This window comes from Actinomadura mexicana, from assembly GCF_900188105.1.
Taxonomy (GTDB): Bacteria; Actinomycetota; Actinomycetes; order Streptosporangiales; family Streptosporangiaceae; genus Spirillospora; species Spirillospora mexicana.
This window is the reverse complement of sequence record NZ_FZNP01000017.1, coordinates 1-56,688: the sequence shown is the minus strand read 5'-3', so window position 1 is coordinate 56,688 and position 56,688 is coordinate 1. Positions and strand designations below refer to the sequence as shown.

Annotated in this window: 50 protein-coding genes (1 of these 50 only partly in view); 21 read left to right on the top strand and 29 right to left on the bottom strand. The window is 74.2% G+C overall.

Annotated features, from left to right (window positions below; genetic code table 11):
• The 11 genes from CHC11_RS32940 to CHC11_RS32890 all read right to left on the bottom strand — a co-directional run.
• Nucleotides 1-411: the start of a hypothetical protein gene (locus CHC11_RS32940; RefSeq protein ID WP_089315781.1), read on the bottom strand. The gene continues 651 nt to the left of window position 1, outside the view; 411 of the gene's 1,062 nt are visible here — the first part of the coding sequence; its start codon is at nt 409-411; its stop codon lies off the left edge, out of view.
• Complete coding sequence (locus CHC11_RS32935; RefSeq protein WP_089315780.1) at nt 408-1,475, bottom strand: Gfo/Idh/MocA family protein; 1,068 nt, start codon at nt 1,473-1,475, stop codon at nt 408-410. Before CHC11_RS32935 ends, CHC11_RS32940 begins: the two co-directional genes overlap by 4 nt.
• Nucleotides 1,476-1,493: 18 nt before the next feature.
• Nucleotides 1,494-2,780, bottom strand: a complete 1,287-nt coding sequence (locus CHC11_RS32930) for a DegT/DnrJ/EryC1/StrS family aminotransferase (RefSeq protein ID WP_089315779.1) — start codon at nt 2,778-2,780, stop codon at nt 1,494-1,496.
• A gap of 163 nt (nt 2,781-2,943) precedes the next feature.
• Nucleotides 2,944-4,308 (bottom strand): condensation domain-containing protein, encoded by a 1,365-nt coding sequence (locus tag CHC11_RS32925; protein ID WP_089315778.1) that lies wholly within the window; start codon nt 4,306-4,308, stop codon nt 2,944-2,946.
• A 112-nt stretch (nt 4,309-4,420) separates the two neighbouring features.
• Nucleotides 4,421-5,818, bottom strand: a complete 1,398-nt coding sequence (locus CHC11_RS32920; RefSeq protein WP_245920093.1) for an arylsulfotransferase family protein — start codon at nt 5,816-5,818, stop codon at nt 4,421-4,423.
• Between the two features lie 276 nt (nt 5,819-6,094).
• Nucleotides 6,095-6,733: an O-methyltransferase gene (locus CHC11_RS32915; protein ID WP_089315776.1), complete on the bottom strand. Its 639-nt coding sequence runs from the start codon at nt 6,731-6,733 to the stop codon at nt 6,095-6,097.
• 32 nt (nt 6,734-6,765) lie between these two features.
• Nucleotides 6,766-7,500: a thioesterase II family protein gene (locus CHC11_RS32910; RefSeq protein WP_089315775.1), complete on the bottom strand. Its 735-nt coding sequence runs from the start codon at nt 7,498-7,500 to the stop codon at nt 6,766-6,768.
• Between the two features lie 44 nt (nt 7,501-7,544).
• Nucleotides 7,545-8,195, bottom strand: coding sequence for a sulfotransferase family protein (locus CHC11_RS32905; RefSeq protein WP_089315774.1), 651 nt, complete (start codon nt 8,193-8,195; stop codon nt 7,545-7,547).
• A 78-nt stretch (nt 8,196-8,273) separates the two neighbouring features.
• The gene (locus CHC11_RS32900) at nt 8,274-9,314 is read right to left on the bottom strand and encodes a type III polyketide synthase (RefSeq protein ID WP_089315773.1); all 1,041 of its coding nucleotides are present in this window, start codon (nt 9,312-9,314) and stop codon (nt 8,274-8,276) included.
• Nucleotides 9,315-9,489: 175 nt separating this feature from the next.
• Nucleotides 9,490-10,146 carry a response regulator transcription factor gene (locus tag CHC11_RS32895; protein WP_089315772.1) on the bottom strand — a complete coding sequence of 219 codons (657 nt, stop codon included), beginning with the start codon at nt 10,144-10,146 and terminating at the stop codon, nt 9,490-9,492.
• Nucleotides 10,147-10,223: 77 nt separating this feature from the next.
• Nucleotides 10,224-11,087, bottom strand: coding sequence for an inositol monophosphatase family protein (locus CHC11_RS32890; RefSeq protein ID WP_089315771.1), 864 nt, complete (start codon nt 11,085-11,087; stop codon nt 10,224-10,226).
• Between the two features lie 241 nt (nt 11,088-11,328).
• Here CHC11_RS32890 and CHC11_RS32885 point away from each other — a divergent pair, with 241 nt between their 5' ends.
• From CHC11_RS32885 to CHC11_RS32870, 4 genes are all read left to right on the top strand, one after another.
• Nucleotides 11,329-11,607, top strand: a complete 279-nt coding sequence (locus CHC11_RS32885; protein WP_089315770.1) for an acyl carrier protein — start codon at nt 11,329-11,331, stop codon at nt 11,605-11,607.
• A gap of 183 nt (nt 11,608-11,790) precedes the next feature.
• Nucleotides 11,791-12,735, top strand: a complete 945-nt coding sequence (locus CHC11_RS32880; RefSeq protein ID WP_179279125.1) for a DegT/DnrJ/EryC1/StrS family aminotransferase — start codon at nt 11,791-11,793, stop codon at nt 12,733-12,735.
• Nucleotide 12,736: 1 nt separating this feature from the next.
• The gene (locus CHC11_RS32875) at nt 12,737-13,843 is read left to right on the top strand and encodes an inositol-3-phosphate synthase (protein ID WP_089315768.1); all 1,107 of its coding nucleotides are present in this window, start codon (nt 12,737-12,739) and stop codon (nt 13,841-13,843) included.
• Between the two features lie 107 nt (nt 13,844-13,950).
• Complete coding sequence (locus CHC11_RS32870) at nt 13,951-15,045, top strand: acyltransferase domain-containing protein (protein WP_143227410.1); 1,095 nt, start codon at nt 13,951-13,953, stop codon at nt 15,043-15,045.
• A 128-nt stretch (nt 15,046-15,173) separates the two neighbouring features.
• Here CHC11_RS32870 and CHC11_RS32865 read toward each other — a convergent pair whose 3' ends face one another.
• A complete protein-coding gene (locus tag CHC11_RS32865; RefSeq protein WP_089315766.1) occupies nt 15,174-16,769 on the bottom strand; it encodes an HAL/PAL/TAL family ammonia-lyase in 1,596 nt (531 codons plus the stop codon).
• Nucleotides 16,770-16,971: 202 nt separating this feature from the next.
• Nucleotides 16,972-18,738, bottom strand: coding sequence for an AMP-binding protein (locus CHC11_RS32860; RefSeq protein ID WP_179279124.1), 1,767 nt, complete (start codon nt 18,736-18,738; stop codon nt 16,972-16,974).
• Nucleotides 18,739-18,992: 254 nt separating this feature from the next.
• Here CHC11_RS32860 and CHC11_RS32855 point away from each other — a divergent pair, with 254 nt between their 5' ends.
• From CHC11_RS32855 to CHC11_RS32825, 7 genes are all read left to right on the top strand, one after another.
• Nucleotides 18,993-20,315: a beta-ketoacyl-[acyl-carrier-protein] synthase family protein gene (locus tag CHC11_RS32855; RefSeq protein WP_218826349.1), complete on the top strand. Its 1,323-nt coding sequence runs from the start codon at nt 18,993-18,995 to the stop codon at nt 20,313-20,315.
• On the top strand, nt 20,312-21,343 hold the full coding sequence (locus tag CHC11_RS32850; protein WP_089315764.1) for a beta-ketoacyl synthase N-terminal-like domain-containing protein: 1,032 nt from the start codon (nt 20,312-20,314) through the stop codon (nt 21,341-21,343). Before CHC11_RS32855 ends, CHC11_RS32850 begins: the two co-directional genes overlap by 4 nt.
• Nucleotides 21,340-23,727, top strand: coding sequence for a type I polyketide synthase (locus CHC11_RS32845; protein WP_089315763.1), 2,388 nt, complete (start codon nt 21,340-21,342; stop codon nt 23,725-23,727). The genes CHC11_RS32850 and CHC11_RS32845 overlap by 4 nt, the downstream gene beginning before the upstream one ends.
• On the top strand, nt 23,724-24,428 hold the full coding sequence (gene fabG, locus CHC11_RS32840; RefSeq protein ID WP_089315762.1) for a 3-oxoacyl-ACP reductase FabG: 705 nt from the start codon (nt 23,724-23,726) through the stop codon (nt 24,426-24,428). Before CHC11_RS32845 ends, fabG begins: the two co-directional genes overlap by 4 nt.
• A gap of 263 nt (nt 24,429-24,691) precedes the next feature.
• Nucleotides 24,692-25,987, top strand: a complete 1,296-nt coding sequence (locus CHC11_RS32835) for an MFS transporter (protein ID WP_179279123.1) — start codon at nt 24,692-24,694, stop codon at nt 25,985-25,987.
• Between the two features lie 46 nt (nt 25,988-26,033).
• Nucleotides 26,034-29,087: an AfsR/SARP family transcriptional regulator gene (locus CHC11_RS32830; protein ID WP_089315760.1), complete on the top strand. Its 3,054-nt coding sequence runs from the start codon at nt 26,034-26,036 to the stop codon at nt 29,085-29,087.
• A gap of 146 nt (nt 29,088-29,233) precedes the next feature.
• The gene (locus tag CHC11_RS32825) at nt 29,234-29,809 is read left to right on the top strand and encodes a helix-turn-helix transcriptional regulator (RefSeq protein ID WP_089315759.1); all 576 of its coding nucleotides are present in this window, start codon (nt 29,234-29,236) and stop codon (nt 29,807-29,809) included.
• Between the two features lie 33 nt (nt 29,810-29,842).
• Here the strand turns inward: CHC11_RS32825 and CHC11_RS32820 are convergent, their stop codons facing one another.
• Both CHC11_RS32820 and CHC11_RS32815 read right to left on the bottom strand, forming a co-directional pair.
• A complete protein-coding gene (locus tag CHC11_RS32820) occupies nt 29,843-30,166 on the bottom strand; it encodes a histone-like nucleoid-structuring protein Lsr2 (RefSeq protein ID WP_089315758.1) in 324 nt (107 codons plus the stop codon).
• 285 nt (nt 30,167-30,451) lie between these two features.
• A complete protein-coding gene (locus CHC11_RS32815; RefSeq protein WP_089315757.1) occupies nt 30,452-31,747 on the bottom strand; it encodes an FAD-binding oxidoreductase in 1,296 nt (431 codons plus the stop codon).
• A gap of 80 nt (nt 31,748-31,827) precedes the next feature.
• Here CHC11_RS32815 and pdxR point away from each other — a divergent pair, with 80 nt between their 5' ends.
• Both pdxR and CHC11_RS32805 read left to right on the top strand, forming a co-directional pair.
• Nucleotides 31,828-33,273, top strand: coding sequence for a MocR-like pyridoxine biosynthesis transcription factor PdxR (pdxR, locus tag CHC11_RS32810; protein WP_089315756.1), 1,446 nt, complete (start codon nt 31,828-31,830; stop codon nt 33,271-33,273).
• A 459-nt stretch (nt 33,274-33,732) separates the two neighbouring features.
• Entirely contained in the window at nt 33,733-34,362 is a 630-nt protein-coding gene (locus CHC11_RS32805; protein ID WP_179279122.1) for a TetR/AcrR family transcriptional regulator, read from the top strand.
• 16 nt (nt 34,363-34,378) lie between these two features.
• On the opposite strand, the gene paaE is transcribed toward CHC11_RS32805, so the two are convergent.
• From paaE to CHC11_RS32775, 6 genes are all read right to left on the bottom strand, one after another.
• Nucleotides 34,379-35,437, bottom strand: a complete 1,059-nt coding sequence (gene paaE / locus CHC11_RS32800) for a 1,2-phenylacetyl-CoA epoxidase subunit PaaE (RefSeq protein ID WP_089315754.1) — start codon at nt 35,435-35,437, stop codon at nt 34,379-34,381.
• 2 nt (nt 35,438-35,439) lie between these two features.
• Entirely contained in the window at nt 35,440-35,946 is a 507-nt protein-coding gene (paaD, locus tag CHC11_RS32795; protein ID WP_245920074.1) for a 1,2-phenylacetyl-CoA epoxidase subunit PaaD, read from the bottom strand.
• A gap of 5 nt (nt 35,947-35,951) precedes the next feature.
• Nucleotides 35,952-36,869: a 1,2-phenylacetyl-CoA epoxidase subunit PaaC gene (paaC, locus tag CHC11_RS32790; protein WP_089315856.1), complete on the bottom strand. Its 918-nt coding sequence runs from the start codon at nt 36,867-36,869 to the stop codon at nt 35,952-35,954.
• Between the two features lie 8 nt (nt 36,870-36,877).
• A complete protein-coding gene (gene paaB / locus CHC11_RS32785; protein WP_089315753.1) occupies nt 36,878-37,159 on the bottom strand; it encodes a 1,2-phenylacetyl-CoA epoxidase subunit PaaB in 282 nt (93 codons plus the stop codon).
• Nucleotides 37,156-38,154 carry a 1,2-phenylacetyl-CoA epoxidase subunit PaaA gene (gene paaA / locus CHC11_RS32780; RefSeq protein WP_089315752.1) on the bottom strand — a complete coding sequence of 333 codons (999 nt, stop codon included), beginning with the start codon at nt 38,152-38,154 and terminating at the stop codon, nt 37,156-37,158. The genes paaB and paaA overlap by 4 nt, the downstream gene beginning before the upstream one ends.
• 131 nt (nt 38,155-38,285) lie before the next feature.
• Nucleotides 38,286-38,795, bottom strand: a complete 510-nt coding sequence (locus tag CHC11_RS32775) for an Lrp/AsnC family transcriptional regulator (protein ID WP_089315751.1) — start codon at nt 38,793-38,795, stop codon at nt 38,286-38,288.
• Nucleotides 38,796-38,915: 120 nt separating this feature from the next.
• On the opposite strand from CHC11_RS32775, the gene pdhA reads away from it, so the two are divergent.
• The 3 genes from pdhA to CHC11_RS32760 are packed head-to-tail and all read left to right on the top strand — an operon-like array spanning nt 38,916 to nt 42,398.
• Nucleotides 38,916-40,022, top strand: coding sequence for a pyruvate dehydrogenase (acetyl-transferring) E1 component subunit alpha (pdhA, locus tag CHC11_RS32770; RefSeq protein ID WP_089315750.1), 1,107 nt, complete (start codon nt 38,916-38,918; stop codon nt 40,020-40,022).
• Nucleotide 40,023: 1 nt separating this feature from the next.
• The gene (locus tag CHC11_RS32765) at nt 40,024-41,040 is read left to right on the top strand and encodes an alpha-ketoacid dehydrogenase subunit beta (RefSeq protein WP_089315749.1); all 1,017 of its coding nucleotides are present in this window, start codon (nt 40,024-40,026) and stop codon (nt 41,038-41,040) included.
• Complete coding sequence (locus CHC11_RS32760) at nt 41,037-42,398, top strand: dihydrolipoamide acetyltransferase family protein (RefSeq protein ID WP_089315748.1); 1,362 nt, start codon at nt 41,037-41,039, stop codon at nt 42,396-42,398. The genes CHC11_RS32765 and CHC11_RS32760 overlap by 4 nt, the downstream gene beginning before the upstream one ends.
• 57 nt (nt 42,399-42,455) lie before the next feature.
• Here the strand turns inward: CHC11_RS32760 and CHC11_RS32755 are convergent, their stop codons facing one another.
• Complete coding sequence (locus CHC11_RS32755) at nt 42,456-43,490, bottom strand: SMP-30/gluconolactonase/LRE family protein (RefSeq protein WP_089315747.1); 1,035 nt, start codon at nt 43,488-43,490, stop codon at nt 42,456-42,458.
• Between the two features lie 103 nt (nt 43,491-43,593).
• On the opposite strand from CHC11_RS32755, the gene CHC11_RS32750 reads away from it, so the two are divergent.
• Both CHC11_RS32750 and CHC11_RS32745 read left to right on the top strand, forming a co-directional pair.
• Complete coding sequence (locus CHC11_RS32750) at nt 43,594-44,046, top strand: MarR family winged helix-turn-helix transcriptional regulator (protein ID WP_179279121.1); 453 nt, start codon at nt 43,594-43,596, stop codon at nt 44,044-44,046.
• A 47-nt stretch (nt 44,047-44,093) separates the two neighbouring features.
• Nucleotides 44,094-44,462: a PH domain-containing protein gene (locus CHC11_RS32745; RefSeq protein ID WP_089315746.1), complete on the top strand. Its 369-nt coding sequence runs from the start codon at nt 44,094-44,096 to the stop codon at nt 44,460-44,462.
• 17 nt (nt 44,463-44,479) lie between these two features.
• Here CHC11_RS32745 and CHC11_RS32740 read toward each other — a convergent pair whose 3' ends face one another.
• Both CHC11_RS32740 and CHC11_RS32735 read right to left on the bottom strand, forming a co-directional pair.
• A complete protein-coding gene (locus CHC11_RS32740; protein ID WP_089315745.1) occupies nt 44,480-47,503 on the bottom strand; it encodes an AAA family ATPase in 3,024 nt (1,007 codons plus the stop codon).
• The gene (locus tag CHC11_RS32735; protein WP_089315744.1) at nt 47,500-48,627 is read right to left on the bottom strand and encodes an exonuclease SbcCD subunit D; all 1,128 of its coding nucleotides are present in this window, start codon (nt 48,625-48,627) and stop codon (nt 47,500-47,502) included. The genes CHC11_RS32740 and CHC11_RS32735 overlap by 4 nt, the downstream gene beginning before the upstream one ends.
• Nucleotides 48,628-48,743: 116 nt before the next feature.
• On the opposite strand from CHC11_RS32735, the gene CHC11_RS32730 reads away from it, so the two are divergent.
• The 3 genes from CHC11_RS32730 to CHC11_RS32720 all read left to right on the top strand — a co-directional run bounded on the left by CHC11_RS32730 (nt 48,744) and on the right by CHC11_RS32720 (nt 51,594).
• Nucleotides 48,744-49,430 (top strand): RibD family protein, encoded by a 687-nt coding sequence (locus CHC11_RS32730; RefSeq protein WP_179279120.1) that lies wholly within the window; start codon nt 48,744-48,746, stop codon nt 49,428-49,430.
• Nucleotides 49,417-49,851: a cytidine/deoxycytidylate deaminase family protein gene (locus CHC11_RS32725; protein ID WP_089315743.1), complete on the top strand. Its 435-nt coding sequence runs from the start codon at nt 49,417-49,419 to the stop codon at nt 49,849-49,851. Before CHC11_RS32730 ends, CHC11_RS32725 begins: the two co-directional genes overlap by 14 nt.
• A gap of 300 nt (nt 49,852-50,151) precedes the next feature.
• Entirely contained in the window at nt 50,152-51,594 is a 1,443-nt protein-coding gene (locus tag CHC11_RS32720) for an aldehyde dehydrogenase (RefSeq protein ID WP_089315742.1), read from the top strand.
• A 145-nt stretch (nt 51,595-51,739) separates the two neighbouring features.
• Here CHC11_RS32720 and CHC11_RS32715 read toward each other — a convergent pair whose 3' ends face one another.
• The 5 genes from CHC11_RS32715 to CHC11_RS32695 all read right to left on the bottom strand — a co-directional run.
• On the bottom strand, nt 51,740-53,188 hold the full coding sequence (locus tag CHC11_RS32715; RefSeq protein WP_089315741.1) for a class I adenylate-forming enzyme family protein: 1,449 nt from the start codon (nt 53,186-53,188) through the stop codon (nt 51,740-51,742).
• A 268-nt stretch (nt 53,189-53,456) separates the two neighbouring features.
• Nucleotides 53,457-54,299 (bottom strand): ATP-binding cassette domain-containing protein, encoded by an 843-nt coding sequence (locus tag CHC11_RS32710; protein ID WP_089315740.1) that lies wholly within the window; start codon nt 54,297-54,299, stop codon nt 53,457-53,459.
• Entirely contained in the window at nt 54,296-55,348 is a 1,053-nt protein-coding gene (locus CHC11_RS32705; protein ID WP_089315739.1) for an ABC transporter permease, read from the bottom strand. The genes CHC11_RS32710 and CHC11_RS32705 overlap by 4 nt, the downstream gene beginning before the upstream one ends.
• The gene (locus CHC11_RS32700; RefSeq protein WP_089315738.1) at nt 55,345-56,334 is read right to left on the bottom strand and encodes a sugar ABC transporter substrate-binding protein; all 990 of its coding nucleotides are present in this window, start codon (nt 56,332-56,334) and stop codon (nt 55,345-55,347) included. The genes CHC11_RS32705 and CHC11_RS32700 overlap by 4 nt, the downstream gene beginning before the upstream one ends.
• Before the next feature lie 45 nt (nt 56,335-56,379).
• On the bottom strand, nt 56,380-56,688 hold a 309-nt coding region (locus tag CHC11_RS32695; RefSeq protein WP_245920073.1), incomplete at its 5' end, for a thiamine pyrophosphate-dependent enzyme.

The following is a 56,688-nucleotide window of genomic DNA, read 5'->3' as shown; positions in this document are numbered from 1 at the left end:
CGCGTGCTCCACGGGCAGGACGAACCCCTGCGTGGGCGTCCACTCGTGAAGGGAGAGGGGCGCGTAGGCCGCTCCGGCGACGGCCGCCCGGCGTACCAGGTAGGAGTTGTGCGGGGTGTGCCACAGGCAGAACAGCGCGACTCCGTGCGAGGGACGCCGCCCGACCGCCTCGCGCATCTGGGCGGCGAACCCCGGGGCCGGCCGCACGTCGTCCTGCAGGACCAGGTGGTGCGTCGCGTCGCCGCCGATCGCCGCCCACGCGCGCTTGGCCGTGCGCAGCGGGCTCGGCCTGCCGTCCGGCTCCGGGTCGGGAACGACCGCGGGGACGAGCGGGGCGCAGGCCCGCACCAGCGAGGGGATGCGCTCGGCGCGGCGCGGATGGTGCATGATGGCCGCACTGATCTTGATCATCGGAGGTCCGGACCCTCCCGGCGGTCCTTCGCCGCCGCCCAGACGCGGTTCAGCGTCTCCACGTCGTGGGCGGCGTCCTCCGCCGGGCTCAGGCAGGGCCGCCCGTCGAGCAGCACATCGAAGAAGTGGTCGAGCTCCGCCTTGAACGGGCTGACGTAGGACCCGAGCGACGACTCGGTCACCAGCGCGTCGCCCCGCAGCCCCGTCGTGGTGAGCCGCGCCGGGACGTGCTTGAGGTAGATCGACGGGTACTCCAGGACATGCGTCCGTGACGCCGTCACCGCCCGGAACTCCTCGACGTAGCCGCCCGCGATGGTGTCGAGCGTCAGGACGCTCATGCCGACGTGGAGGTCGTCGCCGTTCCGCCAGGTGACCTCGACTCCGCGGCGGTCCAGGACCTCCGACGCGGTCAGGAGCTCCGGCCTGTTCACGCCCGTGAGCACGCGCAGGCAGTAGACCTCGTGGATCGCCAGGTTGAACAGCACCTCCCCGCGGAGGTACTCCCAGGACCCGCCCCACTGCGGGGCCGCCGCCGGCGGAGGGGTCCAGTCGAGCGGCCGGACGACGTCTAGGTGCGCCCGGTAGTAGTAGTCCATGGGAAGCGCGGCCTCGGCCCGCAGGTACACCGGCCCCGGCTCACCGCTCACCGCCTCCCGGAGCGCGTCGAACGCCGTGTCGAACAGGCGGCTGTAGCCGACCATGACGGTCCTGCCGAGCTCTTTCGCCCTCCGCGCGATCTCGTGGGCGTCGCGGGTCGAGTAGCACAGCGGCTTCTCGACGAAGACGTCCATCCCGGCGTCCAACGCGTCGTGGATGAGGGGCGCGTGGTCGCCGGAGGTGAGGACCACCAGCACGTCTGCCGGGGCGTTCTCCAGCATCTCGCGGTGGTCGGTGAAGGCGGCGGCGACGCCGAAGCGCTCGGCCACCCCCTTCAGCACGTGCGGGTCGCGCTCGCAGACCGCGCGGACGGTGCACACGTCGGAGCGTTCGAGCAGGAACGGCAGATGCATGATCTGCGCGATCTCGCCGCACCCGACGACGTCGACCGTGAGACGGCTTCGCATGATGGCACCCTTCTTTCGTCAGAGGCCGTGGACGGCGGAGACCTTCAGCAGCGCGTCGCGGATGTCGGCGAAGTCCTCGTAGTCGCCCAGCAGCAGGAAGTGCGGGATCGTGATGATCTGTCGCCGGGCCGCGAGGGACTCGGGAAGCGCGAAGTTCTTCGGGTCGATCCGTGCAAGCATCCCCGGGTCGTACTTCTGCGGCGATCCGAGCGGGTTGTAGAGCGCGCAGTCGTTCAGCGGGTCGTGCAGCGGCTCGCACGTGACGCCGAGCTCCTGGCCGAGTTCGTCCTGCATCGCGGCGACCTCGGCCGGATCGACGCCGGCGTCGACGCGCAAGCAGTAGCGGTAGTAGGTCCGCCTGGTGCAGCCGTCCGGAAGCGCGATGGGAGAGAACGCGCCGATCTCGGTCAGGGCGTCGTCGAGCAGGGCGGCGGTCCTGCGCCGCTGCTCGTTCTCCACGTCCATCTGCTTCAGGCGCCCCAGCAGCAGCGCGGCCTGAACCTCCGACATGCACAGGTTCCGCCCCTGGACGTCGCCCCGGTCCAGCAGGTTGGGCTCCCCCACGGCCGGGTTCTCGGAGTAGACCCTGCCGTCCGCGCGGTACTGCTCCATGAGGCCGGCGAGGGCCGCGTCGGCGGTGATGGACGCGCCGCCCTCGCCGCAGGTCAGCACCTTCGACTCCTGCATGCTGAAGGTCCCGACCGCGCCGATGGTGCCGACCGGCCTGCCCCGGTACTCGGCCCCGTGCGCCTGCGCGCAGTCCTCGACCAGCGCCAGGCCGTGCCGCCGCGACAGGTCCAGGAAGGCGTCCAGGTCGGCGGTGTTGCACGCGTAGTGGACGATGAGGATCGCCTCGGTCCGGGGGGTGAGCGCGGCGGCCGCGGCGGCCGGGGACATGCACAGCGTCTCCGGATCGATGTCCACCAGGACCGGCACGAGGCCGGCGCCCGCCACCGCCGAGGCGCACGCGACCCAGGTCAGCCCGGGAACGAGCACCTCCGCTCCGCGGCTCAGCCCGAGCGCCTCGAAGGCGATCGTCAGCGCGCTGGTCCCGCTGGTGGTCGGGATGCAGTGCGCCACGCCGTGGTACCCGGCGAACTCGCGGGCGAAGCGGCGCTCGTACAGCTCCTGGCCGTTGTGCATCTCGCTGATGGCCCATCGGCCGCTGCGGAGCGCGTCGAGGGCGATGCGCTCGGTCTCGGCGTCCAATCTCGGCCACGCCGGCCACGGGGCCGAGCGGACCGGCGGCCCGCCGTGGGCCGCGAGCTCCGGCCGCTTCGTCCGGCCGCGCAGGGCTTCGCTCATGCCTGATCGCCTCTCTCCCGGGTGTCACGGGCTACGGAAGGACGTGTCGGCCCGGTGGCCGATGCGTCCCTGCCACTCTGCGGGGAGGCGCGGGGGCTCCGATATCCGCTGTCGGTCGGCCGGGCGGGCGGACGAATGGGCGGCCGGATCGGGTGGGCCGGGCTCAGGGCCCGTTGCGGAGCCTGATCTCGTCGAGGGGCGGGCCGTCGTCGGCGACGAGCGCCGCCAGCAGCTCCTCGACGGCGAACAGGAAGGCGCGCAGGTCCGGCGACGGCACGTACGCCGTGTCCGTCAGCAGGTTCAGGGTGACGGCGGCGGGATCCTCGACCACCTCGACGGACTCGAAGAAGAACCTGACGCTGGCGCGGTCGAGCTGCTCCCCCCACTCGAACCTGGTCTCGACGGTCTCGTCCATGACCCCCTCGTACCGGCCCCCCGGTGCGCCCTTGCCGTTCCTCGTGGCCGTCCACATGTCGTTGAAGTAGACGTCCAGTTCGACGCCGGCCTCCGCCACGATGCCCGCCGCCAGGTCGGGGTCGTACTGCCCGTGGCGCATCGCGTTCAGCGCCGACGTCCGGGCGGCGCGGACCATGTCCCCGAACCGGTGGGCGCTCAGGTCGACGACCGCCGCGACCTCCTGGCTGACCGTGCCCACCGCGTTGCGCAGCTCCGGCCGGCCCCGGTTGCCCACGACCACGCGCACCAGGCAGCGGCGCTCACCGGTGTAGCGGCCGACGAGCGTCGCCACGGCGGCCAGCAGCACGTGCGAGGTGCTGACCCCGTAGCGGGCGGCGAGCAGGTCGAGCGCCCGCGGCACCGCCCGCGAGGTGAGGCCGCCGGTCCGGTAGCGCGGGGACTCCGGCGCGTGGCGCGCCACGGCGAAGCCCGCCTCGGGCGCGGCGGCGACGGCCCGGCGCCAGTACTCCAGTGACCTGTGCAGAGCCCTCTGCCCGGCGGCCGACCGCTCCCAGGCGGCCCTCTCGGCGGGTTGCAGCCCCGGCGGGGCGGCCGGGGCCCGGCCCTCCAGCCCGCGGACGAGCTCGTCGAAGAGCACCCGGCTGCCGGCGAGGTCGGCGGTCACATGCGGCATGCCGAGGACGACCAGCCGGGGTTCGCCGCCGCCCGTCCCGACGCACACGCGGAACGGCACGCCGCCGGCGAGGTCGTACGGCCGCGCCTGGGAGGCGGCCACCCACTCCCTGGCCGCCGACACCGGGTCGCCGTCCAGCTCCCGCACCTCGACGTCCAGCTCCCCCGCAGCCGCGACCCGCTGGACGAGCCGGCCGTCATCGGACGGGCGGAACCCCGTGCGGAGCGACTCGTACCGCTCGACCAGCTCGCCGACGACCCGCAGCAGCCGGTCCGTCGTGTGTCCGGACGGCAGGAAGCCGCCGCCCACGACGTTGCCGTGCGCCGGGTCGCCCGCCCACTCCATCTCGCGCCACATGTCGAGCTGTCCCCAGGTGCACGGATGCTCCCCGGCCCCAGCGCCGGCGAAGGGGATGGCATGGTGGCCGGGCCGCGTCATCTGCTCGTCTCCCAGGATCGTCTCGGAAGGGCCGGCGCGGGGCGGCTCGTGCCGAGCCCGAGCCGCTCCGCGACGGCCGCGGTCGCCGCACCGGAACCGGCCGAGCCCCGGCTCAGGCCCCGATCGGCTGCGCGGGCGAGGTCTCCATCACCTTCCCGTCGGCGTCGAGCGCCTCCACCCTGACCACCCGCGCCGGCACTCCTTCGGGCAGCGCGATGGCCGTGTCCAGGCCGTCCCACTCCACGGTGGCGACGGGGCGCAGGGCGTCCTCCGACAGGCCGGCGAGCAGCCGCCAGCGGTCCACCCCCGTGGCGCCGTTCCAGACGGCGTGCACGCGTTCGCCGTCGAACAGCGCCTCCGGCGGGGCGTCCGGGCGCCCCTCCCACTCCTGGCGGAACACCCGGTAGGTGGTCCAGCCCGGTCCGGAGGGCGTCTCGGCGTCGAAGAGCAGCTCGCCCTCCGGGGAGAACTCCGAGATCCGGCCCGCCCGCCCCCATCCCACCAGGGTGTTGCCGCCCGGCAGCTCCTGGGCGTTGCCCTCGGCGATCGAGGACAGGTGCTCGGGGTGGGTGATCTGCCGGACGTGGGTCGCGACGCCGGTCCCGGCGTCGGCGCGCACCCAGACCACGCGCGACTCGAACCCCTCGAAGAAGTCGTTCGCGCCGTTGTCGAAGATGCGGTAGACGTCGCCGCCGACCGGCTGCCCGTCGTGCTGCCAGTTGCACCGGACGCCCACGTCCAGCACGAACGTGCTGTGCCCGCTGCCGAGCTTCCAGATGACCTCGCCGGTCCGCCGGTCGATCTTGTACAGGGCGGAGGAGCTCCTGGCCGTGAGGACCAGGTCGCCGTCGGTGTCGATCCCGACGGCGTTCACGTGCAGGTGGTCGTAGGGCAGCTCGGGGCGCAGCTGCGCCGGCATGTTGCTCTCGTTGAGCGGGATGTGCTCCAGACCGCTCCAGTGGAACAGCACCTCGCCGGTCTCCACGTCGACCTCTTCGATCACGCTGTCCAGCGTCATGGCGTCCGCGGCCCCGCCGATGGAGGTCAGGTCGTACGGGACGACCTGGTAGCTGACCACGATCGCGGTGCCCTCCTCGGTCAGGATCGCCTCGTGCAGGTCGACCCCGTGCTCGCCGCCGGCCTCGACGGTGGCGATGACCCGGTAGCCGCGGTCGGCGATGTACACGGCGCCCTTGCCGACCCCGGTGTTCGTCGCGCTGCCCTGCCACCAGGTGATCACCGGTTCTCCCCGGTACTCCTGCACCCGGACGTTGGTGGCGTACTGCCCCTGGGGGATCGGGCGGAACCACACCAGGCGGCCCTGGTCGTCGACGAACTGCGGCCCGTGCGGCGCCTCCGGCTCCAGCATGGACTGCGGCGACAGGAACAGATATCCCGGCGCGACGCCTTCGCGCGCGAGCGTCACCTTGATCCGCGGAATCTCCGCGTAGGCGGGCAAAGCCGTCGTGTCGGGCCCGGATGCTGTGCCCACGGGACCGGACGTGATCACGTCACTCAATGGTCTCTCCTCGGATCTCAGGTCGGAAGCGGCGTGCGGCTCGGCCGAGCCGCCGCCCGGGTCCGCGGCTCCCGGTTTCGCGGCTCCCGGTTTCGCGGCTCCTCGGTTCACCAGGCTCGCCGCCCGCCGGCCGCCGGAGAATCCCTGAGCGGCCGCGCTTGTGCACTGCCCGGTCGGGCATGCCTGGGATGGTCGTGCCTCGGATGGTCGTGCCTCGGATGGTCGTGCCTCGGATGGTCGTGCCCGGAACGGCCGTACGCCGCGCGCTCAGCGCTTGCGGACGATCAGGGCTCCGTCGCCGGCGGGCAGGATGACCGCGTCGACGCGGTCGTCGTGCACGACGGCGTCGTTCAGCTCGCGTACGGCCTCGACGTCGGCCGCGTCGCAGGCGGGGTCGACCACGTGCCCGCCGCGCAGCGCGTCCCCGAGCAGGAGCAGGCCCCCGGGGCGCAGCCGGGCGAGGAGCTCCTCGTAGTAGAGGCGGTGGTTGGCCTTGTCGGCGCCGATGTAGCCGAAGTCGAGGACGGGGTCGGCGGGCAGCGCCCGCAGCGTCTCGATCGCCGGGGCGACGCGCAGGTCGATCCGGTCGGCGACCCCCGCCTTCTTCCAGTACTTCTCCGCGATGTCGGTCCACCTGCGGTCGATCTCGCAGGCGAGCAGGCGGCCGCCCGCCGGCATGCTCCGGACGATGCACAGCGAGGAGTACCCGGTGAACACGCCCACGCTGACGGCGTTCCGCGCGCCCGCCATACGGACGAGCATGCCGAGAAGCTCGCCCTCGTAGTGGGTGACGTGCATGTCGGGGGCGGTCGCCTCCGTCTCCGCGGCGAGTTCCTTGAGCACGTCGTCGGGGGGCGGGCAGTGGGCCAGCAGGTAGTCCCCGACGGCGGGGTCGATGATGTTCATGGCGTCCTTTCGGCTCGGCGGGACCGGTGCCGTCACGGCAGGCGGTCCCGGATGATCCGGGTGATCCGGTCCGTGCTGGCGTCCAGAAAGAAGTGGCCGCCGGTGAAGACGTGGGAGTCTCCGCCCGCGGCCCCGTGCGCCCGCCAGGCGAGCGCGTCGTCGATCGGGGTCATCGGGTCGTCCGAGCTCGCCAGCACGACGATCGGGCAGGGCAGCGGCGGACCCGGTACGTACCGGTAGGTGTCGATCGCCTGGTAGTCGGCGCGCAGCACGGGCAGCATCATCCGGGCGAACGCCCGGCTGCCCAGCAGCCGGGCGTTCGTGCCGCCGAGCCGCTCGACGTCGGCCAGGATCGCCTCGTCCGCCATCGGATGCGTGCACTGCGGCCTGCTGCGCGAGGGGGCCGACCGCCCGGAGGCGAACAGCACGGGGGGCGGCGCGTCCAGCCCGCGCGCCACCTCGAAGGCGACCATGGCGCCCATGCTGTGGCCGAAGAAGGCGGGGGGCGCGCCGAGGGCGGTGACCTCCGCGCGGATCAGGCCGGCCAGTTCCGCCAGGTCGGTGAGGGCCGGCTCGCGGCGGCGATCCTGCCTGCCGGGGTACTGGACGGCGATGACCTGGACCCGCGGGCTCAGCGACTGCGACAGCCGGTGGTAGCCGTTCGCCGAGCCGCCCGCGTGCGGGAAGCAGAGCAGCCGCGGCGCGTCCGGCTCGGCCGGGTGGAACCGCCGGAACCAGCCGGCGTCGCCCGTCCGGGATTCGGTCATCAGGTCACCTCGGTGGTCTCGCGGCCGCGGCCGTCCTCGACGGGTCAGGACGGCGCGGTCGTGGCGCCGGTGACGTGCTCGCGCAGCAGCGCGCCGAACTCGTCCTGGTCGTTGGACCGGGGGAAGGGCGCGTCCGGCACCGGGACCCCGAGGAACGCGCACAGCGGCTCCCAGCCCTGGGCGACCTCGAACACCAGCAGCCGGTCTCGATCGATCTCCCGGCGCACCGCCTCGTTGTGCTCGGTGAAGACGCGCATGGCGTGCTCGGCGTCGGTGAACCTCCCGCCGAACTGGCCGTCCCACACCACCTCGCGGGACATCGCGCGCATCTCGGCGAGCACCGGGGTGGGGGCGGGCGAGGCGTCCATCGCGGCGCGGTGGATGGTGGCGGCGGCGCTGTCGTACCAGCGCCGCGGGTCGCGCACGGTGAGGACGACCTTGGCCTTCGGGGACCAGGCGGCCAGCTCGCGCCAGAACCGGGCGCCCGGCCAGTCGACGCTCGACCGGTAGCCGCGGTAGACCTCGTCCCAGTCCGTGCGCCCCGGCTGGGCGGCGCGCCGCCAGCGCGGGATCTCCTCGGGGCGCTCCAGCAGCCCCAGCATGTGGTGGCACGGGCCGAAGCCGAGCGTCTCCAGCGCGGCCTTGAGCGAGAACGTGCCGGTGCGGCCGAACCCCGCACCGATGACTTCCAGCATGACGGCTTCCTCCGATAGGTGATGCTGTGCTTCGGGTGACGCTGTGCTTCGGGTGACGCTGTGCTCTGGGTGGCCGGATCAGGCGCCGCGCAGCAGGACGCTCCAGACCGTGGCGCCGGGACCGAACGCCATCACGACTCCGTGCTCCCCCGGCCCGAGGGGACGGGAGTCCTGCAGGCGTCCGAGGACGGCCAGGACGGCGGGCGCCGCGGTGTTCCCGTACTCGCGCATGACCGCGCGCGACTCGGCGACCGACTCCTCCGGAAGGTCCAGCTCCTCGGAGACCCGGTCGATGATGCGCCGGCCGCCCGGATGCGTCGCCCACCAGGCGACGTCCTCCCGCGTGAGGCCGTTGCGGGCCAGGAGCCCGTCGGTGGGGGCGGCGACTGCGGAAGCGGTGACGTCGGGCATGGTCGGGGCCAGCCGGATCCTCATTCCCCGGTCGCCGACGTGGACCTGGAGGTCGTCGGCGTACCTGGGGACGGACAGCAGCCGGGAATCGAGGACGTCCAGGCCCGGGGTCCCGTCCTCGCCCGGCCGCATCACCACGGCGGCGGCGCCGTCGCCGAAGAGGGTGAGCACGACCGCCTGCTCCTTGTCGTAGGGCGGAGGCTGGAGGTGCGGCGAGAACAGGTCGACGCACAGCGCCACCGCGGGCCTGCGGTGCACCTCGACCCAGTTCCGGCAGGTGACCAGCGTGGGGATCGCGGCGTAGCAGCCCATCGGGCCGAGCGACAGGAACTCGGTGTCCGGCCGCATGCCCGTCTCGTGCACGAGGGCGTCCAGGCCGGGGGCGGAGTGCACCGTGGTGGACGTCGTGATCAGCAGGCCGACCTCGTCCGGGCGCAGCCCGGCGCGCTCCAGCGCCTGCCCGATCGCCTCCCGTCCGAGGGCGCGCGCCTCGGTCAGGCTGCGCTCCATCCGGCGGGCGGTGGTCCAGCTCCGCGGGTCCTCGTCGATCGGGTTCACCGCCATGCCCTTGGTCTCGATGGCGGAGTTGCGCACGACCTCGGCGACCGCGCCGCCGCCCGGGTCGTCCCGCAGGAACGAGGCCAGCTCCTCCATCTTGAGCTGGGGAGGCGAGGCGAAGGTGGTGTCGGTGATCCTGGCTGGCGGCATCGCGAACGGCCTTCCTGGTCCAGCGGGCATCGGGCGCGCGGGGGGTGCCCTCGATCGGGCCGGGCGGTCTCCCGGACCGGCTCAGGTCATGCTCGGCCCGGGAGAGCGGGACGCGTAAGGCACCGATGGACGCGCGACCAGCCGGATGGATGTGCATGTCCGGATGGTCAGGCCGCTATGCCGCCGGGATCATCCCCTGCCTGATGGCGATCACCACGGCGGCGGTCCGGTTCGGCGCGCCGAGCTTGAGCATGACGCTCGTGACCAGCCGCTTGGCCCCGTGGTCGGAGATCGACAGCCGGCGGGCGATCTGCTTGTTGCTCAGCCCCTCGGCCAGCAGCGCGAGGGTCTCGTTCTCGCGCGGGGTCAGCACCGCCGGCCGCACCGAACCGGACGGCACGGGCGAGCCGGCGCGGGCCAGCAGTTCCCGGCCCACCCGGGCGGGCATCGGCATCTCGCCGAGCATCATCCTGTTCAGCGCCTCGCCGAGGTCCGGCGCGGTCACGTCCTGCTGGATCACGAACCCGTCGGCGACGGCCGCGCCGCCGAAGGAGGAACCGGATGCCTCCATCTCGTCGAGCAGCATCAGGACCTTCGTCCGCGGCAGCGCGGCCGTGAGCTCGGAGGCCGCCGCGCCCTCCGCGCTCGTCACCACGAGCACGTCGACGTCTCCCCCGGCGACGGCGGACTCCGCCGCGCGCAGGGTCGTGCAGTGCCTGACCGAGCCGACGCTCGGCAACAGGTCCAGCACGGCCTCCAGGCCGCGCCCGACCACCACGTTGTCCACATAGATCACGACGTTCAGGCAGGCGGTCGCTATGTTCTCGGTCATGCTCACGCTCTCTCCCTCATGGCGGATCGTGCGCCCGTTAGTGCGGGCCATCAGCCATCAAAGGCGACGGCCATCGTTCAGGCCAGAGAGTTGTCGTCTTCCAGCCACCCTCGCAGGAACGGGAACCGTTCCAGCGCGGCGACCACCTCCGCGCCGAGTCCGTCCAGACCCGGCCGCCACGCGGCGAACGCGCCGGGGCGGCGGACGGACGGCTCGGCGGGCACCGCGGCGAACGTGCCGCCGGAGGCGGTGACCAGCACCCGGCCCGCCGCGCAGTCCCAGGCGAACGCGTCGGGCGTGACGGCCATGTCCGCCCGGCCGGTGGCGACGTAGGCGAGGGCGAGCGCCGCGGAACCGATCCGCCGTACGTCGGCGGCGGCGACCAGCTCGGCGAACAGGGCCAGCTCGGCGGGATCGGGAGCGGTGCCGGCGCGGGGCAGGTCGGTCAGCACCATCGGCACCGCCCGCGCCGGCCCCGGCGGTACCGGACGGCCGCCGCGCAGCAGCCGGCCGCCCGCGGCGGTGTAGGTCTCGTCCACCGCGGGCTCGTAGACGCACCCGCCGACCGGCTCCCCGCGCAGGGTGACGCCGATGGACACGCAGAACAGCGGCAGGCCCCGCGAGAAGTTGTGCGTGCCGTCGATCGGGTCGACGTACCAGCGCACTTCCCTTCCGGGGCCGTCTCCGGCCCCGCCGGTCCCGCCCTCCTCTCCCACGACGACCGAGCCGGGGCAGGCCCCGGTCAGCTCCATCCTGATCATCGCCTCCGCCGCGGCGTCCGCCTCGGTGACCACGTCGTGCGCGTGGGTGCCCGCCTTGGCGCGCGCGGCCGTCATCGTGCCGGAGGCCTCCAGCAGTGCCCGGCCGGCCCGCCGCGCGACCCTCGCCGCCGCCCCGACCAGGGCCTCCACATCGTCCCCGCGAATTCCTTCGATATCCATTCGCGCACATTATTCGGCCGCGGAAAAATTCGGCCGCCCATTCGGGCATGCCGGTTCGAGCGGTGAAAGTGATTTCCCGCGCCGGAGGCGGGACGCGGCGAAGTCCCGTTTCTCAGGGTATGCCCATCCAGGCAGTGCACAAGCGCGGCTGGTCAGGGGTGACGCCGCCCTGGAAATGGTGGCGACAATCGCCGGGAATCGGCTCTCAGACGAGACGAGACGAGCGAGGCAAGGAGACCCCATGACGGGCTCGACCCTGACGACATCCACCGCCGAGCTGCGGACGTGGCTCATCCAGCGGATCGCCGAGTACCTGGAGAAGGACCCGACCGAGATCGACGCCGAGGCCACCTTCGAGGCGCAGGGACTGGACTCGATGGCCGCGCTGACGCTCTGCGACGACATCGAGGACCAGATGGGCCTCGTCGTGGAGCCCACTCTGGCCTGGGACCACCCCACGATCGACAAGCTCGCGGACTTCCTCATCAGGACCGCCGCCGAGACCGAGGCGTCCCGGTGACCACGGGCTCCTCCGGCGGAGGCGCCGGGTGATGGACCTCCGGCAGCGGCGCTGGCCTCCCGAACCCGCCGAGGAGGAGCTGAAGCTCCTCGCCGAGGTGGCGCGCTCGCGGATCTGGACGGACGGGCCGTGGACCGCCGAGGTCGAGCGCCGCGTGCGGCGGCTGACCGGCGCCCCCACGCGGTGGCGTTCAACAGCTGCACCTCGGCGCTGCACGCCGCGCTCCACGCGATGGGCTGCGTGCGCGGCACCCGCGTGGCGGTCCCGGCACTGACGTTCGCCGGGACCGTCACCGGGGCCGCGCACATCGGCGCGGAGCTGGTGTTCACCGACGTCCATCCCGGAACCCTCAACGTCACCGGCCGCCTGCCCGAGGCCGACATCGTCCTCGCCGTCGACCTGCACGGGGTCCCTCACGGGCTGGACCGCGTCCGCGCGGCCGGGCGTCCCGTGCTGACCGACGCGTGCCAGTCGATCGGGACCGTCCTGGACGGCCGGCACGTCGGCGCGGCCGGGACGCACGCCTGGTCGTTCTCCTCCGCCAAGCTGATCGCCGCGCCGGACGGCGGCGCCGTCACCACCGGCGACGCCGGGATCGCGCAGCGGCTCAGGGAGCTGAGGGACTACGGCGTCCCGGCCGGGGAGTCGCGCTCGAACGCGGCCGTGGTGCGGGCCGGCGGGCACAACTGGCGCCCGTCCGAGCTCAGCATGGCCATGGTGGCGCACCGGCTGGACGGCCTGGACCGGTGGACGGCGCGGGCCCGCGCCGTCACCGCCCGCGTGCACGAGGCCCTGGACCGGCTGGGCCTGTGGCGGCAGTCGGCCGGGGAGGCGGCGAGGCCCGCCTGGCACAAGATCCGCTTCGGGGCCCCCGGATGGCCCCCGGAGGAGGCGGCCCGGATGGAGCGGGCCCTCGCGCGGGCGGGCGTACCCACGCACCGCTGGGGCCTGGTCCCGCTGAACCGGCACCCGGCCTTCGGAGGGTCCGCGGGGGCGGGGCCGCCGGTGGCGGAGGCCGCGGCGGCGGGCACCCTGTGCCTCGGCACCGAGGCCGCGCCGCCGATGACGTGGAACGACGATGAGGTAGAGCGGGTCTGCCGCATCCTGGAAACGATCATAGGGAGCTGAAATGGATACTCCTCGCGTTCGGGTCGGCATCATCGGTGTCGGGAACTGCGCCCGCGCCCTGCTGGAGGGCACGGCCTACTACCGCTCCACGCCCGGCGTCACCGCCGGCCTGATGTTCCCCGAGGTCGGCCCGTACGGCCCCGGCGCCCTGGAGCCCGTCGCCGCGTGGGACGTCGACGTCGAGAAGGTCGGCAAGGACCTGTGGGCGGCCCGCGCGGCCGGGCAGAACCTGCCCGTCGGCATCGGCGGCGACCTGCTGCCCGTCGGCGCCGACGTGCGCGTGCTGCGCGCCCCGACGCTGGACGGCGCAGGCGCCAGGTACCGGGAGCGGATCACCGTGGCCGACGACTCTCCCGACGACCGCGCCGAGATCGTCGCGCAGGTCCGGGCGGCCAGGGTCGACGTCCTGCTCAACTACCTGCCCGTGGGCTCGCAGGAGGCGACCGAGTGGTGGGCCGGTGTCGCGCTGGAGGCGGGCGTCGCGTTCGTCAACAACGTGCCGGTGTTCATCGCGCGTCGGGACCAGTGGCGCGAGCGCTTCCGCGCGGCGGGCCTGCCCCTCATCGGCGACGACATCAAGTCGCAGCTCGGCGCCACCTACCTCCACCGGGTGCTGGTGCGGGCGTTCTCGGACCGGGGCATCACCCTGGACCGGACATACCAGCTGAACGTCGGCGGCAACATGGACTTCTACAACATGCTGGAGCGCGACCGCCTCGCCTCCAAGCGCGAGTCCAAGACCTCGGCGGTCACCGACGCCTACGACGGCGAGCTCGGCGAGGACGACGTCCACATCGGGCCGTCGGACTACGTGAGGTTCCTCGGCGACACCAAGAAGGCGTTCATCCGCTGCGAGGGCCGCGGCTTCGGCGGCGCGCCGATCGAGATGGAGATCCAGCTCACCGTCCCGGACTCGCCGAACTCGGCGGGGGTCGTCATCGACGCGGCCCGGATCGCCAAGCTGGCCATGGACCGCGGCGACACCACCGTCGACGAGTGGGTGTCGGCGTGGCTGTTCAAGGCGCCGCCGCGCGCGGTCGCCCAGGAGTCCGACCAGGTCGCCCGCCAGCGCCTCGTCCGCTGGATCGCCGGTGAGACCGGCCGGTGACGGCACGGTGACGACCGGGCCGGGCCGGGCCGCGCGAGCGGCCCGGCCCTTCCCGTCCCCGGGCCGGGGACGGGTCCGAGCAGGGTGACGCGAGAAGGGTGACGCTGATGGACAGGACCACCACGATCACCGCCGACCTGGACGGACCGCCGCGGCTGGTGTTCGTCTTCCCCGGCCAGGGCGCCCAGTGGGTGGGCATGGGCCGCGGGCTGCTGGAGTCGAGCCCGGTGTTCGCCGGCGCGCTGGAGGAGTGCGCCGCCGCCGTGCAGGCGGAGCTGGGCTGGTCGCCGCGGCGGCGGCTGGAGAGCGACGAGCCGCTGTCGGCGGTGTCGGAGATCCAGCCGACGCTCTGGGCGTTCCAGGTGGCGCTCGCCGCGGTCTGGCTGGACTGGGGTGTCGAGCCGGACCTCATCATCGGGCACAGCATGGGCGAGATCGCCGCCGCCACCGCCGCCGGCGCCCTCTCCGTCCGGGACGCCGCCGCGGTCGTCTGCCGCCGCGGCGCCCTGCTGCGGGAGCTCGGCGCGGCGGGCGCGATGTGGGCGGTGGGCATCGGGGAGAAGGAGGCCGAGGAGGCGATCGGGGAGCACGCGGACCTCGTCTGCGCCGGGGTGCTCAACAGCGACCGTTTCACCGTCCTGTCGGGCGACCCGGAGGCCATCGCGCGGATCGTCGGGCCGCTGCGGGAGCGCGGCGTGTTCTGCCGCCGCGTGGCGGTCGGGTACGCCTCGCACGGGCCGCAGGTCGAGCCGATCCGCGACGGCCTGCGCGAGGCGCTCGCCGGGGTGCGGGCGCAGGCGCCCGCGATCCCGCTGCACTCGACGGTCTGGGACCGCCCGGTCGCGGGGCCGGAGCTGGACGGCGGGTACTGGATGGAGAACGTGCGGCGCCCCGTGCGGTTCGCGCCCGCGGTCCGGTCCGTGCTGTCGGGCGGCGAGCCGGTGCTGTTCGTCGAGATCAGCCCGCACCCGCTGCTGGTCTCGGCGGTGGGCGACGCCATCGAGGCCACGGGCGCGGCGGCCGGGACCGTGGCGTCCCTGGTGCGCCGGCAGCCCGAGATGGAGACCCTGCTGGCGGCGCTCGGCGCCGTCTACGCCGCTGGCCGCACGCCCGACTGGTCGCGGGTGCGGGCGGCCGGGCGGCGCGTCCCGCTGCCCGCCCAGCGCTGGCAGCGCCGCCGGTTCTGGGTGGACCTCGGCTGACCCCGCCCCGCCGTGGGACCTCGCGTCGGCGAGCGGCCCCCGGCCTCCTCCCGTGGATCCGGGAGGAGGCCGGGGGCCGCTCTGGTTCCCGCGTTCGCCGGGCGCGCCCCTTCGGGGCGACGGCCGGTTCAGCCGAGGGCGGCCACGCCCCTCCCGCTCTCGCTGAGGGTCCGGCGGAGCTCTCCGGAGCGGATGGCGTTCCGGACCCGTCCGATGTCCTCCTGGAGGGGCCGGTCGCCGTCCAGGAACGGCGTCAATTTGCGGACCAGGGTGTGGGCGGCGGCGGTCGCGGAGCTCAGGTGCTCCAGCCCCCGCAGGTCGGCGGCCTGGCACAGGGCGATCAGGTGGATCGCGGCGACCTCCTGCGCCAGCTCCACGACCGACCGCGCGTCCCGCGCGGCGATCGTGCCCATGCTCACCTTGTCCTGGTTGTGGGCCTCGGTGGAACGGGAGAAGGACGTCGCGGGCATCGTCCACCGCTGCGCCTCCGCCACCAGCGACGACGCGCTGATCTGCATGCCCTTGAAGCCGTGGTGCAGGCCCGCGTCCCAGCTCCCGGCCTCGTAGCGGGGGATGAGGTTGGGCGTCAGGCCGTTGTTGAACTTCTCGTCGACGACCAGCTCCAGCTGGCGGTCGAGCAGGTCGGCGACGCTGGCCACCGCGATCTTCAGCGAGTCCATCGTCTGGCCGACGTGCCCGCCGTAGAAGTTGCCGCCGTTGAGGACCGTCCCGTCGGGATGGAACAGCGGGTTGTCGTTGGAGGAGTTGACCTCGATCTCCAGCATCTGCTCGGCCCAGATGAGGGTGTCGCGCAGCGCGCCCACCACGTGCGGTGCGCAGCGGACCGAGTAGCGGTCCTGGATGGGGCGTTCGAGCTGGCGGAAGCCGTCGCCCGTCCACGCCTCGTCCGCCCCCGGACCGCCGCCGTGCCCCCCGCCGGCCAGCAGCCCCCGGATGGTGCGGGCGCTCGCGAGGACGCCCTCGTGCGGCTTCTGCTGGAAAAGGAAGTCGTCGAAGTGCGCCGGGTTGCCGAGCAGCACCTGGCTCGCCATGGCCGTGCACAACTCGGCCGCGTAGGCCAGTTCGCCGGCGTCGTGGGCGGCCAGCACGGCGAACGCCGACATGAACGAGGTGCCGTTGACCAGCGCCAGCCCCTCCTTGGCCTCCAGCGCGACCGGGCTCAGCCCGGCGCCCGCGAGGGCGGCGGCGGCCGGGCGCCGCTCGCCGCCGTCCAGGACGTCGCCCTCACCGGTCAGCATCCGGCCCACATAGCTGAGCGGGACGAGGTCGCCGCTGGCGCCGACCGACCCGCGCTCTGGGATGAGGGGCAAGATGTCGTGGTTGAGGCAGTCCAGCAGCAGTTCGACGACCCGCGGCCGTATCGCCGAGTAGCCCCGGGCGAGGCAGTTGGCACGGACCAGCAGCGTCGCGCGCAGGACGTCCGGCTCGGCCGCCGCCCCGGTCCCGCAGTTCAGGAAGCGCAGCAGGTTCTCCTGCAGCGCCGCGGCCTTGTCCCCGTGGATCTGCCGGGTGTTGCTGTCCCCGAAACCCGCGGTCACCCCGTAGATCGGCACTCCCGCGGCGATGAGATCGGCCTTGGCCCTCGTGGTGGCCTCCATCCGGGACACGGCCTCGGGGGCCAGCGCGACGCGCGGGCGGCGCGGCGCCCTGGCGACCGTGACGGTCTCCGCCAGGGTCAGCCGATGACCGTCGAGCGGCAGCATCGGCGGTTCAAACGATCCAGGTGATCCAGGTGATGAGGAAAACGCCGCGGAGAGCTTGTCGGCCATGTGCGAACTCCATTCTCGTTCAGGCGTCCGGTAACGAAAGTCTGGGCACGGCCTCCGTTACCGGTTAATCCCTATGCCGCCGCGCTCACGCGCTGCCTTTATGGGCATGCCTGGCCTTTGTGGGGGGATGCCCGGCTCAGTCGGCATGGTCGGCGGGCAGGATCACCTCGGGCGGCGGCGGGTCGCGGTAGAGCAGATCGACCTGGGCGGAGCGGTTGCGGAGCACCTCCAGCTGGCTCACCGACCCCTTGTCGGTCAGCTCCCCGGCGTCGCGGTCCGGCGGGTCGGCGAGCAGCAGCAGCCGCTCGATCCGCCGGGAGGACCGCTGCCCGGCGTTGAACCTGGCCAGCGTCTCGGCCAGGGCCCGGCGCACCGCCGCGGGGTCGCCGGCGCGGCGCGGCCAGGCGAGCGCGCCCGCGTGCGCCCGCCCCGAACCGGTGATCACGACCTCGCCGAGCTGGTCGGCGGACGCGAGCAGCGCCGCCCGCAGCGCCCCGACCCGCACCCACGTCCCGGTGGTCAGCTTGAAGTCCTCGGTGATGCGGCCCTGGAACACCAGGCCGCGGTCCGGGTCGTTCTCGTCGGCGGGCGCGCCGGCGTCGCCCGTCCGGTAGAAGCCCTCCTCGTCGAACGCCTCGGCGGTGCGGTCAGGATCGTCCAGGTAGCCGGACATCACCGTGGGCCCGGCGGCCCGCATCTCCAGCCGCCCGTCGACCGGGGCCAGCTTGAGCCGGATCCCCGGCAGCGGCACGCCGATCGCGCCCGGCACGCCGGTGTCCAGATGGGCGGAGGTCACGGCCGACGCGGTCTCGGTCAGGCCCCACGAGGAGGTGAAGCGGACCTTCCCGGGCGAGAACCGCTCCGCCAGCCTCAGCATCCGCTCCCGCAGCTCGGCGGGCAGCGGGGCGCCCGCGCTGAACAGCAGGCCCAGCCGGGCGAAGAAGGTCTTGGCGAGCCCCGAGTCGCACTCCAGCGCCTCGGCCAGCAGCGCGAAGCCCGCGGGCACGTTGAAGTAGACGTTCGGCGAGAACTCGGTGAGGTTGCGCAGGCTCCGCGGCAGGAGCTCGGGGGTCGGCCCGCCGTCGTCGATGGCGAGGGTGCCGCCGTGCGTCAGGACCATGTGCAGGTTGTGGTTGCCGCCGAAGGTGTGGCTCCACGGCAGCCAGTCGACGAGGGTCAGCCGGGTCTCGGCCAGGAACGGCCAGACCTGCCGCATCATCTGCTGGACGGCGCACAGCATCCGGTGGGTGTTGGGGACGGCCTTCGGGCGCCCGGTCGAGCCGCTCGTGAAGAAGATCTTGGCGACGGAGTCCGGGGCGACCGCGGCCCGGGCCGCGGCGAGCCGCTCCCCCGGCGCGGTGCGCAGCAGCTCGTCGAGGGGCTCCCCGCCGCCCTCCCGGCCGACGAGGGTGCGCGGCGCCAGCCCGGCCAGCGCCGCCAGCGCCGCGCCGTACTCCCGGCCGTCCTCGGCGTAGACGGCGCCGGGCCGGGCGATGCCGGCGACCGTGCGCAGCCGCTCGTGGCCGCCGCTCAGCGAGTACGCGGTGCTGAGCGAGACCACCGGGATCCCGGCGAGGTATCCGGCGAGCGTGAGCCGCAGGTGCCGCAGGGAGTTGCCCGACAGCACCATGAGCGGGCGGTCCGGGGCGAGGCCGCGCTCCAGCAGGGCCTCCCCGAGCGCCTCGGCGTCCGCCAGGGCCGCGCCGTAGGTGAGCTCGTCCCATCCGCCGCTGCGCCGCTCGGCGGCGAGGACGGCGCCCGGCCGCTCCGCCGCCCACCGGTGCAGCGGGCGCGCGAGGTCGGCGTCGTAGGGCTCCAGCGGCACCTGCGAGGACAGCAGCACCGTCCCGTCGGGGCGCCGGGCGGCACTGATCCTCGGCTCCGCGAACACCCGCCCACTCATATTCACCATGCGACTCGAATCCCATTCATCAAAGGCACTACCGGCCGGGACGACTTCGCCCCCGCACACTAGACGCGGCGATCCGCTCGCGGACTGCCGATTCGGCCGCTCTTTCGCCGGTCCACGTCCGATTCCGGGCAGGTGCGTCGGACATACCAGGGCGGGCATGGCCATGCGCGCAGCACGATGGGGCGCGCGAACGGCCATTGAGCCGTTCGCCGGGGCACGAAATCCTCCCTTCGAGGTGAACCAATTTGGAAATATCCGCCGTTTCCCACGACCGTCCCCGTGCGCGAGGGCCGGCCGGTGATCCCCGGCCGCGGGTCGTCGTCACCGGGCTGGGCGTCATCTCCAGCATCGGGATCGGCCGCGAGGACTTCCTGACGGCGCTGCGCGCGGGAGCGTGCGGCGCGTCGCCGATCAGCGGCTTCGACACGACGGGCTTCCGGTACGCCCGCGCCTACGAGGTGCCCGGGTTCGACCCCGAGACCCTCCTGCGGCGGATCGAGCCGGGCCGGTTCGGGAAGGTCGGCGCCCAGGCGGCGGCCGCCGCGCGGATGGCGATGCGCGACGCGGGGCTCGACCCCGCGGCCGTCCGGGACGAACCCGGCGTCATCGCCGTCGGCACGACCTGCGGCGAGTCGCTCGACGTCGACGCGCTGGCCGCCGCCGAGGTCACCGGCGGCCTGCGGCGGCTGCCGGCGCCGCGGGCCCGGCGGGTGCACCCCGGCCGCCTGCCCGTCGCGGTGGCCGTCGAGCTCGGCCTCACCGACGTGGAGGCCGTCACGATCCCGACGGTGTGCGCCGCGGGCAACTACGCGGTCGGCCACGCGCTGGACGCCCTGCGCGGCGGCGAGGCCGAGTTCGCGGTCTGCGGCGGGGCCGACTCGGTGAGCCGGATGGCCTTCGCCGGCTTCTACCGGCTGCGGGCGTGGGCCCCGGAGAGGTGCAGCCCCTTCGACCTCGACCGGAACGGGTTCATGTTCGGCGAGGGCGCCGGAATGCTCGTCCTGGAGACCCTCGACCACGCGCGCCGGCGCGGCGCGACCGTCCTGGCCGAGGTCGCCGGCTTCGGGCTCAACTGCGACGCCGAGCACCCCACGAGGCCGCTGCGCGAGCGCGTCGCCGAGTGCCTGTCGGGCGCGCTGCGCGACGCGGGCGCGGCACCGTCGGAGGTGGACGTGGTGTTCGCGCACGGCACCGGCACGAAGATCAACGACGCGATGGAGTCGGCCGTGTTCGCGGACGTGTTCGGCGACGCGCCGCCGCCCGTCACGGCGCTCAAATCCATGATCGGCCACACCCAGGGCGCGGCCGGCGCGCACGCGTGCATCGCCGCGGTGCTCGGCATGGAGCACGGGTTCATCCCGCCCACCGTCAACTTCTCCACGCCCGACCCCGAGTGCCCCGTGGACTGCGTGACGGGCGCGCCCCGTCCCGCCCGGGTGCGCACGGCCGTGGTCAACTCGCTCGGCGTCGGCGGCAACAACGCCGCGGTCGTGCTGCGCCACGCCGGGGCCCTCGCGGGCGGGCCGTCCGCCGAACAGGGGACCGCCGCGAAGGAGGGGGCCGCGTGAGCACCGTCATCTCGGCGATGGCACTGATGTCGCCCGCGGGCGTGGGCGCCGGCCCGTTCGCCGAGGCGATCCGGGCCGGCGACCGGCTTCCCGGCGGCGCGGTCGAGGACTTCCGCACCGAGGCCCCCGACCCCTCCGCGCGTCCCGTCCGGCTGGTCGACCGCCCCTCCGCGATGGCGCTCGCCGCGATCGGGGACCTCCTCGGCCCGGACGTCCTCGCCGGATGGCCGCCCCACCGCCGGGCGCTCGTGCTCGGCAGCGGCGCCGCCGGGATCGACCAGTCGATGACGCTCACCCGGGACTCGCTGACCCGCCCCCGCCCCGACAACGTCAACCCGGCGCTCGTCCCGGCGTGCGTGATGAACTACGCCAGCGCGCAGGCCGCGATGGCGTTCGACCTGCGGGGACCGAACGCGACCGTCACGGCCGGCGCCGCGACCGGCCTCGCCGCGCTGCGGTACGCGCGGCGGCTGCTCGCCTCCGGCCGGGCCGACGCCGTGGTGTGCGGCGCCTACGAGGACCTGAACGAGCGGCGCGCGGCGATCGCCGCGGCCGCCGGGCGCGAGACCCGGGCCGCCGAAGGCTGCGGCGTGTTCCTCGTCGAGCCCGGGGACCGGGCGCGGCGCCACGGCCGGCCGGTGCTCGCGGAGATCCTCGCGCTGGAGAGCCGCGTCTTCGACGAGCCCCGCCACGCCCCCGCCGCGCTGGACGCCGCCGTGCGCAGGGCGCTGCGCACCGGCGGCGCGGGCCCCGAGAACGTCGGCCTCCTCGTGCCCTCCGGGCAGGAGGACGCCGGCCTGCGCCTTCCGGCGCACACCGTCCTGCGGCCCTCGGAGATCGTCGGTGACGCCTTCGGCGCCGCCGCCGCGCTCCAGGTCGCCGCCGCGATCGCGGTCCGCGACGCGAGCCGGGAGCGAGCCTCCCTCGACCCCGCCGGTGGTCTCGCACTGATCACCACCATCGACACCGACGGGCACGCCGCGTGCTGCTTGCTGCGGACCGGCGGCCGAGGAGGACCAGGAACATGACGGACATCGCCATCGTCGGCATCGACTGCCGCTTCCCCAAGGCGCCCGATCCGGCGGCCCTGTGGGATCTGCTGATGCGCGGCGACGAGGGGATCGTCGAGGTGCCCAAGTCCCGCTGGAACGCCGACGTCTACTACGACCCGGACGGGGGCGTCGGCAAGACCAACACCCGCTACGCCGGCTTCGTCGACGACGCCGACGCGTTCGACCACGAGTTCTTCGGGTTCTCCAAAGAGGAGGCCGAGGTCGCCGACCCGCAGGTGCGGCTGCTGCTGCAGACCGCATGGCGCGCCCTGGAGGACGCGACCATCGACCCGCGCTCGCTGGCGGGCAGCAGGACCGGCGTCTACGTCGGGATCATGGGCTCGGAGTGGATGAGCCTGCTGATGACCAACTTCACCAGCATCACCGGCCACGTGGGCTCCGGGAACGGCTACGCGATGGCCGCCAACCGCATCTCCTACCATCTCGACCTGCGGGGCCCGAGCATGGCCGTCGACACGGCGTGCTCGTCCTCCCTGGTCGCGACCGAGGAGGCCTGCCACGCGCTGCGGGCCGGCATCTGCGACCAGGCGCTGGTCGGGTCGGTGAACATGTTCATCACCCCCTCGTCCAGCATCTACTTCGCCCAGGCCAAGGTGGCCTCCCCGGACGGCCGCTGCAAGCCGTTCAGCTCCAGGGCCGACGGCTTCGGCCGCGCCGAGGGCGTCGCCGCGCTCGTCCTGCGCCGCCTGGACGACGCCCTCGCCGACGGCCTGCCCGTCTACGCGGTCATCAAGGGCGGCGCGGTCAACCACGGCGGCCGCAGCACGACGGTCACCGCGCCCAACCCGCACGCCCAGCAGGCCGTGATGGTCGAGGCCTACAAGCGCGCGGGGGTCCGGCCGGAGGACATCGCCTACGTGGAGACGCACGGCACGGGAACGCTGCTGGGCGACCGGCTGGAGGCCCGCGCCCTCGGCAAGGTGCACGGCGTCCCCCGGGAGCGGCCGTGCGCGATCGGGTCCGTCAAGGGCAACATCGGGCACGCCGAGGGGGCGGCGGGCATGGCCGGGCTGATCAAGACCACGCTGGCGCTGCACCACCGCGTGGTCCCGCTGAGCCGGTTCTCCGACAGCGAGAACCCGCGGCTGAAACTGGCGGCGAACGGGCTCCGGCTCGTCAAGGAGCCGCTGCCGCTGCCGGACGGCGAGGTCCTCGCCGGGGTCAGCGGCTTCGGCCTCGGCGGCACCAACGCCCACATCGTGCTCGGCACCGCCCCGGAGGCCGCCGGGGGGCCGGGCGCGGCGCCCCCGGGCCGCGCGCGCGGCGGGATCCTGACGGTGTCGGCGCGCGACACCGAGGGCCTGCGCGGCGCGGTCCGCCGGCTGGCCGAGGACGTCGCGGCCGCGCCCGCCGGACGGCTCGGGCAGCTCTGCTGGACGTCCAACAAGGTCAAGGCGTCGGGGCCGGTCCGGTTCGCCCTCCCGGCGGCCGACCAGGCCGCCGCCGTGGCGGCGTTGCTGGAGGCCGCCGCGGACGACCGCCGGCTCGCCGCCCTGTCCGGGACTGCCGGAGCGCGGCCGAAGACGGGATGGGTGATCTCGGGCGGCTCCGCCTTGCCCGCCGGCATCCCGGCGCGGCCGCCCGAGGGGGTCCCGGCCTACCGGCGCGCGCTCGACGCCGCGGACGCGGCGCTCCGGCCCCTCCTCGGCTGGTCCGTGCGGGAGGCCCTGCTGACCGGCGCGGAGCCGCCCGCCGCGGAACCGGTCGCCTTCGCCGTCGCCTACGCCGCCGGGCGGACGCTGGCCGACGTCGGGATCAAGCCTGCGTGGACGGTCGGCGAGGGGGTCGGCGAGTACGCGGCGGCGGTCCTGTCCGGCGTGTTCGCCCTGGCGGACGCGTGCCGGCTCGTCGCCGCGCACGGCGCGGCCGAGCCGCCGGCACCGGCCGCCGCGGACCTCGTCTGCCGGCCGCCGGCGGCCCCGCTCTACTCGGCCCGCCGCGGCGGGCGGCTCGACGACGAAGTGCTGGACGCCGCGTTCTGGACGGAGCGTCCAGGCGGCGCCCCGCGGTTCGACGAGGCGCTCCGTGCGGCCCGGGAGTCCGAACCCGTCCGGCTGATCGAGGTCATGGGCGAGCGCACGGACGGCCTCCGCCTGCTCCCCGGCGGGACCGGCGGCGACGCCTTGGCCGGGATCGTCGCGGGCCTCTACCGGGACGGCCTGAACCCCGACTGGGACGAGCTCTACGAGCCGGGCGAGCGGGTCCGGCGCCGCCTCACCCCCTACGCGTTCGCCACCACCGGGCGCTTCTGGTGGAACCACCCGATCGACGGGGGCGGGGACCTCGCCGCCTCCGTGGCCGAGCCGGCCGGACCGACCCTTGCTGGAGGGGACTCATGACCCGTTCCGTACTCGTCACCGGCGGGAACCGCGGCCTCGGCCTCGCGATCGCCCGCGCGTTCGCCGCCGCCGGCGACGCGGTCGCGGTGACCCACCGCGGATCCGGCGCCCCGGACGGGCTGCTCGGCGTCAAGTGCGACGTCACCGACTCCGACCAGGTCGCCCGCGCCTTCGAGGAGATCAAGGAGGCGCACGGGCCGGTCGAGGTCCTGGTCTCCAACGCAGGGATCACCGACGACGCGCTGCTGCTGCGCATGCGGGAGGAGTCGTTCACCCGCGTGATCGACACCAATCTGACCGGGGCGTACCGGGTGGCCAAGGCCGCGGTCTCGGACATGATCCGCGGACGGCGCGGACGGATGATCTTCATTTCCTCGGTGGCCGGGACCAAGGGCGTGCCCGGCCAGGCCAACTACGCCGCCAGCAAGGCGGGCCTGATCGGGCTCGCCCGGGCCCTGGCCCGGGAGCTGGCCGCCCGCGGCATCACCTCGAACGTGATCGCGCCCGGACTGCTGGACACCGACATGACCAGCGAGCTCACCGACCGCCACAAGCAGCAGATCCTCGACGAGGTCCCGCTCGGGCGCACCGCCACGCTCGACGAGATCGCGGCCGCCGCGGTCTGGCTCGCCTCCGAGGGCGCCGCGTCGGTGACCGGCCAGGTGATCACCATCGACGGGGGAGGCAGCCTGGGGCACTGACACGGGCGGGACGGATCAGGCGGGGCCGTGAAGACCGGACGCGGCCCCGCCGGGGCGGGGCACCGCCGGCCGGGACACGTTGGTCCAAGCGAAACTGACAGTTGGTTGACAGTCCAACGATCCATTGGTCATGATGTTCACCGGACTCCTTTATTGGCCCCGCATATGATCAAGAGACGTCCGAGCACGAATGACGAACGCTCCCAATCAGCGCGTTCGAGCTCCTGTTACCAGACGACGCGATGCGAGGGCTGTCATCTCAAATGGAGATCTCCTATAAAGAAGGATCCGCCCCTCCCCGCCCGGCCCCGACACCCACCGTCCCCCGCCACTGGATCGTCGCCTATTTCCTGGCGACGCTCGCCATGTGGACCGGCCTGCTCGCGGCGGCGCAGATCCTGCTGCCCGCCCAGTTGGCGGCGCTCGACCCGGCCCGCCAGGTCTGGGACCTCGGCCTGATCACCGCCCTCGGCGCGGGCGCCGCCATCGTCTCCTCCCCCGTCGCCGGATCCCTGTCGGACCGCACGGCCTCGCGCTTCGGGCGGCGGCGGCCCTGGGTGCTCGCCTCCGCCCTGGTCTGCTCCGCGGCCCTGGTCGCGCTGCCGCTCCAGACATCGGTCGCCGGTGTCGGCGTCTGCTGGGTCCTCGTGCACGGCGCCGCCAACGCCATGGGCGCGGCCCTGTGCGCCGCGATCCCCGACCGCGTCCCGGTGGCCCGGCGCGGCCTGGTCTCCGGCATCGCAGGACTCGCGATGCCGGTCGGGCTGGTCGTCGGGACGATGCTCGTCGCGACGATCCCCACCTGGGCCGGATACGCGCTGATGGGCGGGCTGACGCTCTTACTGGTCCTCCCGTACTCCATGCTCGAAGAGCACGCGCCGCTCCGTTCGCCCGGCCTCGGCGGCCCGCCGGACGGACCCGCCCTCCCGGTCTCCGGAGCGCGCGCCCCGCGCCGGTCGCCCAAGGCATTCATAACCGACCTGTACGTCAGCCCGCGTCGCCACCCCGACTTCGCCTGGACGCTGTCAGGGCGGTTCTTCGCCCAGCTGTCGATCTCCCTCGCCACGCTGTACCTGCTCTACTTCCTGCGCGACGAGGTGCGCGTGGACGACCCCGCCGGGAGCGTGGCGGTGCTCAGCCTGCTCTACACCGCGGGGGTGGTCGTCGCGAGCGTCCTCGCGGGGCGCCGCTCCGACCGCACCGGCCGGCGCAAACCGTTCGTCATCGTCGCCTCGCTCCTCATGGCCGGCTCGCTGACCTGCATGGCGCTGCTCCCCCTCTGGCCCGTCACGCTGGTGTCGGCGGCCGTTCTCGGCGCCGGGCACGGCGTCTACCTGGCCATCGACCAGGCGCTCGTCACCGAGGTGCTGCCCCTGGAACGGGACCGTGCCAAGGACCTCGGCCTGATCAACGCGGCGGGCAGCGGCGCGGTCGCCGTCGCCCCGCTCGTGGCCGCCGGGACGCTGCTGCTGGGCGGCTTCTCCGCGCTCTTCACGGCCGGCGCCTGCCTCGCGGTCGCCGGCGGCCTGGCCATCCAGCCGGTCAGGTCCGTCCGCTGACCTCGTCCGCCGAGACCGCTCACCCATCGAGGGCAGGTGGCCCATCTTGGAACCGAGAGAGGACGCGAGCCGCCCGGCGCCCGCGCGGGCTCCGGCCTTCCGGGTGCTGGGCCGGCTTTCGGTGAGCGCCGGGGGGACCGAGGTGCCGCCGCCGAGGTCCCACGTCCTGCAGGGGCTGCTCGGCGCGCTGCTGCTGGCCCAGGGCGAGCCCCTGCGGACCGAGAGGCTCACGCGGCTGGTGTGGGCCGACCGCGCCGAGATGACGAGCCGGGAGTCGGTGCACGTCGGGATCTCCCGGCTGCGCAAGTGGCTCAGGCAGCTCGGCGACGGCGCGCCGTCGATCGACTACGAGGACGGCTACCGCCTGGCGGTCCCCGGCGACGACCTGGACCTGCACCGCTTCCGGGCGCTGATCGAACGGGCCCGCGCGGTGCAGGAGCCGGAGCCGCGCGCCGCCGTGCTCGTGTCCGCCCTGCGGCTGCGGCGCGGGCCCGTCCTCGCCGGGATGGAGTACCTGGACCGCGCCGACGTCCTGCTGCGCTCGGTCGAGCAGCACATGCGCGAGGCGGTGATGGACCTGGCGACCGCCGCCCAGCGCGTCGAGGACCCCGAGCCCGCGATCGCCGCCGTGCGCGCCCTGGCCGGCGACCTGCCCTTCGACGAGCCGCTGCACGCGGCGCTCATCGACCTGCTCGCCGCCGGCGGGCAGCCCGCCGAGGCGCTGAACGTCTACCGGCGGCTCGGCGAACGGCTCGCCGACGAGCTCGGCGTCGAGCCGAGCAGCCAGGTGCAGGACGCCTACCTGCGCGTCCTCGACCGCGACCGGCCGTTCGCCGCCGCGCCGGAGCCGGCGGCCGGCCCCCGCGCCGTCGTCCCGGTCCCGGCGCAGCTGCCGCCGGGCATCCCCGACTTCACCGGCCGCCTCGACGAGGCGGCGCTCATCGCCGGCAGCCTGATGAACCCGGTGAACGGGCGGGCGCGGACGGTGGCGGTCACCACGGTCGCGGGCATGGGCGGCATCGGCAAGACGGCCCTCGCCGTGCACGTGGCGCACCTGCTGGCCGACGCGTTCCCCGACGGCCAGCTCTACGCGAACCTGGACGGCGACGCCGACGCCCGGCCCGAGCCCTCGGAGGTCCTCGACCGGTTCCTGCGCGCGCTCGGGGTGAGCGGCTCGGGCGTCCCGCCGGCGCCGGCGGAGCGCGCGGCCCTGTTCCGCAGCCGGGTCGCCGGGCGCAGGGTGCTGGTCGTCCTCGACGGCGCCCTGAACGAGGAGCAGGTGCGGCCCCTGTTGCCGGGCTCGCCCGGCACGGCCGTGCTCGTCACCAGCCGCAACCGCCTCACCGGGCTGGAGGGCGCGACGCTGCTGGACCTGGAGGTCCTGTCGCCGCCGCAGGCCGTCGACCTGCTCACCCGCGTCATCGGCCCGCGCCGCGTCGCGGCCGAGCCCGAGGGCGCGATGGAGATCGTGCGGCTGTGCGGGCACATCCCGCTGGCCGTCCGGATCGCCGCGGGGCGGCTGGCCGGCCGCCCGAACTGGACCCTGGCCCACCTCGCCGAGGTGCTGCGGGACGAGCGCGGCCGGCTGGACGAGCTGGCGGTCGGCGACCTGGCGGTCCGGGCGAGCTTCCGGATGAGCTACCGGCCGCTGCCGCCCGCGACCCGGCGGGCGTTCCGGATGATCGGCCTGCTGGACGCGCCGGACTTCTCCCTGTGGACGGTCGCCGCGCTCCTCGGCGTCCCGCTGAACGAGGCCCGCCCGCACCTGGAGAGGCTGATCGACGCCCAGCTCGTGAACGTGGTCGGCACCGACGCCACCGGCGGACTACGGCACCGCATGCACGAGCTGATCCGGCTGTACGCGCGCGAGTGCGCGGAGGCGGAGGACGCGCCCCGCCAGCGCACCGCCGCCCTCGCCCGGGCGCTCGGGGCCTGGCTGTGGCTCGCCGAGAACGCCGCCGAGCGCATCCCCGGCCCCGCCTACGCCTCCATGCACGGCACCGCGCCGCGCTGGCCCCTCTCCCCCGCCACCGCCGCGCGCCTGCTCGCCGACCCGCTGCAGTGGTTCGCCGCCGAGCTGCCCGCGCTGACGGCGGCGGCCCGGCAGGCGTGCGACCTGAAACTCGACGAGCTGGCCTGGGACCTCGCCGCCTCCCTGGAGAAGTTCTGCGACATCAGGGGGGCCTACGACGACTGGAGGCACACCAACGAGCGGGCGCTGCGGCTCTGCCGGGCGGCGCGGAACAAGCGGGGCGAGGCCGTCCTGCTGCGGGGCCTCCTGGAGGTGATCACCTGGACGTCGGAGGGCCGGACCAAGCCCGCGATGGTGGTGATGCGGGAGACGGCGGAACGGCTGCTGCGGCTGTTCACCGAGCTGGGCGACGAGCGCGGGATGGCGGACGCCCTCATCCAGATCAGCTGGGGCCTGGTGGCCCAGGGGGCCAAGGAGGAGGCCCTGGCCACGGCGGCGCGCGCCCTGCGGCTCGCCGAGCCGTCCGGCTACCTGGGCGGGCAGGCGCGGGCGCTGCAGATCCAGGCGGTGGCGCACGGCGAGGAGGACCCGCTCCGGGCCGTGTCCTGCCTGGAGCGCGCCCTGGAGATCGCCGAGCGGCTCGGCAACGTCCGGCTCAAGGCCACGGTCGTCCAGTTCCTCGGGGTGGGCCACGCCTTCGCGGGCGACCTCGGCACCGGGCAGGACATGCTCAACAGGTCGATCACGATGGCCCGCGAGCTGGACGACCGGTACCTCGAGACGTTCTCCCTCATCTACCTCGCGAAGCTCTTCACCGCGATCGGGGACGAGCGGGCCAGGGCCACCGCGGACCTCGCGCTCGCCTACAGCCGGGCGGGCAACTTCGGGCACCACCTCGCCGAGGCCCTCGCCATCCTCGGCGAGCTGAACCTGGCCGCGGGCGACATCACCGCCGCCGTCGGCTGCCTGGAGGAGTCCGTGGACGTCTGGCGCACCCGCGGCTGGCTCCCGTTCCTCGCGCGGACGCTGCACCGGCTGGGCGACGCCTACGCCGCGGCGGGCGACCACGACGCCGCCGCGGCCGCGCGGGCCGAGGCGGACGACCTGACGGGGAAGATTTCCCAGTAAACAAGTAGACAATAACGAAAAATACACCGCGGCGCCGGTTAGCGTCCGGTAAGGGCCGCGGTTATAGCGTCAGAAGCGCATTGCACCCCCCGCCCGCTGGCAATGCCGAAGTTGGTGATACGCACACCGATCGAACGAGGGTACGCATGCACCTTTCGGTTCATGATCAAAAGCAGGTCACCGGTCTGCTCGCGACGGCCCGGCACGAGATCCTCTCGCTCGTCCCGGCGTGGCCGGCCCCGCTGCGCAACGCCTATCTGCGCCGCCGCACCACGGCCCGCCCCCGCTCCCGCATCGTCGTCTCCCGCTCCTGCCGCCTCCAGGCGGCCTCCGGGCAGGGACCGTCCGAGATCCGGCTCGGCGGCGCCCTGCCGGCCTTCTTACTCGTGGTGGACCGCCGGGCCGCCCTGGTCAGGGGCAACGGTCCCCACCTCGCCCCAGCGGTCGTCCAGCCCGCCGAGATCGACCGGCTGGTCGCCATCTTCGAGAGCCACTGGGAGAAGGCGTACCCCATCGCCCCCGTCCCGGCGCGGCCGATGAGCGAACTCCAGCTCAACATCCTGCGCAAACTGGCCGTGGGCATGACCGACCAGGCGGCCGCCAACGCTCTGAAGATCTCGTCGCGCACCGTCCAGCGCCAGGTGCACGACGTGATGGAGCAACTCGGGGCCCGCAGCCGCCTGGAACTGGGCATCTGCCTGGCCGCCACCGACCTGGTCTGACCCGGCACCCCCGGCGCCTCCCTGAGCGCCGGGTCAGTGCGCCGCCTCGAACTTCTGGATCACATCGGCGGGAATGCGCCCGCGGTCGTTGACGGGAATTCCCGCCGACCTCGCCCACCGCCGGATCTCGGCGCTGCGCTCGCGGCTGCCCGCCGTGCGCGCGGCGCTCCTCGCCGCGACGCGGCGCGCCTTGCGGCCGTGCTCCCGGTAAGGCTCGATGACCTTGCGCAGTTTGGCCGCGTTCTTCTTGTTCAGGTCGATCTCATAGGCCCTGCCGTCGAGCGAGAACGACACGGTTTCCACCGCCTCCCCGCCGCTGATGTCGTCGACCAGGCGAATCTTGACCTGCTGCGCCATGAATTGCCTTCCCCCTCGTTCAGTGACGAATGACGGTCCCGTGTTCATCCTAGGCCGCCGGGGAACAGGCCAGGTCATCGAAACCGCACCGGCCATGGCCGCGTCCGGGCAAGGCACCGCCCCCATGTCCCGGTATAAAGGCAGCAGACCGGCGCGGACACACTGCTCCCGCAATTGGAACCCTGTCTTGGCGAATCTATTGCTTTTTCTCCTCCTTCGGGCGCTGAGCGCCCTGGTGTGTTTATCGCAGTGCCCTCCTCCTTCGGGCGGCCCTGGCTGCGGGTTTCAGGGGTTCACGGGGAAGTTGCTGCGGATGGTGTTGTGCGGGTCGTGGCGGGCCTTGGTTCGGCGGAGGCGGGTCAGCGCCTCGGGGGCGAAGGCGTTCGCGACGGTCTCCTCGGGGTTGAGGAGCGTGAGGGGCTTGCGTCCGCTAATGCGCAGCGCGTCGGCGAGCGCGGCTTGTCTGCCCTGGACCGCCTCTGCGGTCTCCGGGTCGGCCGGGATGCCGAACATATACAGCGCATAGGGCTCGACGAGCGGGCCGTGCGGGCTGTCGGAGGGCCGGTCGAACGCACCCTGCAGATGCCGGATCTGCACGCTCAGCAATGGGGCGATGGGGTCGGCCAGGAGCGCCTTGACCGCGCCGTCGTCCAGTTCCGTGAGCAGTTCGGCACGCGATCGGCCGGCGCCGGGGTCGGTGGGTTCGGCCGTGATGCCGCCCAACTCGGAGACCGCCATGGTCGCCCTGCCGTCGGACAGCGGCCGGGCGAGCCGGTCCAGGGGACGCAGCAGGTCGCGCGCCTCGTCCGCCGGGCCGAGGTGGGTGACGTCCACGGCGACCATCGGATCGGCGCCGGGGAAGTGCAGCAGGTCCAGCCAGACCGTCAGCTCGTCCGGGGCGGCGGCGGTGATCTGCCGGTAGGCGTCCATCACCTCGGGCGCGTGCACGGCCGGCCACAGCATCCGGCCGCCGTACAGGTGCGGCGCCGGATGCAGCGCCAGGTCGAGGGACGTCACGACGGCGATGTCGCCGCCCCCGCCGCGCAGTGCCCAGAACAGGTCGGGGTCGGTGTCCGCGGTGACGCGCCGGCGGCGGCCCTCGGCGTCGACGACCTCGAAGGCGGTGACGCTGTCGGCGACCCAGCCGTGGGCGCGGCCGAACCAGCTCAGCCCGCCGCCGAGGGCGACCCCGGCGACGCTGACCACGGGAGAGCTCCCGGGCAGCCCGGTCAGGCCGTGCGGCGCGGCCGCCGCCTGGAGCCGTCCCGAGGCGACGCCCGCGCCGACCCGGGCGCGGCGGCCCGCGGGGTCGATCTCCAGGCCGTCCAGATTCCGGGTGCGCAGCAGGATCGCGCCCCCGGTGCGGCCGGTGGCGCCGTGCCCGTTGGGCTGCGTGGCGATGGCCGTCCCGGCGGAACGGGCGTACCGGACGAGCGCGGCGACGTCATCGGCGTCGGCGGCCTCGACCACGGCCTCGACCGGCTGCTCCACGGCCAGGTTCCAGGGACGCCGGGCGGCGTCGAAACCGGCGTCGCCGGGCAGCAGGACCCGGCCGCGGACGGCAGCGCGCAAGTCGTTCATCGTTCCTCCGAAGTAGCAGGTCGATCAGGCTCTGCACCACAATCTAGAAGGAAAGAAGACCGGCGATAGGGTGCAATCTCGTGACGGAAGACTGGGTCAATCTGGCGGAAGGGCTCGGAGCCGACCTCCACCTGGACCTGCCGGGCGGCGGCGGGCGCCGGGCGGCCCTGACCCGCGCGCTGCGCGCGGCGGTCCGCTCCGGGCGGCTCGCCCCCGGCACCCGGCTGCCGCCCTACCGATCGCTGGCCGCCGACCTGGGCCTGGCCCGCAACACCGTCGCCGACGCCTACGCCGAACTCGTCGCGGAGGGCTGGCTGACCGCCCGCCAGGGCTCCGGGACGACGGTGGCGCTCGGCGCGCATCCGCCCCCGGCACGTCCCGCGCCGCGCCCCGGTGCGGACCGTCCACCCGAACCGGTGCACGACCTGCGGCAGGGCCAGCCGGACGCCGCGTCCTTCCCGCGCGCCGCCTGGCTGGCGTCGGCGCGCCGCGCGGTCACCGCGGCGCCGAACGAGGCCTTCGGCCCCGGCGACCCGCGCGGGCGCCCCGAACTGCGCCGCGCACTCGCCGCGTACCTGGCCCGCACGCGCGGCGTGCGGACCGACGCCGACCACATCGTGGTCTGCTCCGGCTTCGCGCACGCCCTGCGCCTGCTGTTCGGCGGCGGGGTGCTGCCAGGCCCGCTGGCGGTGGAAGAGTACGGACTGCCCTTCCACCGGGCCCTGCTCAAGCAGACCGGTACGCGCACCCGCCCGCTCACCGTCGACGGCGACGGAGCCCGGATCGACGAACTCACCGACGCCGAGCGCACCGTACTCCTGACACCCGCGCACCAGTTCCCCACAGGCGGGCCGCTCCATTCGCGCAGGCGCACGGCAGTAGCGGAGTGGGCGGCCTCGTCGGATGGGCTCATTCTCGAAGACGACTACGACGGCGAATTCCGCTACGACCGCCAGCCGGTCGGCGCGGTGCAGGGCCTGGCGCCCGACCGGGTCCTGTACATCGGGTCGGTCAGCAAGAGCCTGTCCCCCGCCATCCGGCTCGGCTGGATGATCCTGCCCGACCGCCTGGTGGACGACGTCCTCAAGGCCAAGGGCGAGCGCGAGGCGTGGGCGGGCGTGCTCGACCAGCTGACCCTGGCCGACTTCCTCGACTCCGGCTCCTACGACCGCCACGTCCGCCGCATGCGCCAGCGCTACCGCACCCGCCGCGACCGCTTCGTCACCGCCCTGGCCGAGCACGCGCCCCACGTCCACGCGACGGGGATCGCCGCCGGCCTGCACGCCGTCCTGCGCCTGCCGCCCGGCACCGAACCCGCCGCCCTGCGAGCCGCGGCCCGCGCCGGAGTGGCGGTCGACGCCCTGTCGACGTTCCGCCACCCCGCCGCCCGCCTCCCGCCCGAGGACGGGGTGGTGGTCGGCTACGCGACACCCCCTGACCATGCCTTCGGGGCAGCGCTCCGAGCCCTCGTGGGGGTCCTCCGGCAGCCCGAGGTCAGCCGCCGAAGAGGGGCGGGATCGCCCTGACCGTCTCCACCAAGCCGTCACGTGGTGCCGCTCCGCCACGAGACCAACCCCAGCGCCACCCGCACACCGTCACCCACTACCGCAACGACCTCGGCCCGTACCGCAACCATGCGACGACCCCAAGGTCGCGATCGCGTCCGAAGGCAGATTCGAGCTTGCGAGAATCTGATCGCGCAGCGAGCCGCCAGGCGAGACGGAGCGATGCCAGCGATCGCAAGCAGTACTCGACGATGGAAGGGCCGCCAAGGCCCGAAGGAGGAGAGCACTGCAATAAACACAGAGCGATACCCGCACACCGTCACCCACTACCGCAACGACCTCGGCCCGTACCGCAACCATGCGACGACCCCAAGGTCGCGATCGCGTCCGAAGGCAGATTCGAGCTTGCGAGAATCTGATCGCGCAGCGAGCCGCCAGGCGAGACGGAGCGATGCCAGCGATCGCCCGCTTTTATCGACGATGGAGGGCCGCCAGGCCCGAAGGAGGAGAAAAAAGCAAATGAAAAGAGGCCGTCCGGGGTACGACCAGGCGACTGTGTTGCGCCGGGCCATCGAGCTCTTCAATCGGAAGGGCTACGAGGGGACCAGTATGGGGGACCTCGCGGAGGAGCTCGGGTTCAGCAAGTCGGCGATCTACCATCATGTGCCGGGCAAGACGCATCTGCTGGCGCTGGCGCTCGACGAGGCGCTCGACGAGCTGACGGCGGTGATCCGCGAGGCGCAGGACGAGTCGGGGGGCGGCGCGTACGAGCGGCTGCGGTCGGTGGTGCGGGAGAGCGTCCGGGTGCTGGTGGCGCACCAGCCCGCGGTGACGCTGCTGCTGCGGGTGCGCGGTAACAGCGAGGTGGAGCTGGCGGCGCTGCGGCGGCGCCGGTGGATCGACGCGCGGCTGGCGGAGCTGGTGCGGGCGGCGGCCGCGGAGGGGGCGGTGCGCGGCGACGTGCCGCCGGAGCTGGTGAGCCGGCTCCTGTTCGGGATGGTCAACTCGCTGGTCGAATGGTACCGGCCGGGCGGCGAGGTGAGCGCGGACGCCCTGTCGGACGCCATCACCGCGATCGCGTTCGACGGTCTGGCGGCGCCGCCGTCCTGAGCCGGGCGGGCGCGGTTCAGGAGTCGTAGTCGACGGTGACGGCGGCGCTGACCGGGTGGGACTGGCAGGTGAGCACGAACCCGGCGGCGACCTCGGCGGGTTCCAGGGCGTAGTTGCGGACCATGTCGACCTCGCCCTCGGTGACCCGGGCGCGGCAGGTGCCGCAGACGCCGCCCTTGCAGGCGAACGGCAGGTCGGCGCGGGTGGCCTGGGCGGCGTCGAGGATGCGCTGGTCGCGCGGCATCGGCGCGGTGCTCGACCGGCCGTCCAGCACGACGGTGACCTCGCTGGTCTCGCCGGTGACGGCGGGGCCGTCGCGCCGCACCTCGGGGGGCGGCTCGTCGACGTAGAACAGCTCGACGTGCACCTTCTCGCGCGGGACGCCGAATTCGGCGAGGACGTCGCGGGCGCCGGTGACCATGGGCAGCGGGCCGCACAGCCAGACGTGGTCGACGTCGTCGACGGGGGTCACGGCGCTCAGCAGGCGGCGCAGGCGGCCGGCGTCGAGGCGGCCGGAGAACAGCTCGACGTCGCGGGGTTCGCGGCTCAGCACGTGGACGAGCTGGAACCGGGGGCCGTAGCGGTTCTTCAGGTCGCCGAGCTCCTCGGCGAACATCACCGTCCCGCTGGTGCGGTTGCCGTACAGCAGCCGCACGTGGGTGTCCGGGTTTGCGAGCACGGTGGCGGCGATGGAGATCATCGGGGTGATGCCGGAGCCCGCCGCGATCAGCAGGTGCCGGCCGGGTTCGGCGGGGTCGGCCCGCAGGCTGCCGGACGGGACCTGGACGTCGATCTCGGTGCCCGGGCGGACCTCCCGGACGAGCCAGGAGGAGAACAGGCCCTCGGGGATCTCGCGGACGCCGATCCGGGGCCGGGCGCCCGCCGGCGCGCAGATCGAGTAGGACCGGCGGTGCTCCCGTCCGTCGATCACCTTGCGCAGCGTGAGGCTCTGGCCGGCCGCGAACGCGTAGTCGCGGGCGAGTTCGGGCGGGACGTCGAAGGTCACCGCCGCTGAGTCGTCGGTCAGCCGGTCGACCGCGGCGACCTTCAGTGGGTGGAACGTCGCAGGCGCCACCGCTAGATCTCCTTCACGTGCTCGAACGGCTCAAGGCAGCCGGTGCAGCGGTACAGCGCCTTGCAGGAGGTGGAGCCGAACTCCGAGGTCAGCTCGACCGAGGCCGACCCGCACCGCGGGCAGCGCAGTCTCCGGCGGGTCGGCGCCAGGGTGAGCGCGACGGGCCCGGAGGGCGCCGGCGCCGGGCCGGGCGGCGAGATCCCGGCGGCGGCGAGGGCCGCCCGGCCCCGCTCGCTGATCCAGTCGCTGGACCAGGGCGGGGAGAGCTCGATCTCGACGCGCACGTCGGCGTATCCGGCGTCGGTGAGCCGGTGGACCAGGTCGTCGCGCATCGTGGCGAGCGCGGGGCAGCCCGAGTACGTCGGGGTGATGGCGACGGTGACGGCGGAGCCGTGCTCCTCGACGCGGCGCAGCACGCCGAGGTCCTCCAGGGTCAGCATCGGCATCTCCGGGTCCCGGACGGACGCGGCGACGGCGCGGGCCGTGCCGATGTACGCGGTGCCGGGCACGGCGGTCACCACCGTCCCAGCGGGTGGGCTCGGGCGACGACCTGCATCTCGGCCAGCATCCGGCTCAGCGCCTCGGTGTGGACGCCGTCGCGTCCGGCGCGCCCGCCGAGCAGCCCGGTCTGCGGCACGCCGGGCCGCTCGACGCCGCTCGCGGTGAAGACCTGCGCGAGCACGGCGTCGGCGTCGGCGGCGGTGGAGGCCGGGTCCACGGCGACGCCCGCGTCGGCGAGCGCCCGCTCCACCGGGTGGGTGCGGAACAGCTCGTCGTGGTGGCGCCACACCTCGTCGAGCCCGGCGAGGACGCGGCGCCGCGACTCCTCGGTGCCCTGGGCGAGGGTGAGGAACCACCGGCCCGCGAAGTCGCGGTGGTAGGCCAGTTCCTTGGCCCCCTTGGCCGCGACGGCGGCGAGGACGGCGTCGCGGCTGCCGGTGAGCCGCTCGAACAGCGCCAGCCGGGCGGTCGCGAACACGAGGACGCGGGCCATGGTGTGCCCGAAGTCGCCGTTCGGCAGTTCGGCGAGGCGCACGTTGCGGTAGGCGCCGGCGTCCCGGAAGAACGCCAGCGCGTCCTCGGCCGGGACCGGCGAGCCCTCCGGCAGCGCCGGGACGACCGACGGGTCGGCGGTGGCCGCGCGGGCGAGCAGCAGCCGCGCCTGGCCGAGCAGGTCCAGCGCGATGTTGGCGAGGGCGATGTCCTCTTCGAGGTCGGGCGCGTTGCTGCACCACTCGGACAGCCGGTGCGACAGGACGAGGGCGTCGTCGGCGAGCATCAGGCAGTACGTCGCGAGCGCGTGCGGGTCGACGCCGTCGGGGACGGTCGTGTCGACGCCGGCCAGTGGGTCCTCGAAGTCGGTCCCGAACGCCCACTGGGAGCTGTCGCCGTCCAGAAGCCCGTCGTACACCGAGCCGTGCTGAGAGTCCATGGCGGCCTTCACATGTGGGGGACGTTCTCGGGGATCTCGTAGAACGTCGGGTGCCGGTACACCTTGTCGCCGCTGGGGGCGAACAGCGGGTCCTTCTCGTCCGGGCTGGAGGCGGTGATCGCGTCCGACCGCACCACCCAGATGCTGACGCCCTCGTTGCGGCGCGTGTAGACGTCGCGCGCGTGCCGGACGGCCATCTCGTCGTCGGGGGCGTGCAGCGACCCGACGTGCACGTGGTTGAGGCCGCGCTTGCCGCGCACGAACACCTCGTAGAGCGGCCACTCGCTCATTTCCCGGCTCCTTCCCCGCGCCCGGCTTCCCCGCGCCCGGCTTCCCCACTCCGGGCCGCCTGCCTGCGCGCGAAGGCGGTCGCGGCCTCGCGGACCCAGGCGCCGTCCTCGTGGGCCCGGCGGCGGTGCGCCAGCCGCTGGGCGTTGCAGGGGCCCTCGCCCTTGATGACGGCCGAGAGCTCCGACCAGTCCGGCTCGCCGAAGTCGTGGGCCCCGCGTTCCTCGTTCCAGCGCAGGTCCGGGTCCGGGAGCGTGACGCCGAGGGCCTCGGCCTGCGGGACGGTCATGTCGACGAAGCGCTGGCGCAGCTCGTCGTTGCCGTTGCGTTTGATGCCCCACGCCATGGACCGCTCGGAGTTCGGCGAGTTCGCGTCGGGCGGGCCGAACATCATCAGCGAGGGCCACCAGAACCGGTCCACCGACTCCTGGACCATCCGGCGCTGCTCGGCGGTGCCGCGCATCATCGTCATCAGCAGCTCGTAGCCCTGCCGCTGGTGGAAGGACTCCTCCTTGCAGATGCGGATCATCGCGCGGCCGTAGGGGCCGTAGGACGTCCGGCACAGCGGGACCTGGTTGCAGATCGCCGCGCCGTCCACCAGCCATCCGATCGTGCCGACGTCGGCGTAGGAGAGCGTGGGGTAGTTGAAGATCGAGGAGTACTTCTGCCGTCCGGTGAGGAGCATGTCGGTCAGCTCGGCGCGGGACACGCCGAGGGTCTCGCACGCCGAGTACAGGTACAGGCCGTGCCCGGCCTCGTCCTGGACCTTGGCCAGCAGGATCGACTTTCGGCGCAGCGAGGGGGCGCGGGTGATCCAGTTGCCCTCCGGCTGCATCCCGATGATCTCCGAGTGCGCGTGCTGGGCGATCTGGCGGACCAGGGTCCTGCGGTAGGCCTCGGGCATCCAGTCGCGCGGCTCGATCCGGTCGTTGCGCGCGATCGTCGCCTCGAACTGCTCGGCGGGCGCCGGCTGGGGCGCGGCCTGCGGCGTCGTCATGGGCTCCTCCCGCTGGGGACCCGGTCGAACTCGGCCTATTTACTGACCGAGCGGTCTGTATTCCAGAGTGACATAGGCCGCGCGCGCGTGCAAGAAGGGCGGAACGCCCTGGCCGCGGGCGCATGGACGCCTCAGTCGCCCCAGGCCTCCCACTGCGCTCCCCTGCCCCGCGCCTCGTCGAAGACCAGCCAGGTGCGGGTCGCCCGGACGCCGGGGATGTCCTGGATGCGCTCCAGCACCACGTGCCGGAGCGCCTCGTTGTCCGGGGCCCTGACCAGGGCCAGGACGTCGTAGTCGCCGCCGACCATCGCGAAGTGCTCGACGTAGGGGGTGTCCTGGAGCCGGGCGGAGACCGAGCGCCAGGAGTTCTGCTCGATCGTGACCGAGACGTACGCGCTGGTGCCGAGGCCGGCCTTGTGCGGGGCGAGCTCGGCGGTGAAGCCGGTGATGACGCCCTCGTCCAGCAGGCGGGTGAGCCGCGCGTAGGCGTTGGCGCGCGAGACGTGCACGCGCTCGGCCAGCGCCCGCACCGAGAGCCGGCCGTCGCGCAGCAGCTCGGCGATGATCGCGCGGTCCACGGCGTCCAGCCGTGCGGCAGAACGTCCGGGCCGGACGCCCTCAGTGTCCACGTCAGATGACATTTGGTGCCCCCATAGCCACTGAACGAGCCATTTGTCGCTCATTGTGCCCGATGTCTTGAGCAGATCGTCGTCCGAGCGGACGATCGAACCGACAACCGTCCACGGGAAGGGAGCGGCGCCATGTCCGTGCGGACACCTCGTCAGGAGGTCGAGGGCCTTCTCCCCTCCGCCGTCCCGGTGCGCTTCGTCGCCGAGGACGGGACGGACGCCGGCCGGCCGGCCGGATACCGCGCTCCGGAGGACGGGGCGCTGGTCGAGGCGTACCGCCGGATGGTGCTGGGCCGCCGGTTCGACCGGCAGGCCACCGCGCTGACCAAGCAGGGCCGGCTGGCCGTCTACCCGTCCAGCCGCGGGCAGGAGGCCTGCCAGATCGCCGGGGTGCTCGCGCTGCGCGAGGACGACTGGCTGTTCCCGACGTACCGCGACTCGGTGGCGCTGGTCGCCCGCGGCATGGACCCCGTCGAGGTGCTCACGCTGCTGCGCGGCGGCTGGCACTGCGGCTACGACCCGGCGGCCACGCGCGTGGCGCCGCAGTGCACCCCGCTGGCCACCCAGACGATCCACGCCGTGGGCATGGCCGACGCCCTGCGCCGCAAGGGCGAGGACGGCGTGGTGATGGCGTTCGTCGGCGACGGCGGGACCAGCGAGGGCGACTTCCATGAGGCGCTCAACTACGCCGGGGTCCTGCGCGCACCCGTGGTCTTCTTCGTCCAGAACAACAAGTACGCGATCTCGGTGCCGCTGGCCAAGCAGACCGCCGCGCCCGCGCTGGCCTACAAGGGGATCGGCTACGGCGTCCGGTCCGAGCAGGTCGACGGCAACGACCTCGTCGCGGTGCTGTCGGTCCTGACCGCCGCCGCCGAGCACGCCCGCTCCGGGAACGGCCCGTTCCTGGTCGAGGCGCACACCTACCGCATGGACTCCCACACCAACGCCGACGACGCCTCGCGGTACCGCGCGGACGAGGAGGTCGCGCGGTGGGAGGCGGCCGACCCCCTCGCACGGCTGGAGACCCACCTGCGGGCGCGGGGCCTGCTCTCGGAGGAGGACGTCGCGTCGGCGCGGGAGGCCGCCGAGGAGTACGCGGCCCGGCTGCGCGACCGGATGGCCGCCGACCCGGAGGCCGACCCGTTCGAGCTGTTCGACCACGTCTTCGCCGAACCCACGCCCCAGCTGCGCGAGCAGCGCGCCCTGCTGGCGTCCGAGATGCTTGCCGGGGAGGACTGACATGCCCGCGACGACGATGGCGCAGGCGCTGAACGCCGCGCTCCGGGACGCGCTGGCCGAGGACGATCGGGTGCTGGTCTTCGGCGAGGACGTGGGGCCGCTCGGCGGGGTCTTCCGCATCACCGACGGCCTGACCCGGGACTTCGGCGAGGACCGCTGCTTCGACACCCCGCTGGCCGAGTCGGGGATCGTCGGCCTGGCCGTGGGCATGGCGATGGGCGGCTTCCGTCCCGTGGTGGAGATGCAGTTCGACGCCTTCGCCTACCCGGCCTTCGAGCAGATCGCCTCGCACGTGGCCAAGTTCCGCAACCGCACCCGCGGCCGCCTGTCGCTGCCGATGGTGATCCGCATCCCCTACGCGGGAGGGATCGGCGGCGTCGAGCACCACTGCGACTCCAGCGAGGCGTACTACGCCCACACGCCGGGCCTGAAGGTCGTCACGCCCGCCACCGCCGACGACGCCTACTGGCTGCTGCGCGACGCCGTCACCGACCCGGACCCGGTCATCTTCATGGAGCCGAAGCGGCTGTACTGGGCCAAGGGCGACATCACCCGCGAGAACCGGCGCGCCGCCGGGTTCGGGCGGGCCGTGGTGCGCCGCGAGGGGCGGGACGCGACGCTGGTCGCCTACGGGCCGAGCGTTCCGGTGGCGCTGGAGGCCGCCGAGGCCGCCGCGCGGGAGGGACGCGACCTGGAGGTCGTGGACCTGCGCACCATCGTCCCGTTCGACGACGGGACCGTCGCCGCCTCGGTGCGCAGGACGGGCCGGTGCGTGGTCGTCCAGGAGGCCCAGGGCTTCGCCGGGGTGGGCGCGGAGATCGCGGCCCGCGTGCAGGAGCGCTGCTTCCACTCGCTGGCCGCGCCGGTGCTGCGGGTCTCCGGGTTCGACATCCCCTACCCGCCGCCGAAGCTGGAGCACTCGCACCTGCCGGACGCCGACCGCGTCCTGGACGCCGTCGACCGGCTCCAGTTCGACGACGTCCCCGACGTCCTGCACCTGGACAGGGAGGCGTCGTGACCGCCGCCGCCCCGCAGGTGTTCCGGCTGCCCGACCTCGGCGAGGGCCTGACCGAGGCCGAGATCGTCCAATGGAAGGTCGCCGCGGGCGACACCGTCGAGGTCGACCAGGTCGTGGTGGAGGTCGAGACCGCCAAGGCGGCGGTGGAGGTGCCCGTCCCCTACGCGGGGACCGTCCTGAGGCTGCACGCGGAGGCGGGCGCGATCCTCGCGGTCGGCGAGCCGCTCATCGAGGTCGGCCCCGCCGGCGCCGAGGCCGGGCCCGCACGCGTCGCGGACGTGCACCGGGACGCGGCCCGCTACCGCGAGGAGGAGCAGGCCGGATCCGGCAACGTCCTGATCGGCTACGGCACCGGGCACGGGCCGGGCCGGCGCGGACGCCGCCGCGCGGGCGGCCCGAAGGCCCCGGCGGCGGCCCCCGTCGCGGTGGCCCCCGTCGCGGTGACTCCCGCTCCGGCGCCCCGCCGCGCGGACGCCCCCCGCGTGATCTCCCCGCTCGTCCGCAGGATGGCGCGCGAGCACGGCCTCGACCTCGCCGCCGTCGCCCCCACCGGGCCGCGCGGCGTGATCCTTCGGCGGGACGTCGAACAGGCCGTCGCCACGGCGGGCACGGCCGCCGAGACGGCCGCCGCAAAGGCCGCCGAGGCGCCGGCGCCGGCCCGTCCGACGCCCGAGCGGATCCCGCTGCGCGGGCTGCGCCGGGCGGTGGCCGACAAGCTCACCCGCAGCCGCGCCGAGATCCCGGACGCGACGACCTGGGTGGACGCCGACGCGACCGCCCTGGTCGAGGCCAGGGACGCGCTGCGGCGGTCCCGCCCCGAACTCGGCGTCGGCCTGCTGGCCCTGCTGGCCCGCATCTGCGTGGCCGCTCTGCGGGAGTTCCCCGAGCTGAACTCCTCGGTCGACGCCGACCGGCAGGAGATCGTCCGGTACGGGCACGTCAACCTCGGTTTCGCCGCGCAGACCGACCGCGGCCTGGTCGTGCCGGTGGTGCGGGACGCGCACCTGATGACGACCGCGCAGATCGCCGCGGAGCTGGCCCGGCTCACCGGGCTCGCGCGCTCGGGCGGGCTGCCGCCGGAGGCGCTGACGGGCGGCACGTTCACCCTCAACAACTACGGCGTGTTCGGCGTGGACGGGTCCACCCCGATCATCAACCACCCCGAGGCGGCGCTGCTCGGCGTCGGCCGGATCATCGACCGCCCCTGGGTGGTGGACGGCGCGGTCGTGCCGCGCAGGATGACCCAGCTCTCCCTGACGTTCGACCACCGGGTCTGCGACGGCGGCGCGGCGGGCGGGTTCCTGCGCTTCGTGGCCGACTGCGTGGAGAACCCCGCCGTGCTGATCACGAACCTGTGACGGCGGGCGGCGGACGCCGGCGGACGGCCTCGATCCGCGCGGCGTCCGGTCCCGCGGTCAAAGGCCCCGGACGGCGGCGACGGTGAAGGGGATCTGCGGGGTGCCGTCGCCGAGCGGGCCGCCCTTGTCGAACTGCGAACGGACCACGTAGAGCGTCCCGTGGCGGCGGACGAGCGTCGTCGGCACCTGGAGGGACGGGTCCGCCAACGTGCGCTCGAGGCGGGCCCGCGTCCCGTCGGGTGCGACACGCCAGCGGGTGAGGACGTTGTCGACGTTGTCGGCCGTCCACAGGCGCCCGTCCTGGAGTTCGAGGCCGTCCGCGTTGTGCACGTCGCCGCCGCTCAGAGCGACCTTGCGGACGGCGCCGGTCGCGAGGTCCAGCCGGTAGAGGTCGCCGCCCAGCATGTCGTCGGTCAGCAGGAAGCGCCCGGTGGGGTCGGCGACGATCCCGTTCAGGGTGAAGTCGGTCGGCTTGTGCGGTTCGAGGACGTCGCCCAGGTCGAACCGGGGTGACAACGTGCCGGTCCCGCCCCGGGCCGCGTCCAGATCGCGCGGCGTGACCCGGTAGACGACGGCGCGGGAGCTGTCGGTCAGGTAGACGCCGCCGTCGGGTGCGACGGCGAGGTCGTTGACGAACCGGGCGCCGTCGCCGGGGACGACGAACCGCGCCAGCAGGGCGCGGCTCCGGGCGTCGTAGACCGCGACGCCGGACGAGGAGTCGACCACCCACAGCCGTCCGGCCCGGTCGGCCTTCAGCCCGTTGGCGGTGTGGCGGCCGTCGGCGCCCGCGGGCAGGAACACCTCGGCCGTGCGGTGGCCCGGACGCATGCGGTAGACCGTGCCGTCCTCGAAGGACCCGGCGTACATCGTGCCGGTGCGCGGGTCCGCGGCGATGCCCTCGGGGTACACGCGGTCGCCCGGCAGGACGAAGGCCGTGGAGATCCGCGGCGCGGCCGCCGTGGCCGCGCCGGCCTGCGGGGCGGCGCCTGCGGGCGGGCCGGCCGCCGTGGACGCGGGCGCGGCGGAGACGGTGAGAGCGGCGACGGCGAGACCCGCCACGGCCGCCGCGGTGGAGCGCTGGATGCGCGACATGACATCTCCGTTCGAGTTACATCATTAGTACGCACACATACGATAGTTAGAACCCTAATGCTCGTCAACAGTCATCTCCTCCAGGGCTCGATACCATGCGGTCATGACCTCGTTGCCCGCCCAGGAGCGGCTCGGCTCGCACCTCAAGCGCGCCGAGCAGGCGCTCAACGGCGCCAAGCAGGCGGCGCTGAAGCCGAGCGGGCTGACGGTGCCGCAGTACGCCGCCCTGCTCCACCTCGACGACAACCCGGGCATGTCGGCCGCCGCGCTGGCCCGGGCGTGCGCGGTCACCCCGCCGACGATGAACACCGTCCTGAAGAACCTCCAGGAGCGCGGGCTGATCGAGCGCACCCCGCACGAGTGGCACCGCAACATCCTGGAGACGCGGCTCACCGCCGAGGGCGCGGCCGTCCTGGAGAGCGCCGACGCCCGCGCGGTCAAGGTCGAGCGCGGGCTCGCGGCCGAGTTCACCGACGCCGAGCGGCAGGCGCTGGTCGATCTGCTCGGCCGGTGCGTCGGCTTCCTGGAAGCCGCCCGGTCCGCGCCCGGCGGCTGAGACACTCCCTACGGAACGGGACGAACGCCGCGAGCACCGGAGGAGCCATGGGCGACGGGGTCCAGCACGACAGGTCGGGCCAGCTCAAGCAGATCGAGAGCGGTCTGCTGCCCGGCGAGCAGATCATCGCCGTCTACGACGCGGTCGGCGCCGGCACCGGGTTCATCGGGCTCACCGACCGCAGGGTGATCATCCAGGACCGCAGCTTCGCCGGCAAGAAGTTCGCGATCACCAGCGTGCCCTACTCCCGGGTCACCTCGGTGAGCGTGGTCAGCAACAAGTCGTGGGCCGGGTCCTACTTCTCCACCGGCTCGATCGCGATCAACGTCGGCACGCACACCTACGAGGTCGAGTTCCGCGGCGCCGACAAGAGCCACCACGTGCACAACGTGATCCTGCAGTACATCTCCGGCTGACCGGCGCCCCGGCCGCGTCAGACGACGACCGCGGCGGTGGAGCCCGCGCGGTCCTTGGTGACGCGGAGCTGGGCGGGGATGCGGGCGCGCAGCTCGGCGACGTGGCTGACGATGCCGACCGCCCGGCCGCCGTCGCGCAGGCCGTCCAGGACGTCCATGACCTCGTCGAGGGTCTCCTCGTCGAGCGTGCCGAACCCCTCGTCGACGAACAGGGTGCCGATCTCGGTGCCGCCCGCCTCGGCGGTGACGACGTCGGCGAGGCCGAGGGCCAGCGCCAGCGAGGTGATGAACGACTCGCCGCCCGACAGGGTGACCGGGTCGCGCATCAGGCCCGTCCAGGAGTCGGCGACGCGCAGGCCGAGCCCCCCGGCGCCCTTGGTGCGGTCGCCCGCGGCCTTGTCGGTGGTGTGGACGAGGGCGTAGCGGCCCCCGGACATGCGGTGCAGCCGCTCGTTCGCGGCGGCGACGACCTGTTCGAGGCGGGCGGCCAGCACGTACGCCGACAGCGACATGGCGTGCCGGTTCGCGGCGTGCTTGCCCGAGGCGAGCCCCGCCACGCGCTCGGCGACCTCGTGCCGCCCGGCGGCGGGCCGCCACGCGCCGACGGCGACGGCGAGGTCCGTGCGCAGCTCGGCGAGGCGCTCGCAGCGGTGCCGCGCGCGGTCGGCGGCGTTCGCGGCCCCGGTGTGCGCCGCGTCCGCCGCGGCCACCGCCGCCTCCAGGGCCGGCAGGTCGGGCGCGGGCGCGGCGGCGGCCGCGACCAGCTCCGGGTCGCCGAGCAGGGCGCGGACCTCGGCCTCCTCGTCGTCGAGCCGGCGGATCCGGTCGCGCAGGACGCCCTGGTCCTCGTCCGGCAGCGCGGCTTCCAGGACCTCCTCCGGCGTCCGGAACCCCTGCTCCTCGGCCTCCTGCGCGGCCTTGGCCCGGGCGGCGGCCAGCTCCTCGTCGGCGCGCCCGTACGCGCGGGCCGCCTCGACCGCGGCGGCGAGCGCGTCGGCCTCGCCGGCGAGCCTGGCGATGCGGGCCTCCAGCGTCGGGTCGCCGCCGCGGGCCTCGTCCAGCTCGGCGGACAGGCGGGTCTGCTCGGCGGCCAGTTCCCGGTCGTGGGTGCGGTTCTCGGTGAGGGCGCGGCCGGTCTCCTCCTGCGCGCAGCGGACCTGGTCGAGCTCCTGCTCGTGCCGGTGGAGCGCGGCCTCCAGCCGTTCGGCCTCCGCCGCGCGGGCCTCCGCGGCCGCCAGCGCCGCCTCCGCCCCGGCGAGCTCGGCGGCGAGGGCGTCCGCGTCGGCCTCCCCGGCGATCTCCAGCAGCTTGTCGCGCTCGGTGCGCAGCTCCCCGGCCGCGGTCCCGGCCCGCTCCCGGACGTCCTGGGCCTCGTCGGCCTCGGCCTGCGCCCGCTCCACCTGATCCTCGGTCGGGATCAGCGCGAGCGAGGTGACCGGGGCCGGGTGCTCGGTGGAGCCGCAGACCCGGCAGGGCTCGCCGTCCGCCAGCTCCTCGGCGAGGACGGCGGCCATGCCGTCCAGCCGCGCCTGCCGGAGGTCGAGGACGCGCTGCCGGGCGTCCTGGGCCGCGTCGACCGCCGTCCGGTACCCGGCCTCCGCCTCGGCGAGCCGGTGCTCCACCTGGTCGCGTCGCTGCGCCGCGTCGAGGCGGCGCCCGGCGTCCCGGACGGCGGCCGCGGCGCCGGAGCGTCGGGCGGCGGCGGTCCTGGCCTCGTCCAGCTCGGCGCGGCGGTCCTGCACGAGCGCGGGAAGCTCGGCGAGCGCGGCGCGGATCCGCGCGTCCTCCGGCTCCAGCCGCAGCAGCTCCGCGGCCAGCGCCTCCCGCTCGCGGCCGACCTGCCGGAGACGGGCGGCTGCGGCCCTGCGGCCCTCCAGCGCCGCGGCCTCGTCGCGGCGGTCGCGCTCGGCCTTGGCGAGGACGTCCTGCGGCGCCTTCGGCGGCAGCAGCGCGGCGGCCCGGGACCGGGTCTCCTCGGCCCAGCGGCGGGCGCGGCTCGCCTCCCCGTACCGGGCCTGCACATCCCTGACCAGCGGGACGACCCGGTCGGCGCGGGCGGCGGCGTCCAGCCGCGAGGCCAGCCCCGACTTCTCCTCCGCGCGCTCGGCCAGCGCGTCGCGCCTGGCGAGCGCCTCGGCATGGCGGCGCCGCCGGTCGGCGAGCGCCCGCGCCTCCTCCAGCTCCTCGCGGGCTCCGCGCAGCGTCGCCGCCACGCCCGCGCGCAGCTCCTCGACGACGGCGCGGACGTCCTGCTGACCGCCCGCCAGCTCGGCGGCCCACGCGGGCAGCGCCTCCACCTCGGCGAACGGCTCCACGGCCGGCTCGCCGCGGCGCGGCGCCGGGACGGGCGGGCGGGGCGCGCGGGGCGGGGCGGCGCCGGTCGTCTCGCAGATCCGGTCGGCGACCGAGACCGCCCGCGCCCCGAGCTCGGCGGCCTCCCGGCCGGACGCGGCGCGCCGCTCGGCGAGCCACTTCTCGACCTGCGCGAACACCTCGGCGGCGAACAGCCGCTCCAGCACCTTGCGGCGCTCGTCGACGCCGGCGCGCAGGAACCCGGCGAACTCCCCCTGCGGCAGCATCGCCACCTGGCAGAACTGGGTCGCGTCCATCCCGAGCATCTGCGACACGAGGTCGCCCGCCTCGTCCAGCCGGGTGCTGAGCCCCACCCACGCGCCGTGCTCGAACTCCTCGAGGACGACCTTGGCGTGCTCGGTCGTCGTCCCGGACCCGCGCAGCTTCGGCCGCTCCCAGGCGGGCGAGCGCGAGACGCGCAGCCGCCGGCCCCGGATGGTCGTCTCCAGCACCACGCGCGGCCCGGCGCCGGGCGGCGCGTGGTCGCTGCGCAGCCCCTTCACCGCCTTGCGGACGCCGGGCACCTGCCCGTAGAGCGCGAAGCACACCGCGTCGAGGATGCTCGTCTTGCCCGCGCCCGTCCGGCCCTGGACGAGGAACAGCCCGGCGTCGGACAGCGCGTCGAAGTCGATGACCTCCGTGCCCGAGAAGGGCCCGAAGGCCGTGATCTCCAGCCGGTGCAGCCTCACGCCAGGGCCTCCTTCCGGCGGCAGGCCTCGAATGCCTCGTGGAGCAGGTCGCGTTCGGCGCCGGTGGCCGGCCCGTCGGTGACCTCGGCGACGAAGTCGCCCGCGATCTCGAGGGCGGAGCGCTCGCGGACGCGCTCGGACCAGGTGCGGCCGCCGTCCGTGCCGCCGCCCTCGGGCTCGAAGCCGAGGACGAGGGTGTGCGGGAACCGGCGGCGCAGCCGCTCCATCGCGGCGGACGGGCGGCGCGCGTCGGTGAGCGTGACCTGGAGCCAGCGGTCCTCGACCTGGTCGAACGACGGGTCGGAGAGCAGGTCGTCGATGCGGCCGCGGACCCGGGCCAGGCGCCGCGGGACGGGGGCCTCCACGAACTCCGCCGCGACGCCGCCGGCGCGCAGGTCGATCAGCCACGAGCCCTTGACGTGTCTCTCCTCGGAGAAGGAGTAGGCGAGCGGCGAGCCCGAGTAGCGGACGCGGTCGTTGACGGGCCAGGCGCCGTGCAGGTGGCCGAGCGCCGCGTAGTCGACGCCGTCGAACACCGACGCCGACACCTGCGAGGACCCGCCCACCGAGATGTCGCGCTCGCTCTCGCTGGACTCGCCGCCGGTGACGAACGCGTGCGCGAGCACGACCGAGAGCCGGTCGTGGCGCGCAGCGTCGTCGCGGACGCGGCGCATGGCCTCGGTGAGCGCGGCGGCGTGGCTGCGCTCGTCCAGCTCCCACGGGTGGCGGACGAGCTCGGGCTCCAGGTAGGGGACGCCGTAGATCGCGGCGTCGCCCACGACGACGGGCTCCCCCACGGTCGCGAAGTCGGTGCGGACGTGCACGCCGGCGGCGTCCATCAGCGCCGACCCGAACCCGAGGCGGCGCGCGGAGTCGTGGTTGCCCGCGATGAGCACGACCCGGGTGCGGGCGGCGAGCCGCTCCAGGGCCTCGTTGCACAGCCGGACCGCGTCGACGGCGGGCAGGGCCCGGTCGTAGACGTCCCCGGAGACCAGCACGCACTCGACCCGCTCCGCCGCGACGGTCTCGACCAGGTGGTCGACGAACGCCGCCTGCGCGGCCAGCAGGTCCTCGCGGTGGAACGATCTGCCGAGATGCCAGTCGGAGGTGTGCAGGATTCGCATGTCGCAGCAACCATAGGCACCCCCTCCGACACATCCGGCGCAGAAACGCCGAGTCGCCTCAAACGATCTGCGCGGGCGATGCGATCAAGGACGCGGCGCTCCCGTAGGGTGGCGGCGTGAGCGACCGTCCCTACGTGCTTCTGAGCTGCGCGATGTCCGCCGACGGCTACATCGACGACGCGACTCCGGAGCGGCTGCGGCTGTCCAGCACGGCGGACTGGGACCGGGTCGACGCGGTGCGCGCCGGCTGCGACGCGATCCTCGTCGGCGCGGGCACCGTCCGGGCCGACGACCCGAGGCTGCTCGTCCGGTCGGCTTCGCGGCGGGATCAGCGGGTCGCGCGCGGGCTGCCGCCCGACCTCACCAAGGTGACGATGACCTGGAGCGGCGACCTCGACCCCGGCGCGCGGTTCTTCACCACGGGCGAGTCCCCGAAGCTCGTGTACGCCCCGACCGGCACGGCGGGCGTGCTGGCGGCCCGGCTGGCCGGCTTCGCCGAGGTCGTGGACGCCGGCGACCCGCTCGCGCTCGGCACGGTGCTCGGCGACCTCGCGTCCCGGGGCGTCCGGCGGCTGATGGTCGAGGGCGGCGGCGGGATCCACACGCTGTTCCTCACCGCCGGCGCGGTGGACGAGCTGCAGCTGGTGGTGGCGCCGTTCTTCGTCGGCGACCCGTCCGCGCCGCGCTTCGTGCGGTCCGGGGTGTTCCCGCAGTCGCCGTCTCGGCCGATGCGGCTGGAGGAGGCCACCCGCATCGGCGACCTCGCCCTGCTGCGCTACCTGGTCGGCGGTGCGCGTGGATGACCTCGGCTGGCTGGCCCTGGCCTGCGACCTCGCGGCCCTGTGCCCGCCCTCGCGCACCGCGTTCTCGGTGGGCGCGGTCGTCGTCGGGCCGGACGGGCGGGAGTTCGCACGCGGCTTCTCCCGCGAGGACGACCCGCACGACCACGCCGAGGAGGCCGCGCTCGCCAGGGCCGGCGGCGACCTGGCCGGCGCGACCGTCTACAGCTCGCTCGAACCGTGCGGGCACCGCGCGTCGCGCCCCCGCACGTGCGCGGAGCTGATCGTCGCTTCGGGCGCCCGCCGCGTCGTGTTCGCCTGGCGCGAGCCGGCCCTGTTCGCCGCGGGCGCGGGCGCGGGGATCCTCGCGGCCGCGGGCGTCGAGGCGGTCGAGCTGCCCGAGCTCGCCGAGCGCGCCCGCCGCCCGAACGCGCACCTGCTCTAGGTGAAGCCGGAGGCCGCGCGGGGCCGCCCCTCGCGCTCGTGGAAGCAGCGTGTTCCGGCGGCGGGGAGGTTCCCGTCCCGCAGCCGCCCGGCGTCCTCGCCGCGCGCTCGTCGGGAATGTCGTCCCGGCCCTCGTTCGGCGCCGCCGGGCTCAGCGGGCGCCGCCGCGGCTCGACGGGCCGGACCGGATGAGACTCCAGTCTCATTCCTCTTGCCAACGCCCCGGGACGTCATGCGATGCTGTGACCAAGCAAGCATTCGGTTACCCGCGTCGGCCCTCGGGCAGGGGAGGCACAGCAGCATGCGCGAGCACGATCGGCTGTTCATCGGAGGCCAGTGGGCCGCACCGGCCGGGACCGGCGTGATCGACGTCGTCTCCCCGCACACCGAGGAGGTCATCGGGCGGGTCCCCGAGGGCACCGAGGGCGACATCGACGCGGCCGTCGCGGCGGCCCGGCGCGCCTTCGACGAGGGCCCCTGGCCGCGGATGACCCCCGCCGAGCGCGCGGAGATCGTCGGCCGGCTCTCGGCGATCTACGCCGAGCGGCAGCAGGAGATGGCCGACCTCGTGACCGCCGAGATGGGATCGCCCATCATGTTCTCGGTGTTCGGGCAGTCGGCCATCCCGCAGATGGTGCTGCAGTACTACGTGGACCTCGCCGCCTCCTACACCTGGGAGGAGGAGCGGCAGGGCATGCTGGGCCCGGTGACGGTCACCCAGGAGCCGGTCGGCGTCGTCGCGGCGATCGTCCCGTGGAACGTCCCGCAGTTCACGCTGATGCTCAAGCTCGCGCCCGCGCTCATCGCCGGCTGCACGGTCGTGGCCAAGCCCTCCCCCGAGACCCCCCTGGACTCCTACCTGCTCGCCGAGTGGATCCGCGAGGCGGGCATCCCCGAGGGCGTCGTCAACCTCGTCCCGGCCGGACGCGAGGTCGGCGCCTACCTCGTCGCGCACCCCGACGTCGACAAGGTGTCCTTCACCGGCTCCACCGCCGCCGGGCGCAAGATCGGCGCGGTCTGCGGCGAGCAGCTCAAGCGGGTCACCCTCGAACTCGGCGGCAAGTCCGCCGCGATCATTTTGGACGACGCGGACCTGGCCTCCACCATCGAGGGCTTCAAGCTCGCCTCGCTGATGAACAACGGCGAGGCGTGCGCCGCGCAGACCCGCATCCTGGCGTCCCGCCGCCGCTACGACGAGGTCGCCGACGCCCTCGCGACCATGGTCGGCGGCCTCGCCGTCGGCGACCCCTCCGACTACGGCTGCGAGATCGGCCCGCTGGTCGCCAGGCGGCAGCAGGAGCGCGTGGAGAACTACATCCGGATCGGCCAGGACGAGGGCGCCAAGCTGATCACCGGCGGGCTGAACCGCCCGCACGACCGCGGCTGGTACGTCGCGCCCACCGTCTTCGGCGACGTCGGCAACGACATGCGCATCGCCCGCGAGGAGATCTTCGGCCCCGTGCTGGTCCTCATCCCCTACGAGGACGAGGCCGACGCCATCAGGATCGCCAACGACAGCGACTACGGGCTCGGCGGCTCGGTCTGGACCTCCGACGTCGACCACGGCGTCGACGTCGCCCGCCGCATCCGCACCGGGAGCTGCGGCGTCAACATGTACACCCTCGACCCGAACACCCCGTTCGGCGGTTACAAGAACAGCGGCCTCGGCCGCGAGCTCGGCCCCGAGGGCATGCACGCCTACCTGGAGCACAAGTCCATCCCCCACCCCGCCCCCGCGGGCTGACACCCGCCGCTCCCGCGCGTCCCCGGGGCGCGCGGGAACGCGCACGGCGTCGCCGTGCCGGGCCTCGTGGCGGCGCAGGCCATGCGGCGAAGGCAGCCCGCGCGTCCGGCGGCGCATCGAAGAAGTGCCCGGTCGCGGGTGCACGTCACGGGGAGAGGCCGGCGCGCTCCAGCAGCTCCCGGCGCCTGACCCGGCCGTCGGGCGTGCGGGGGATCTCGTCCACGACGTGCACCGCCGACACCTCCCGGGTCCTCGGCACGCGCCCGTTGACATGGGCGAGGAGGTCGGCCTCGGACACCGGTTCGGCCAGCACGGCGAACGCGTGGGGCGCGAGCCCGAGGTCGTCGTCGGGGGCGGGCGCCACGACGGCGTCCCCCACGGACGGATGCGCGGCCAGCACCGCCTCCGGGTCGCCGGGCGGTTCGCGGTGCGCGCCGGCGAGCCGTCCGAGGATGAACACCCGGCCGTGCTCGTCGGCGAACGCCGAGTCCCCGGTGGGCAGCCACCGCGCGGGCCCCGCGGCGGCCCGCGCCACCGGGAGCCGCACGCACATCTCGCCCGGCTGGTAGGCCGGCTGCACCGCCCCGGTGCGCGGGTCCACGACCCGCCACGCCACGCCCGGCAGGCCGCGCCCGACCGAGTCGAGCGTCCCCTCCTCGGCGGCGCGCAGGTTGAGGTGGGTGAACCCGCCGGCCTCGGCCAGCCCGTAGGCCTGCCGCACCGGGCAGCCGAGCCGGGCCGCGGCGGCGCGCGCCTCCTCCGCCGCGAGCGGCCCGCCGGCGACCACGACGGCGCGCAGCGCCCGCAGGTCGTAACGGCAGACGGCGCGCTCGTAGGCGAGGGCCTCCAGGAGCTCCGGCGGCAGTACCGCGACGGTCACCCGGTGGTCCCGCAGCGCGCGGAGCAGGTCGTGGCGTCCCGCCCCGGAGAAGGCGACGACGGTGGCGCCGAGCCGCAGCGCCGGGTTGAGCACCCCGTTCAGCCCGAGGACGGTGCTGAACGGCAGCGCGCTCAGCACCGTGTCCCCGCCGCCGAACATGGCCGACTCGGCGACCCTCATCAGGCCCGCCACGACCTCCGCGTGCGTCAGCCGCACCGTCCGGGCAGGCCCCCTGCCGGTCCCCCGCGTGCACGCCAGCAGCGCGACGTCGCCGCAGGTGCGGGCACCGGCGGTGCGCGGGTCGGCGGGGGCCGGGGCGGCGAGCAGGTCGGTGAGCCGCAGCAGGGTCGCCTCGCCGGTGTGCGGGCCGCCGTCGCCGCGGGGGTCGTCGGTGATGGCGGAGCGGGCGCCGGTCTCTTCGAGCAGTCGGGACGTGTCCGGGCCGGTGCGGGGGAAGGGGACGGCGCCGGCCGCGATCACCGCGTGCAGGGCGACGGCGAGGTCCAGGGGCTCGCGCAGGCGCAGGCCGATCACGTCCCCCGGCATGGATCCGGCGCGTGCGAGGGCGGAGGCCACGGTCCCGACGAGGGCGGAGAGTTCCGCGTGGGACAGGGAGCGTCCGGACGACGCGTCCAGCACCGCGGTCTTCCCGGGGTCGGGGGCGGTGCCGAGCACCGCGCGGGTCACGGTGACCGCCGGGTAGGCGTGGTCCACACCTCACCACTCCCGGCCGGGCCCGCGGACGAGGGCCTCGCCCTCGTCCGGGCCGGGCTCGGCGGGGAGGTCGGTCTTCACGGGGGTCTCCGGCGCGGTCATGGTCCCTGCCGTTCCGTGCCCGCGTCGCCGCGGGGCCAGGACGTCCGTCATGGCCCTGTGAGTGTGGCATCGCGCTGCGTGGTCCGCCACGGTTTCGCCGTCTCGGTCTGGGGAGCGCGCCCGCGCCGTCTCCGCCCCGGGCCGCGCGGGCGGCCCGGGGCGCCCGTCAGTCGTCGGTGAGGCCCAGGCTCTCGGCCTCCTTCGCCATCTGCACGGCGGCGGCGGACGAGCCCGCCGCGTCGAGTTCGTGGGCGAGCTCCTCCAGCTCGCCGCCGCCCGCCATGAGGGCGGTGAGCTCCTCGCGGGTGATCTCCTCCTTGGTGTGGTGGCCGATGCCGCGCCCCCGGTTGAGGATCAGGAAGCGGTCGCCGACGGGGTAGGCGTGGTGCGGGTTGTGGGTGATGAAGACGACCGCGAGGCCCCGTTCCCGCGCCTGCACGATGTAGCGCAGCACCACCCCGGCCTGCTTGACGCCGAGGGCGGCGGTGGGCTCGTCCAGGACGAGGGCCTCGGCGCCGAAGTGGACGGCGCGGGCGATGGCCACGCACTGCCGCTCGCCGCCCGACAGGGTGCCGATGGGCTGGTCCACGTCGCGCAGGTCGATGCCCATCGCGGCCATCTCCCGGTGGGTGGTCGCGCGCATGGACCTGACGTCCATGCGCCCGAAGCGCACCCGCTTCTCCGAGCCGAGGAAGAAGTTGCGCCAGACCGGCATGAGCGGGACGACCGCCAGGTCCTGGTAGACGGTCGCGATGCCGCGTTCGAGCGCGTCGCGGGGCGAGCCGAAGCTCACCTCCTCGCCCCGCACCTCGTAGGTGCCGAGGTCGTGGCGGTGCAGCCCCGCGACGACCTTGATGAGCGTGGACTTGCCGGCCCCGTTGTCGCCGAGGACGCAGGTGACCTCGCCCGCGGAGGCCTCCAGGTCCACGTCGCGCAACGCGATGACGTTGCCGTAGTTCTTGCCGACGCCGCTGAGCCTGATGAGCGGCGCCCCCTTCGCGTCCGTCATGGCGACCGCTCCACTCTGCGCCGCACGACCAGGTTGACCACGGTGGCGATCAGCAGCATCGCGCCGAGGAAGAACCGGAACCAGTCGGGGTTCCACTCGGCGTACACGATGCCCTTGTTCGTCATGCCGAAGATGAACGCGCCGATCGCCGCGCCGATCGCCGACCCGTAGCCGCCGGTGAGCAGGCACCCGCCGATGACCGCGCAGATGATGTAGAGGAACTCGTTGCCGACGCCCTCTCCCGACTGGACGGTCGCGAACGCGAACACCAGGTGCATCCCGGAGAACCAGGCGCACAGCGCGACGCCCATGAACAGCCCGATCTTCACGCGGTCGACGGGCACGCCGACCGCGCGGGCGCTGCCGGCGGCCCCGCCCACCGCGAAGATCCAGTTGCCGACGCGGGTGCGCAGCAGGAGCCAGGTGGCGATCGCCGTGAACAGCAGCCACCAGAACACCGTGACCTTGACGTTGACGCCGAGCACGTCCACGTCGGAGGCGAAGACCGCGCGGGCGGAGGCGAAGCCGTCCATGTCGCGGACGGAGTCGCTGGCGACGTTGCCGGTGAGCGCCTTCGTCACGCCGAGGTTCAGGCCCGCGAGCATGAAGAACGTGGCGAGCGTGATGATGAAGCTCGGCAGCCGCGTCCGGACGTACAGCACGCCGTTCACCATGCCGAGCGCCAGCGTCAGCACCAGCGAGATCACCACGCCCGCCCACACGTTCAGCGTGAACTGGTAGGCGGTCAGCGCGGCGATCAGCGCCGAGGACGTCACCATCACCCCGGCGGACAGGTCGAACTCGCCGCCGATCATCAGCAGCGACACCCCGACCGCCATGATCCCGAACGTCGAGGCCGCGTACAGCACGGTGGAGAACGACCCGGCGCGCAGGAACGCGTCCGCGACGATCGAGAAGAACGCGAACAGCGCCACCGCGCCGAGCAGCGCGCCGAGCTCCGGGCGGCCCAGCAGCCGCCGCAGCGGCGACCGCCCGGCCAGGCGCTCGTCGGGGCGGGCCGCGGGCGGCCCGGCCACCGCCTGGGTCATCGCGTCCCCCGGTTCGCGAACGCCTCCAGCTGGGCCGCGTTCCGCTCGGTCACGATCGCGGGCCCGGTCAGCACGGGGCGCCCGCCGCCGAGCACGTTGCCGTTGTTCTTCAGCAGCCACAGCTCGTCGACGGCCTCGTAGCCCTGCAGGTAGGGCTGCTGGTCGACGGCGAACTCGATCGCGCCGGACTTGATCGAGGCGATCAGGTCCTTGTTCAGGTCGAACGTTCCGATCTTGGCCTTGCTGCCGGTCTCCTTGCCCGCGTCGACCGCGGTCGCGGCGAACGGGGCGCCGAGCGTGAGGATCCCGTCGATGCTCTTGTCGGCCTGGAGCTTGGCCGTGATGGACGACTTCACCTCCGGCATGTTGGTGCCCTGGACGAACAGGTTCTCCAGGTCGCCGCCGAACGTCTTCTTCGCTCCGGCGCAGCGGTCCTCCAGGCCGACGTTGCCCTGCTCGTGGACGACGCACAGCGCCTTCTTGGCGCCGATCCTCGCCAGCTCCGTGCCGGCCGCCTCACCGGCGATCGACTCGTCCTGCCCGAAGTGCGCGACCGCGCCGAGCCCGGCCGACTCCTCGGCGCCGGAGTTGATCGATACGACCGGCACCTTCGCGGCCGCGGCGCGGGCCAGCACGTCCTTCATCGCGTCCGGCTTGGCGAGGGTGACGATGATGCCGTCGACCTTCTTGTCGAGGGCGGCCTGGACGAGCTGGGCCTGCTTGCCGCCGTCCGGGTCGGCGGAGTAGAGGAACTCGACGTTGTCCTTCGCGGCGGCGGCCTTGGCCCCCTTCTGGACGATGTCCCAGAAGGTGTCGCCCGCGCCGGAGTGCGTGACCATCGCGATCTTCAACCGGGGGCCGGCGCCCTCCGGCGTCTCCTCGGACTTCTTGCCGCCCGAACTGCTGCAGGCGCTCAGCGCCAGCAGCCCCGCGGCGGCCAGCACCGCGAGACCTCTGGACGTCCCGTGCGCGAAAACGCCTCTCATCGGCTGCTCTCCGTTTCTCCCCGATTGGTCGGTCTGAGGAGTTGATCACAGATGATGACGGCGCGTGCGCCTATCCCTCTCATATCGGGCGCGGGCCTCCCGGGTGGAGTCCAGCGCCGACACCTCCGCGACCGGGACGTCCCACCATGCCGCACTGTCGGGGGTGCCTGCCAGGGGGTTCGTCTCAACGTGGACGACCGTGGTCCTCGGGGACTCGCGCGCCTGCTGGAGCGCGTCCCGCAGGTCGGTGGACGTGGCCGCGCGGATGACGTCGGCGCCGAGGCTGGCGGCGTTGGCGGCCAGGTCGACCGGGATGGGGTCGCCGTCCAGCCCGGTGGGGGTGCGCACGCGGTG

Bases quoted from the DNA above. Each gene is read 5' to 3' on its own strand.
- CHC11_RS32935 (WP_089315780.1), bottom strand. From the start codon at position 1,475: ATGCGAAGCCGTCTCACGGTCGACGTCGTCGGGTGCGGCGAGATCGCG.
- CHC11_RS32930 (WP_089315779.1), bottom strand. From the start codon at position 2,780: ATGAGCGAAGCCCTGCGCGGCCGGACGAAGCGGCCGGAGCTCGCGGCC.
- CHC11_RS32925 (WP_089315778.1), bottom strand. From the start codon at position 4,308: ATGACGCGGCCCGGCCACCATGCCATCCCCTTCGCCGGCGCTGGGGCC.
- CHC11_RS32915 (WP_089315776.1), bottom strand. From the start codon at position 6,733: ATGAACATCATCGACCCCGCCGTCGGGGACTACCTGCTGGCCCACTGC.
- CHC11_RS32910 (WP_089315775.1), bottom strand. From the start codon at position 7,500: ATGACCGAATCCCGGACGGGCGACGCCGGCTGGTTCCGGCGGTTCCAC.
- CHC11_RS32905 (WP_089315774.1), bottom strand. From the start codon at position 8,195: ATGCTGGAAGTCATCGGTGCGGGGTTCGGCCGCACCGGCACGTTCTCG.
- CHC11_RS32900 (WP_089315773.1), bottom strand. From the start codon at position 9,314: ATGCCGCCAGCCAGGATCACCGACACCACCTTCGCCTCGCCTCCCCAG.
- CHC11_RS32895 (WP_089315772.1), bottom strand. From the start codon at position 10,146: ATGACCGAGAACATAGCGACCGCCTGCCTGAACGTCGTGATCTATGTG.
- CHC11_RS32890 (WP_089315771.1), bottom strand. From the start codon at position 11,087: ATGGATATCGAAGGAATTCGCGGGGACGATGTGGAGGCCCTGGTCGGG.
- CHC11_RS32885 (WP_089315770.1), top strand. From the start codon at position 11,329: ATGACGGGCTCGACCCTGACGACATCCACCGCCGAGCTGCGGACGTGG.
- CHC11_RS32875 (WP_089315768.1), top strand. From the start codon at position 12,737: ATGGATACTCCTCGCGTTCGGGTCGGCATCATCGGTGTCGGGAACTGC.
- CHC11_RS32870 (WP_143227410.1), top strand. From the start codon at position 13,951: ATGGACAGGACCACCACGATCACCGCCGACCTGGACGGACCGCCGCGG.
- CHC11_RS32865 (WP_089315766.1), bottom strand. From the start codon at position 16,769: ATGCTGCCGCTCGACGGTCATCGGCTGACCCTGGCGGAGACCGTCACG.
- CHC11_RS32860 (WP_179279124.1), bottom strand. From the start codon at position 18,738: ATGAGTGGGCGGGTGTTCGCGGAGCCGAGGATCAGTGCCGCCCGGCGC.
- CHC11_RS32845 (WP_089315763.1), top strand. From the start codon at position 21,340: ATGACGGACATCGCCATCGTCGGCATCGACTGCCGCTTCCCCAAGGCG.
- fabG (WP_089315762.1), top strand. From the start codon at position 23,724: ATGACCCGTTCCGTACTCGTCACCGGCGGGAACCGCGGCCTCGGCCTC.
- CHC11_RS32835 (WP_179279123.1), top strand. From the start codon at position 24,692: ATGGAGATCTCCTATAAAGAAGGATCCGCCCCTCCCCGCCCGGCCCCG.
- CHC11_RS32825 (WP_089315759.1), top strand. From the start codon at position 29,234: ATGCACCTTTCGGTTCATGATCAAAAGCAGGTCACCGGTCTGCTCGCG.
- CHC11_RS32820 (WP_089315758.1), bottom strand. From the start codon at position 30,166: ATGGCGCAGCAGGTCAAGATTCGCCTGGTCGACGACATCAGCGGCGGG.
- CHC11_RS32815 (WP_089315757.1), bottom strand. From the start codon at position 31,747: ATGAACGACTTGCGCGCTGCCGTCCGCGGCCGGGTCCTGCTGCCCGGC.
- CHC11_RS32805 (WP_179279122.1), top strand. From the start codon at position 33,733: ATGGAGGGCCGCCAGGCCCGAAGGAGGAGAAAAAAGCAAATGAAAAGA.
- paaC (WP_089315856.1), bottom strand. From the start codon at position 36,869: ATGGACTCTCAGCACGGCTCGGTGTACGACGGGCTTCTGGACGGCGAC.
- paaB (WP_089315753.1), bottom strand. From the start codon at position 37,159: ATGAGCGAGTGGCCGCTCTACGAGGTGTTCGTGCGCGGCAAGCGCGGC.
- paaA (WP_089315752.1), bottom strand. From the start codon at position 38,154: ATGACGACGCCGCAGGCCGCGCCCCAGCCGGCGCCCGCCGAGCAGTTC.
- CHC11_RS32775 (WP_089315751.1), bottom strand. From the start codon at position 38,795: ATGTCATCTGACGTGGACACTGAGGGCGTCCGGCCCGGACGTTCTGCC.
- pdhA (WP_089315750.1), top strand. From the start codon at position 38,916: ATGTCCGTGCGGACACCTCGTCAGGAGGTCGAGGGCCTTCTCCCCTCC.
- CHC11_RS32765 (WP_089315749.1), top strand. From the start codon at position 40,024: ATGCCCGCGACGACGATGGCGCAGGCGCTGAACGCCGCGCTCCGGGAC.
- CHC11_RS32755 (WP_089315747.1), bottom strand. From the start codon at position 43,490: ATGTCGCGCATCCAGCGCTCCACCGCGGCGGCCGTGGCGGGTCTCGCC.
- CHC11_RS32750 (WP_179279121.1), top strand. From the start codon at position 43,594: ATGACCTCGTTGCCCGCCCAGGAGCGGCTCGGCTCGCACCTCAAGCGC.
- CHC11_RS32745 (WP_089315746.1), top strand. From the start codon at position 44,094: ATGGGCGACGGGGTCCAGCACGACAGGTCGGGCCAGCTCAAGCAGATC.
- CHC11_RS32735 (WP_089315744.1), bottom strand. From the start codon at position 48,627: ATGCGAATCCTGCACACCTCCGACTGGCATCTCGGCAGATCGTTCCAC.
- CHC11_RS32720 (WP_089315742.1), top strand. From the start codon at position 50,152: ATGCGCGAGCACGATCGGCTGTTCATCGGAGGCCAGTGGGCCGCACCG.
- CHC11_RS32710 (WP_089315740.1), bottom strand. From the start codon at position 54,299: ATGACGGACGCGAAGGGGGCGCCGCTCATCAGGCTCAGCGGCGTCGGC.
- CHC11_RS32705 (WP_089315739.1), bottom strand. From the start codon at position 55,348: ATGACCCAGGCGGTGGCCGGGCCGCCCGCGGCCCGCCCCGACGAGCGC.
- CHC11_RS32700 (WP_089315738.1), bottom strand. From the start codon at position 56,334: ATGAGAGGCGTTTTCGCGCACGGGACGTCCAGAGGTCTCGCGGTGCTG.